This window comes from Alkalihalophilus marmarensis DSM 21297 (assembly GCF_000474275.2).
Classification (GTDB): domain Bacteria; phylum Bacillota; class Bacilli; order Bacillales; family Bacillaceae_D; genus Alkalihalophilus; species Alkalihalophilus marmarensis.
Genome location: NZ_ATAE01000042.1, coordinates 1 through 57671, shown reverse-complemented (window position 1 = coordinate 57671; position 57671 = coordinate 1). Strand labels below are relative to the sequence as shown.

Below are 57671 nucleotides of genomic sequence, written 5' to 3'. Positions count from 1 at the left end.
ACCATCCGGAAGCACGTGATTATATGTTAAATGAGGTCGTTCCATTTTGGTTAGAAGAGCTTGAATTTGACGGCTTGCGCCTGGATTATGCCAAAGGTCCGAGCTACAGCTTCTGGGTCGATTTCCGCGATAAAGTGAAATCGATTGATCCTGACATGTATGTTTTTGGCGAGGTATGGGACAGCCGCGAGAAAATTTCGAGTTATGCTGGAAAACTTGACGGCGCGCTGGACTTCGGCTTCCATGACACGTTTAAAGGAACATTTGCTTTTGACGGGTCGATGCAGTCTGTTGTGAACTATGTTGAGGAAAATGAAGCCGTGTATCACCCGGAATACATTATGACGACATTCCTAGATAATCATGACTTACCGCGCTTCTTATATGAAGCAGGCAATAACACAGACAAGCTGAAGCTGGCATCATTTACGCAATTTATGCTGCCAGGCTCACCTGTTATTTACTACGGAACGGAAGTCGGCGTCTCGCAAAGTGCGAACCATAATGAATTTAATGACTGGAAAGACCGCTGGTACCGCGAGTTCATGATTTGGGATGAAGAAAAACAGGACCAGGAACTGCTCAGTCATTACCAAGACATCATCGAGCTCCGCCAGGACCACTCAGCCCTTCGCACAGGTGATTTCCATGCGCATGCTGCAACACGCGATGCTCTTCTATTTGAGCGCAGCAATGAGGACGAGCGTTTGATTGTTGCTGTCAATAAAGGAGCAGAAGCTGTGCTTGCATTAGATGAAGAACTTGAATTAGAGAATCTATTGACAGGTGAAAGAGTGACGGGCGATGAGCTGACTGTCGGAGCAAGTTCATTTGCTGTCTATCAAGTGGTTGAGGAAGAAGAGGTGATTGAGCATGTCGCGCTGCGTGGCGTACATGACGAGGATATCGCCTTAACTTACGACGAGGCAGCGGGTGTATGGCGCTCAGAAGGCATTCACTTGAAAAATAAGCAGACTGTGACGTTTGAATATGTGATAAACGGAAGAGAATCTACAGGTGAGTTAACATTTACGCCAGATCGAGGCGGAAAATTTGAATTTGTCTTTGATCCGGCGGAGCCAGAGCAAGTAAGGGTGCTCCATCCGAGTGATAAGCGAGGTCAAAAATAAGAAAAAGTGCGCTGCGGCGCACTTTTTTTGTTGGGTTTCAGCATTGTAGGAGATTATCTTAGCAAATGGAGGAGTCATTCTAGCAAATCAGCCATTTATCCAGCGAAAATCCAAATCATTTTAGCAAATGCAGCAATATATTGGAAAAAGTCATCTGCTCAAGCCATAATTCGACCAACAATCCCAATTATTCGAATAAGGATCCCGATAATTTGAACAAACCCACCATTAATTCGAACAACATTCCACTTAATTCGAACAAATGCAGCAAAATACTGGAAATTAACCTGCCATCCACACCAGCTCCCTCCTCCAAATGCCCCGCTTACACCTAAATGAACAGTAATATTTTGGAAAACAACCATTCCATCCTTATCGAATCCGCCTTAATTCTCCACATTCTCCCAATCTCAAAAATGATAGGTCCCGCATTGGTCGCATAGTACGTGAATATGAAAAAATGTCAACAAATCTGACTTGACCGCGAATAAACCGCATACCTACAGTCTTTAATGTGGAAAGGGTATCTATGTCCTACTAACTCGCTAAGTAAATATGTAACCATCTTCTCATATATCGCTTTAATGTACGAAAGTGACAGCCTGATTTATAAGCCGGATGTTCTACTTTTATTCAGCTCGATGGACGGACAGCCAAAAGGGCAGTCGTTTGATTATAATGTGCTATGGCAAGCCATTGTTCATGAATATTTCAAATTTGTGAGCTTTCGGGGACGCGGTGCCTATTGCACCACTAAATGTCCTGCGATGGTTAAAAAAAACAGAAAAGAGGTATATGAAATGGCTTTTATACCGATCTCCATTTTTGTCATTTTTATTTTGGTGCTTGGAATTAGAGAGAAGATTATTCACAAACGAAACATCGACTCCATTCCCGTACGCGTCAACATTAATGGAATCAGAGGAAAATCAACCGTCACGCGCCTAGTAACAGGAGTGATCACAGAGACGGGCAAAAGAACAATTGGCAAGACAACCGGTACATCAGCACGAATGATTTACTGGAACAAGAAAGAAGAGAAGCCGATCAAGCGTCGTCTTGAGGGGCCGAATATCCGCGAGCAGCGGATCGTAGTAAAAGAAGCAGCAGATCTTGATGCCGAAGTTCTTGTTAGTGAATGTATGGCCGTTAACCCGGACTATCAGATCACGTTCCAAGAAGAAATGGTACAAGCAAACATCGGTGTCATTGTTAATGTGCTTGAAGATCACATGGATGTGATGGGACCGACACTAGACGAAGTGGCGCAAGCCTTTGTTGCAACGATTCCTTATAACGGACATCTCATTATTACGGAGAGCCCGTACACGGACTACTATAAGGAGATTGCGAAAAAACGTAATACGAAAGTCATCGTCGCAGACAACTCAAGAATTTCAGAGGCTTTTTTAAAGCAGTTTGAATATATGGTGTTCCCGGAAAATGCCTCACTTGCTCTTGCTGTTGCAGAAGCGCTTGGCATAGATGAAGAAACAGCGTTCCGCGGCATGTTAAATGCCCACCCAGACCCTGGTGCGATGCGGATTATTCCGATGGATGACCATTCAAATCAGACATCGTATTTTGTAAATGGATTCGCAGCAAACGATGCGGCATCAACAATAAATATTTGGAAGCGTGTCGAGCTGTTAGGCTATCCGACAAAACATCCGGTTATTATTATGAATTGCCGTGAGGACCGTGTCGAACGGACTGAACAGTTTGCCCGGGACGTACTGCCTCATATTGAGATGGACAAGCTCGTTGTTATCGGAGAGAGTGTATCGCCGATTGTTGATGCATTTGAAGATGGATTGATTCCAGCAAATGAGATTGTTAATTTCGAAGGAGCATCTACTGATGAGATTGCCGACTACTTATACGATGTAATGGCATCGACGACGATCTATGGCGTCGGCAACATTCACGGGGCAGCGGAGCCATTAATCGAGAAATTAAATCAATGTAAAGTGAAGAGATTAGCGAGTTAGACGAGGAGGAGCTAAGGTGTTTGGTACTGATTTATATGTGGCACTCGTAATTGGTGTCGTTCTGAGCTTGGTCTATGCCGAGAAAACCGGCATCATGCCGGCAGGGCTGATTGTACCTGGGTATTTAGCGCTTGTATTTGACCAGCCAGTATTTTTAATCATGATTTTTGCAATTAGTTTTTTAACGTACTTAATTGTTGTGTACGGAATTTCAAAAATAACGATATTATACGGCCGCAGAAAGTTCGCGGCCATGCTTACGACGGGGATTGTGTTGAAACTCGTCTTCGACTTCTTCTATCCGGTCATGCCCTTTGAGATCCATGAATTTAGGGGTCTCGGCGTCATCGTGCCCGGATTAATTGCAAACACTATTCAAAAACAAGGTGTGACGCCGACTGTATTAAGTACACTCGCACTAAGCGGGATCACATTTGCGATTATTTCGCTGTTTTACTTACTGTAGGGAGGGATAAATATGAGTCAAAAACGTAAACTGACCTTCCTGGAAAAAGTGTTAATGAGCACGAAGAAGCATAAAGTACATGCTAAAAAACACTCCATCATCGCATTCATCATATGTTTTATCATTTTAGCGAGTACCAGCTTCATTCGCCAGGCTGATGTGCCGACTGTGGCCAAAGAAGACGATTCAGTCTTTACGGCCTCGCTTGTAGGTGACATTATGTTTGGCCGGCATGTTGAAAAAGTAGCCGAACGACATGGCTATGATCATATGTTTGCTTACACAAAGCCATACTTTGAAGCAGCCGACTATGTGACAGGGAACTTAACAAGTCCAGTACTCGATGAAGAAAGCTCAAAGCCGTTAAGTGAAGAAGAGATTTCAAGCTTAGTGGCTGATAAAGAGGCAATCAAAACGCTAGAAGACGCGGACTTTTCTGTCGTCAATCTAGCAAACAATCATTCATTTGAAATTGATTCGCCGCAAACGAAAGAAACATTAGAAGCAATCGATGAATCTGATGTGGAAGCAGTTGGAGTCGCAACGGATTATGACGCGGCCCAAGGCGTGTCATATACAAAACATAACGGGCTTGAAGTCGCAACAGTCGGGGTAACCGATGTTGTCGCGCCGTCAAATGCAGCAGCTGTCTTAACAACGGACCCGAACGAGGCGCTGCCGTTAATCCGCGAGGCACGAAGCCAAGCTGATCTAGTGGTTGTGCATGTTCATGCCGGACAGGAGTATGACAGCTCACCGACAACACGTCAGGAAACGTTAATGAAAGCTTTCGCTGATGCCGGTGCTGATATTGTGATCGGGCACTATCCGCACGTGCTGCAGTCAGTCGATGTGTACAATGACACGTTAATCTTGTATTCAATCGGAAACTTCGTCTTTGACCAAGGCTGGACGCGCACACGTGATACGGCTATTGCGCAGTACAACCTAAAAGAAGATGGGACAGCTGAAGTCGAGCTCGTTCCATTCCGTATTTACGAAGCGCAACCGAAGCCGGTGGAAGGAGCGCTCAGCTTCTATCACCGCGGCAAGATTTTCAGACAGCTGACAAAGGATACGGAAAATACAGAGAGCATCAAACAACAGGATGATCGCCTGATTTTTGAAGTCGATCACAGTCATGTGCTGGCCCGTATGGATGATGCAAGATAAGAAAAAGGACTCCGGCGCATATTTGGCCGGAGTCACATTACTATAGAACGCGTCTTGCGCCGATATAACGAGGCGCCCAGTAGTCGCTTTTCTTATAATCAATAATTGTGGCACCTTGCAGCTGAGTCATCACAACCATCTGTCCATTGCCAACATACACAGCAGGAATAATCGAGCTTCCTTGGAAGAAGAGAAGGTCGCCTGTCTCAGGCTCAGTCACTTCAACACCGGTGAGGATTTGCTGAGAACCGAAGCGCGGCAGATCAAGTCCGACACTTTCTTTGTAAATGTATTGAACGAGACTGCCTGTATCAAAGCCGGTCTCAGAATTTTCTCCGCCAAGAGCATACGGTGAACCGAGAAGAACGCTCGCTTTTTGCACGATTGGATGATCAAGACGAAGGGTTAAGTCATCAAAACGTTTCACACCCGTCATCCGCTCCTGCCAGTACGAGGCAATATAGCTGATTGTCGTCTCACCCTCGTCACCTGAGGCGTGAACCATGTAGTTCTGGCCGAGATAAATGCCGACATGAGAGATGCCGGGCTGCCAAGTATTTGAGAAATAAATCGCATCACCCGGACGGATCAAATCGTCAAGGGACTGGCGTTTAAAGTCAATTTTTCCGTCTAAGACAGTCGGTCCTACTTCCCACTGATTATACGTAATCCTTGGGAGATGGACATCAAGTCCGTCGGCAAATGCCATTTGAATTAAGTAGGAGCAGTCAAAACCAGCGAGTGTATTGCCGGTTAACACATACGGCGTATGGATATACCTCATCGCCTCACGTACTGCCGGATGCTCGTGTTTCTCATACGTCCGCGGATGGCTGAGACGAAGCTCATCACGAGAGTAGCGAACCGCGCCAACATATGAGTTGGCGTAATAAGAGTCACGGTCAAGATGACGTTTAGCGACGCCGCTCGAAGCAGCAATCACAAATTCTTGGCTGCCGACATAGATGCCGCTTATCACGCTGCTTGACCCTTGGAAGAAAACAAGGTCACCAGGTGCAAGCTCAGACCGCTTCACCGGGGTGCCGGCTTCTTTTTGCCGTAACGGAATTTTTGAAAGCAGGCTGCCTGTTACATCTTTATACACGTAATGAACAAAGCTGCCGGTAGAAAAACCGTCACGAGGTGTCTCGCCGCGCTGATTGTATGGCGTGCCGATTAAGGAAGTGGCACGGCTTGCAAGAGTAGAACCGTTCGTTTTTGTATTCGCAGCAACAGTACTTGAAGAACTGCGGTGTTTTATTCCAATGTAGGAAGCGGTCCAAAATGGATCAGCCAGATCAATTTCAACAAGGCCTTTCTTACTACTAATGAAGCGCCCGTTACCCATATAGGTGGCTTCGGTGTACTTAAAATAAAGAATATCACCAACCTGAATCCCTGCTGCATCAATCTTTGTGCCTGAACTGGCATGCGTGTCTGCAGCGAAACTGACACTTACGATAAATATAAAAATGGAAAAAAGTACTTTCAAGAGGTTCACCTTCTATGAGTATTTATGTGGTCTATACGTACTAATAAGATCGGTATAAACCAAGATAAATTGAGAGAAGATGATAAAAATAGTTCGAATTACACCCTAGAGAGGAGGGGTTGTTTGAAGATTAAATGGACGACTCTATTTATCCTGCTGCTCCTTGTCATAGTGATATTTTTAATCGTCGGGGACCGAAGCGGTGAACAAGAAACAGGCGACTTATCCCTGCCTGATGAAGAGGTGGAACAAGTGAAACATAAAGAAGGCTACGGCGTGAGCTCGTCTAATCCGGTGGCAGTCGAAGTCGGAATGCGTGTGCTTGAGCAAGGCGGAAATGCAGTCGATGCCGCAGTAGCTGTGTCCTTTGCGCTCGGTGTTGCTGAGCCATATGGTTCCGGCCTTGGCGGAGGCGGGACGATGCTTGTACTGCCAAAAGCAGATGCAGAGCCGGTTGTCTATGATTACCGTGAAACAGCCCCGAAAGAAGGGCGGAAAAACAGCACCGGGGTACCAGGCCTTGTCAAAGGCATGCATGAGGTACATCACGATTACGGTGTAAAAAGCTTGTACGATTTACTCGAGCCGTCCGTTGAAATTGCTGAAGGCGGGTTTGTAGTCGATACGTATTTAAGCCAGAGAATTCACGGCGCAAGGCACCGAATTGACCAAGATGCTGCGAGTCACTTCTTTCCTGATGATGAAGCAATCAAGGGAGGAGAGACGTTAAGGCAGGAGGACCTGGCTGAAACGTTGAAACGACTGCAGGAATACGGGTTAAATGATTTTTATGAAGGCGATATTGCCGAGGAGATTGCAAATAACTACTCTGATGTTTCAAAGCGTGACTTAGAAGAATACGAAGTTGTGAAAACGAAAGCCGCCAAAGGCAGCTTCTACGGCTATAACGTGTACACGGCAGGACCGCCGACAGCTGGGATCACCCTGATTCAAATGCTGCAGATGGCCGAAGCGTACAAGCTCGACCGGATTGATAAAACATCAGCGGACTATATTCACCTGCTCGGTGAGATGGCTAAGCAAGCATACAATGACCGCTTGTCTAATATCAGCGACCCGAAATTTACGGAAATTGATACCGAGAAACTGGCAAGCGAGAAGTATTCAAGCAAGATGGCATCTGAGATCTCAACAGATGAGCTATCCGCTTCATTTGATGTAAACGACACACCGGCGGATGAAAATAACCATAATAACACGACTCATTTTGTAGTGATGGACCAGGACGGCATGGTCGTTTCAGCGACAAATACATTAAGTAACTTTTTCGGGTCAGGAAACATGGTGGAAGGCTTCTTTTTAAATAATCAATTAGCCAATTTCAGCTCAAATGATAAGTCTCCGAATGCCTACGAGCCGCAAAAAAGCCCAAGAAGCTTTATCACACCGACTATTGTTAGAAGTGAAGACGGTGACGATGTAATGGGAATCGGCACCCCTGGCGGCAGACGGATCCCGCAAATATTAACACAAGTGATGATCAGTGCGATGTTTGATGACATTTCGATTCAAGAAGCGCTCGATCAGCCGCGCTTTATTGTAGAAGATGATGAGATCTTTATCGAAGAAGACATGCCGGATTCCATCGTCTCAGATCTTCGCAATAAAGGCTATCTTGTCAAAATTAATAACTCAGATATGTTCTATGGCGGCGTACAGGTGCTATCGAAATTTGGAGAAGACGGAGAAGTGACCGGAGCTGCGGATAAAAGACGCTCTGGCGTATGGAAAGCAAGAAGCACGGAATAACAGATAGATAGATAGAAGAAAGCAGGTGGAGAGGATATGTTGAATTTATTAAAATCAATCGTGCCGCTCGCAGCAGTAGGTGTGCTGCTTGTGGCCCTCTATATGTTCAAACACGATGATATGCTGACAGAAGTAGAAGCAGGCGCAATCGATTATTTCTACACAGAGCTTGAGCAGCAAGAGATGCTGGCTGAATCACTAGGTGAAGCCCTTGATCATCCAAGATATGCAGAGAAAAAAGACCAGATCATCGCAAAATATAAAAACAACCAAACAATCTCAATCGCGGTCATCGGCTCCGATGCCCACGCACAAGGGGAAATCTTTGAAAATGGTCAAACGATTCAAATTCCATCATGGCCAGACTTAGCTGAAGAAGAATTGAATGAATTATACGGCGAGGAAACCTTTGATATTCAATATCTCTCAGGCTATAAAGACTTGACGACAAGCGAGTTCTACGCAGGTGAAGCCCTGCAGCAAATCGAAGCGATGAACCCAGATATCATTGTATTCGAGCCGTTTTTACTAAATGACCACTCAACTGTGCCGCTCGATAAAACGATGATGAATCTATCATCGATCGTGAGTGCCATCGATGCACAAATCGGCTCTTATGTGATCCTTCAGCCATCGCACCCGCTCTATAAACCCCAATTCTATCAAGAGCAGGTTGACGCATTAGAGAGGTTTGCACAAGAAGAAGACCTCCCGTATCTCGACCACTGGGACGTTTGGCCATTAACAAATGACCAAGAAATTGGTCAATATCTAGTTGAACTCCCAGGCAGCAAATTCCGCCCAAATAAAAAAGGACACACTGTCTGGAGCGAAAAAATTGTCGATTATTTCGCGGGAAATGAATAAAGCCACGAACCCTTGCTGCTAAAACTGATTAGGAGTAAGGGTTTTTCTAATTTAAGAGGGAATGGAAGGAGGTGAAAAGAGAATATGAAATAAAAGTAGAAAAGGTTACCACTCTTATTGATGAGCAAGATATAAACGAATTCATCTTATTTATAAATAAATTCCACTCATTTATAAACGAAAAGCGAAACTTATAAACGAACTCCAGCTTTTATCTCATAAACGCTTCAATTAAATGGGAATTCATCCCCGCTCTCTATCCTTGCAAATAAGCAGCTGATTCCAGCAATTCCTCCACTATTTCTAGCAAACTATCATATAATCCAGCGAAATCAGTATTTATTCTAGCAAACGCAAACAAATACTGAAAACCGTCCACCTCAAAACAATTCCTCCAAAAAACATGTGTAAAAATACCTATCTCAGGGTATAGGAATATAACAAGATAAACTCACCAAGAGGAGGCACCCAATTATGAAAACAGACATTTCCGTCCAAGAGCTGCTCGACCACTTAAGCGAATACTCACGAGATGACATTACGAGCTATGCCGCAGTAGCTACACTTCTTGAGAAACTGGGTGTCTCTATACTAGAAGAAGAAACTGACTAATGAATCTATACACGACGCTTATCAAATCAATAAAAATGAGCAGCTTCTCATCACAAGAAGCTGCTCATTTTTATTGTTCCTCTGTTATTTATTCTCAACCTCCACAAGTTCTAACCCCTTCTTCTTCATCAAATACTGCAGCCCCGTCCGGAAAGTCGAATGTACAACTAATTGGCTTGTATCTATACCTGAGCGGATAATCTCTTGTACAAATGTAGAAGAAAAACCAGTGAAGATTGTCTCCACACCCATTAGGCGCAACGAATCACGCAGCTTAGAAATCCGGTCACCAAGCTGCTCCATTCCAAGATCCCCAACCTCACGATAACTGATCGCCGTAAAATCTATAATCACCGAATCCGCCTTCTCTTGTGGAATGCGGTTTACTATTTTTTCCTGGATGGTAGCAAAACGTTCATATGTGAGAGCTCCTGTTAGCGGCACGAGGATCGTCTTAGGGATGATCGATGGAATAATCGGTGCTGATAACTCTTTAATCAATTCTTCTTTCTCTCTAATCGAATCTTTTAATAGCTGAATTTCTTCCTGATGTGTCATAGGATCATGCTCCCCCCTAAGGTATATGTGTTTAAAGATATTATATATGAAATTAGGAATAGGAGAATAAATTTTTCGAAACATCTACCTATATAGCTAAACAAGGTTGGACCCATAAGATTGTCCTTCTTAAAATATAGTATACTAGTAATCAGGTAAATCATTTATTAGGAGGGATTTTATGGGTAGAGTTAAGCTGATGTTTGTGATGAGTTTAGTGATGGTTCTATTTCTTATTGGTGCAAACAGTACGAGCGCACAGCCTGTATCCGTTGTCCTGAATGGGAATGTACAAACATATGACCAGGCGCCTGTAGTGGAAAATGGTAGAGTACTCGTTCCGATGCGGGGAATCTTTGAATCTCTCGGAGCGAATGTAGCATACAACAACACGACAAAGAAAATTACCGCTACAAGAGGAACTGAAAGAATAGAGCTGACCCTCGGTTCTAGACAAGCTTTCATAAATGGACAGCCTCATCAATTAGACGTGGCAGCGAAAGCTGTGAATGGAAGAACGATTGTACCTCTTCGTTTTGTTGGAGAAGTTCTTGGTGCCAATGTTAGATGGGATAATATAAGTAAAACTGTTTATATATCTAGTGGTTCATCAGCGAAGCCAGTCGATCCGACGAGACAAGCGCTGCTGCAAAGGCTGGCTCCTTATCAAGTAATTGGTGACGTAAATCAAATCTCAAATACTGAGCTTGAAATCTTTATCTTAACAAATGAGGAACGCCAAAAGCATGGCAAGTCACCGCTCGCCCTAGATGTAGAATTGAGCAATGTCGCCCGGATAAAGTCAAAAGACATGCATGATGTAGGGTACTTTGCCCACAACTCCCCGACTTATGGAACCCCTTTTGAGATGATGGACAGGTTCAATATTTCGTACCGCACAGCAGGAGAAAATATTGCAGCCGGCTATACAGGTGCCGAGCAGGTGACAAACGGCTGGATTAACAGCCCCGGACACCACCGCAATATGATTAACGACCGTTTCCACCGAATCGGGATCGGTTATTATAGCGGTAATAAGGGTTATAGCAGGTATTACACGCAGATGTTTGCGGGGAATTAAGCTAGAAAAAGAGCAGCAGGGCGACCTGCTGCTCTAAAACATCTTCTCAACCAACTGCTCCACCGACTCAAACTGCTCACGCTCTTCATTCGTGAAACGGACTTCCTTATACCAGGTATTATCAAGCTCCTCTACAAAAAAGAGGTCATATGATTCTAACTCTGTCATCGTATGCTCCAGTAAGTGGAGGATGGCAGTCACATCGGCAGTTAGATGCTCATTTTCCGAAGTGAGGCCGTTATGCTCATATCGAACGGTTAAAGAAATCTCGTTGCAAATACCTTCATCCCTAAAATCGGTACATTGATAGATAAGGTCTGTCGAATCAGTCCCTAATGTGAACCGCTCATTTTCTATTTTCTCAAACTCACTTTCCCATTTTACCTGCGATTCATAGTTGCTTATTTCCCAATTTGTATTTCTTAAATAATCGTATAGTTCCTCTGGTGAAAGAGGTGTGGTGGATGCATATCCATCAAAACGAATGTGCGATAATGTGTATTCATCATCAATATAGATCCGAGAAACATCTGCCCCGCTTTTGTCGATTAACGTCTTCAGCTGATGGAGTCTCGGAAGTTCTTCCTCTTTAAACTGTCTAAAGTTAAGTTCATCTTCACTTACTAAGTTGAGAGTTTTAAGACTCACTCCGTCTTCATCCCGGTGAGTGGGGAAAAAATCTAAAATGATATCCTCTTCATCGATCCCATGAAAACCTAATTTCTCAATATCTCCGGTAACCTTATCAAGTTTCAATTGTTCTTGGTAGGTGGTTTGTCCGTCCTCGTATGTATCCTCTATAACATTTTGCGGCAGTTCTAAAATAGATGACCTCGCCACCTTAACGGTAAACCAAAGCTTGGGATTTCTAAGTGACTGAACTCTGTAGGTTGCAGGTGATCCCCGTCCACTAGTTGAAACCCTATCAATTTTCACTGCTTCCCTGTGTTCAGCAATCGTATAGGCATTTACAAATCCAGTAGGCACATACCTGATAAAGAAAAGAAAACTACAGACAAGAGCTGCAACAGCAATGGTGCACACAATTACTTTTTTCTTTTTAGACCAACGTAACATTCTCTACCCTCCAATACGCAGTTAATCATACCAAGGAATGGTATCTATCACCACTCGTATTGAGATTGATCTAACGACTTTTAACCTATATATTTAGTCATTCATTTCATATATACTACTAGTTCGGTGTAATCTAATACATACTTTTACATTTTTAGGAGAGAACGATGCAACAATTAAAAGAACGATTTCAATCATTAAGTAAGAAAGAACGCATCATAGGTGGTTCAGCTGTAGTGTTGTTACTTGTAATAGCGTTGTTAAGTTATAGCGCAGGACATGGAAACGCAGCAGTCGAGCTGAGTGATAAAAAAGTGAAATTTGAGCAAATGGATGGCGAATTACTTTCTATCCGAATACAGATTAAGGAAGCAAATGAGGAACTAGAGCAGGTGAATAAACAACTAGCTGACGAAAGTGGAAAGCTGGAAAAATTAAACCAAGAGCATGAAGAGGTACTAGCTCTAGTTTCTGATAAAGAAAGTATTGAAAACGAGAAGAACGATCTAGCTAAAGAAATTGGTCAACAAGAAGCTTCGTTAGCTGTTATTATGCAAAAGATTTCTGAGAGTGAGTCGAAGCTCGATCAGTTGAACGAAGGGATTGTGGAGAAGCAAGAGCAGCCTCGCACATTACCAGCAGGCTACTTCACGGTCGGAGTGGATCTTGAAGAAGGGCGCTACAGAATCGAGCCAAGCAGCGGATCAGGCAACTATTTTGTTAACGATGGCAGGAAAGCAAACATCATCCTAGGCAGAGATGATAGTTTCTACCTGTCAGAATACATTATTCACTTATCAGCAGGAGACCAAATCCAAGCGACTCTTCCAGTGAAATATACAGGGGTTGAGTAGTAGGGTAAAGTCAAATATGAAAAGCAACGGTCCATAACTGGTCGCTGCTTTTTGCTTATTATACTCTAATTTAATACATGTACTTTAGTGTAAAGAAAGATATCACTACTAGGGATAACTAGGCTCACCGGCTTATTTCACTGGCATTTATTAGTCGAGTTCAGGGACTATTTTATTGTGATTTTATGTTCTATATTAATGAATAATGGGTATGATATAGTTATAACTCCATTAACTTTAATAGTGTAATGGTAAGATTTTGGTTGGGGCATCACCTAGTAGTGGGGTGGTGCCTTTTTTAGTGCTCTTTTAAGGTGTTTTATAGATTAATTCGAACAGCTTTCTTCATTATTCAAACGGCTTCGCAGATTATTCGAATAACCTGCTGAATAATTCGAACAACAATCCAATTAATTCGAATAAAGGCTGTAAATAACTGTAAAACATAAAGCCGTAATAAATAAGAGCAGCAAATCCCTCGCTGCTCTAAAACGTCTCCTCTACTAGTTGTTCAACCGATTCAAACTGCTCTCGCTCTTCATTGGTTAAACGCACCGTCTTATGCTCTTCATCTTTGTCCATAAAAACTAGCTCATACAACTCTAAGTGCATTAGTTCGTGATCGAGTGTCTGCAAAATAGCAGTCACATCATCAACTAGGTGCTCATTCTCTGAAGTGAGGCCATTATGCTCGTATTGAACCGTTAAAAGGATACCATTGCAAAGCCCATCTTCTGTGAGAGCATTACATTCAAATGAAAGATCGAGCATTTCTGTCATTTCAGATCCGAAGGTGAACCGCTCGTTTTCAATTTTCCTTAGCTGCTCTTCCCATTTTCTCACGGTGAAATTGTCTAGGGTTGGATTGTTTTTTCTTAAATAGTGATAGAGCTCTTCTAAGGGTAGTGACATTGTCAAAGCATATTCATCAAAGTGAATGGTCGATGGGATGGTTGGATCAGAAACGGAGACTCTATAGAAATCTGATCCGCTGCTTTGGATGAGAGAGATCAGCTGATGGAACCTCGACATTTCGTTCTCTCTAAAATTCCTAAAGTCAATTTTTTCATCACTCATTAACGAAAGCCTCTTATAGCTTGCCCCGTCTTCATTTCTATGTGTAGCATCGAAACTTACGTAGAGTCCATCAGCAGATAATCCTTGAAAACCAATCCTTTCTATATCACCTATAACCGTATCAAGCTTCAATTGCTCTTCGTATGTATCCTTGCCATCCTCGTAAGTATCTGCGAGAACCTCTTTAGGAGTGCGCCAAAGCAGATAATTATTCACTTTTACTTTGACTGTGAACTGGAGTCTTGAATTTTTAATTGATTGTACACGGTAGGTAGTAGTCGAGGAGCCAATCATAGAAGGTGTGCGATCCATAATCGTAACGGCTTCCCCGTACTCTGAAATCGTATAAACATTTAAAAAACCAGTAGACACATACCTGATAAAGAAGAGAAAACTACAGACAAGAGCTGCAGCGGTGATGATGCTCGCAATAACTATTTTCTTTTTAGACCAATGTAGCATGTTCATCTCCTGTTAGTTCCCAAGCGATAAGACGATCTTAACCAGCTCATCATAATGCTTGTCCATATTGTGATATAGCTCTTCATCAACTCCGTATTCATGAAGAGGCACCCTATAAATGTAGTCCCCAACTTCTCTGTAAACGGCAGGATACATCGAGTCTCTCGGTACGAAATAAAGCGTTTCTCCTTCATGTGTCTCTTCTACTAAATCACGTGAGACCAGCATTGATTCTGTCTCGTTTGGGTTGTTCCCTTCCTCGCTAATGAAAACACCAAACGCTTCAAATAATAGGGATGTAGATGAATCGGATAGTTCTCCACGATAAACGGTAGCTAGTGATGCTATCTCTATGAGAGTGGGATCACCTAAACGATAACTTGGAGCTAGGAAGTCGCCCCTTGTTTTATTTAATAACTCTTCAAACGTTTCACTATGGGGCACTAGTTGATCCAACATGGCGGAGAGTTCTTCATACGTCGTTCGTTCATAGTCGAGACTTTCAAATGAAATATAAACATCATTCTCATGCGCCACTAGATAATACATCTCCCCGTTCGTAAACACATCATAATTAATCGAATGCTCCACTTGGTAGAATTCTTCATTATCTTTTAAATTTGTACCGCTTGTTGCTCCGTCCGTGATGAGATAACTTAATTGAAGCTCGTCGTTATTAATATAGTAAGATACCGAGTAATCCTGTTTCATATCAAATTCAGATGAGACAACATATTGATCAGTCTCCTGCTGATCAAGAACCTCTGGAATGACAATGGCATCGACTAATTTCTCAATACGGATATTCTGCTCTTCTATTAATTCCATTTCTGTTTCTTTTAAGTTACGTTCGGATGGGAAAGATGCTTCTTCTTCCTGGTTTGCCGGAGGTGCCGCTTCTTCAGAAGGCGCGCAGGCTGCTAATAATAGCGTCGATGTAAAAATAGGGAGTAAAACATGTTTAAAAATGCTCAATATACGTTCTCCTTCGATGTCTAGTAAATTTGTACAATACTGTCATCATATCACATTCATAGAGCGGAGTCTGACATGACCAGAAGTTTATCGACATTAAAAAGCTTCCTAGCTAACTAGGAAGCCTATCCTTATACTTCTTCATCTTATAAATAACAGAAGGCTGGCTGATTCCGAGATACTTCGCCATCTCATACGTAGTCTTGCATTCGCTTTGCGCTCGGCTTAGTAGTTGAATCTCCACATGCTCCACAGCTTCTTTCATATCTCTTATCTCCATTTGGGGCAAGAGGTTTGTTACTGGCTGTGACACGTATTCATGAGTGGCGTTATTGATCTCACTTGGCAGGTGATGGGGGAGGATCGTTGGCTCTTCAATAGTGAGGACGAGCCTTTCAATCACATTCTCCATTTCCCGTACGTTCCCAGGCCACTCATAGTGATGAAGCAGATCATAAGTAGTTGGGGCAAGCTTTTTTGCCGTCTTATATTTTTCGTTCATCAATTGCAAGTAATGCTGCAAGAGGATCGTGATATCATCCTGACGTTCCTTTAACGGCGGGATCTTGATCGGAATCACGTTTAACCGGTAATAGAGGTCAAATCGAAAGGTCCCTTGATCGACCATTTCTTTGAGCGGTTGATTGGTCGCTGTGATTAAGCGGAAGTCGACCTGCTTCTCTTCTTTCCCGCCTACCCTCATAAACGATTTCTCCTGTAAGACCTTCAACAACTTCACCTGAATCGCCAGCGGCAGCTCACCAATTTCATCAAGAAATAAGGTCCCTTGATCCGCTTGTTCGATCAAGCCTTTTTTCCCGTTCTTATGCGCGCCGGTAAAAGAACCCGGCTCATATCCAAACATCTCTGATTCAAATAATGTCTCTGGAATCGTGCTGCAGTTCACTTCAATAAACGGCTGCTTATGTCTCTCGCTTTGATTATGAATATGGCGGGCGAGCGTACTTTTCCCAACGCCTGACTCTCCTAAAAATAAAATGCTCGCATCGGTTGCGGCGATTCGATGGAGGGTGGAGAAAATATGCTTCATTGACTCGCTGCGAAACAACAGCGGATGGTGGCTTGCTTCTTTTTCCCGGAGTTCTTCTACCTCCGTTTGGAAGCCTTCCATTTTCACTTGAAGCTGATCGTATTGTTCTTGTAGTTTGACAATCTCCGTTTGGTCCTGGCTGTAGCTGACCACGAAATGCAATGCTCCTTCTTTGTTGAAAATGGGGTAGCCGGTGGACATGACGACCCGGCCGGATGTTGTCTGCTGAAGCACTCGGACTTCCTTTTTTTCTTTTAACACGAGCGCATTAATGGAAGGGGAGAGCACCCCATTTTCCTCTAGCTCGTAAACTGATTTGCCAATATACGCGTCTGCTTCAAGCCCGTACATCGTCCAATGGTTTGGGTTTGAGAAAAGAATGATTCCTTTATGGTCCGTAATCGTAATGTTGTTGTTAGATGTCTCAATAATTTTAGCGAGGATGAGGGATAAATCTTGATCCATAATGAGTACCTCCAGCTTTTATTAATTTAATTATTGATTAAATCATCAGAATAATCAATAATTAAATTAGAATAAGTTAATCATGATTTAGAATTTAATCAGATGTTAAGTGGAAGCTCGGTTGTATTTATCAGAAAATTTGGCACATTTCTTGCAATTATAAGCTTAGTACATAGAGAGATGGTTAGGAAAGAGAGAGAACAGCGGGAGAATCAGAAGAAGGAAGGGTGTGGGTGCATTTGTTTAATCAGAAACCAGAGTTAAATAAGGTACTATCTCGATTGGATGTATTTGTGTTATCGGTCGGTGCGATGCTTGGATGGGGCTGGGTTGTATTATCAGAAAGCTGGCTCACTTCAGCAGGATCACTTGGAACGGTAGTAGCTTTTATAATTGGAGGAACACTCGTAACATTTGTCGGTCTGACTTATGCCGAGCTCGCCTCAGCCATGCCGAAAGTCGGCGGGGAACATGTGTATGTACATAGAGCAATGGGGGACAAGGCGGCGTTTCTAGCCTCATGGGCGATCACGTTGGGATATGTCTCAGTTGTTGCCTTTGAAGCGGTAGCCTTGCCTACAGTCATTGAATACTTATTACCGAATTATCAGGTCGGCTATATGTGGACGATCGCCGGCTGGGATGTCTATGCTTCGTGGGTATTAGTTGGCGTAGGTGGCTCAATTTTCGTTATGGCGATCAACTACTTCGGGCTGAAGCCGGCAGCAAAGATCCAAGTTATTTTAACAGCCAGTGTGATTCTAATGGGTCTTATGCTGATCTTTGGTTCTGCAATTGGAGGCGAACGTGCGAACTTTGAGCCCCTCTTTTTAAATGGACCAGCAGGAATCATGGCCGTCTTAATTATGGTGCCGTTTCTATTTATCGGATTTGATGTCATCCCACAAACCGCAGAAGAAGCTAATGTCCCTCCAAGAGATATCGGCAAGCTGTTAATTTTCTCAGTTGTCTGTGCGATTGGATTTTATATTCTTATCTCGATCGGTGTAGCGTCTGCTCTAGATGGACAAGCACTCGCCACAACGCAGTTAGCGACAGCAGATGCGATGGCCACATTATTCGGCTCCGCACTCTTTGGAAACTTACTTATTATCGGCGGGGTAGCCGGGATTTTAACGAGCTGGAATGCGTTTATTATTGGGGGAAGCCGCGTGGTGTATGCGATGGCTCAGTCAAATATGCTGCCAAAGTGGTTCGGCAAGCTGCACCCGAAATACAAGACACCATCTAATGCGATCCTGTTTATCGGAGCATTAGCGGTTGTCAGTCCGCTACTCGGACGACCTGCTTTAGTCTGGTTTGTAAACAGCGGCGGCCCGGCTATTGTCATTGCCTATTTAATGGTGGCGATTGCCTTTATTATTCTGCGTAAGAGAGAGCCAGAAATGGAGCGTCCGTATAAATCAGGAAGAACGCCGGTTATCGGCTGGATTGCTGCGGTGTTGAGTGTAGGATTTATTATTATTTATCTGCCGGGAATGCCAGCAGCGTTAATCGGTCCTGAGTGGGCCATCCTCATCGGCTGGTTCGTGATCGGAGGCTACTTCTTCAGCCAAATGTTAAGAGGAAAGTATGATAAGAATGAAGAAATGTTGAAGAAAGATAAGATTGGGTAGTTGAAAGTGATGAAACCAAGCTGGGAGAGAGGTGCCAGCTTGGTTTTTTAGTGATGAGTTAGGTGAGGATTGGTTTTTTTTGAACAAACTTCTCAATAATTTAAACAAAGCCGCCTTTATTTCGAATAACTTTTGGATTTTTTCGAACAAACTCGGCATTATTTCGAACAAATGGAGCCAGATATTGGAAACGGAAGAGGTTATGAAGCCCTATTCTAATTTATTAAAGTAAAACAGACTCTAAAAACTCTTCCCGTATTTTATACGTTTTAGGGCGTTGGGTCACTAATTCAACATAGTCTTCTTCCTCTAAATGCAGCATAATTTTATTTATTTTATATCTAGTGCTTTTTGACATTTCCATTAACTCTGTGACAGACATTGATGTATCATCATCTACGAAAGCATGTAAACTGGTCATTAATTGCAATAGATATCTTACTTCTCCTTTTTCTGCCCATTTCTCGCTTTGGAAGTAGGTTTGAATCCGTTCTAATTTTGCTAGATTAAGTTCCAAGTCCTCAATGATTCCTTCTTGTCCTTTTCTAAGCAGCTCTAGCATGTCAATTAAATAAAAAGTAGTCTCACCTTTATTTAGAGGTGAGGGGATTTCTTCGAGCGCTTTGTAATATTTCGATTTATCTTTATTAACTGCGTAGGAGAAAGTGATAGCTGAATATCTATCTAAATACCTGGACAAATAACTACAAACTAACAAGCGTCCTGTTCTCCCGTTGCCGTCATAAAATGGGTGGATGTATTCATAATAGTAGTGAGCAACCATATATCTGTATAACTCTAAGTGGTCTTCATTGTCTAGAAAACGGATGAGAGAATGCAGTGCCTCAATAATTTTAGTTTCAGATTCTAGTCCAATATGTGTAGTTGAGGTTCCGTCGTTATTTTCTACATAACCTTTACGAAATAATTCACCGTCAGGTACATCTTCTTGATTGATTTCATCAGAGACAAGCTGGTCATACAGTTTTCTAAAGTCTGTAATATCTTTAAAGGGCTTAATTTGTGATATAAAGAAGTAGGTTTTCATTAACCCCCTGAAACGTTTGTGCTTTGAATCTGGTTTACTTAAATCATTTAAAACCTCTTTTAATTGCTTTTTCGTACTTCTAATTCCTTCGATTTCATTGTTGCTTTGCGCTTCGTTGACAATTAATTTCTGAAAATAAGGTTCGATGACATATGGAGGAAGCTTACTGACAAGTGTAGTAATTTTAGAGCTGTTTAATAATACTTGATTGTTTAATGCCATTAATTTATGTGTGTTCACGTAAAATAAATTGTACGTTTCATTTAAAAGACGTCCTTTACGAAAGCCTTGTATGGAAAGAGAGGTTAAGTAGCTGCCATAACAATTTTTCCTCCTTTCAATTTCCTTTTCAAAAAACTGCTCCCCATCTTTATAAAAAACCTTAGAAAGTTTCTCGTATTTCACCGTTAATCACCTGCCTTATTTTAAATTATAGCGCTTTTTTAAAATTATATACCTTTCAGTTGTGAAATCAAAGCAGAATTATGCACTTATTTAAAGATAGATATAACTATTTAAGCCAATTTTCAACAAAAATGAAAAAATTCTCGTTGGAAGCAGCAGATTACTTTTATCCTTGATGGCACTCCTTTGATTTCATCAAATGTAGAATGCCGGCTAAACTTAAAAAACCAAGCTGACAATAAGCTGTCGGCTTGGTTTATGATGATATTTTTCAAAAACTCTAATCACAGCCGACTCCGCCAGATGAACTGCCGGAATCTCCGGGATAGCCGCAAGAGGCATTGTCTTTAGAACTGCTGCCGTGAACAGGAACATCAGAAGATACATGATGCTGCTGCGCATGCTTGACTTGCACACGTTTAGAAGCATAACTGAGGGTCATGGCTAGGATAATGAACAAGACAAGGCTGAATAACACAATTAAACTAACAGGCATACAATCACTCCTTATAGTCGAATGAGTTCAACTTTTTCATTTATACGATTGACTTACTTACTTCCAGTTTATTTAACATATGATCTAATTCTTGACTATATTTAATCGTCTCTGGGTGAGCGAGTCCATTTACAGTTCCGCAGTAGACCATAATGTCTCTAATCATTTCTATCCTTACTTCAATTTCTTTTCTAGAAAGTTGGTGTTGTTCAACCATGAGAGATTCCTTCCTTCATTATGAAATAAATAACAAATGAGTAGGTACAAAGTATATAATTATAATTAACTATTATATAGTATGAATCAAGCAGTGTAACCACCTTCGACAAAAATAGTAAATAATTATAAAAAATAGGAAAAAAGGACCGTAAAATGGATCCTCATTATAACTAATACGTAGACAAAATATGGGTATAGTTAAAGAAGAGACTTAAAAGGAGGCTGCACAGCATGTGTCATTATCAAAAAGGAATGAAAAATGAAGTGGCCTTCGTCTTCTCGTGTCCCGGTGCGGCCGAGGAAGCTGCTAATAAGCCTGCTGCAGGAAGAACAGGGACTAATTTACAGCAGCTGTTAAACATCTTGTCTCAGAAATACGGAGATAATATAGAATGGTCAAGAGAAGCGATTACGATCACAAATGCGTGGAGTCCAGTGGAGTATCGCAAGCTGACAGGCCGAACGGAAGCAACGGTGCGAGAGGTGTTGACCGAAGAGAACTTAACTCGCTTGGAAGCAGAGTTGCGGGCTGTTGAAGGGCTGGTTATCACAAGCGGAGGTAGAGCAACCCTTGCTGTTAATGCTTTAAAATCTGCTGGAAGAATACATAATAAGGTGAAAGTTCTCCACATCCGCCACTTAGGCCTGCGCGCACTTAATCAAATAAAGGTAGACGTTAACGGTGAACCTATCATATCGGTTGCCGATCAGCTAGCTAAAGACCATTCACTTTCCAGCCCGCAAGCCGGGAGGGAAAATACAATGAGGAGATTAGAAGTGGTGGCGGATGAGATTGGACAAGCGTTCATGGAGACACAAGCAAGAGGGGGGATTAGGTCATGAATATAAAAGATATACAAATTAAAAAAACTAAATACAATGCATAACCCCATCTCTTAGCCTTCTTCTTTTCATAATAGATGACGATGACACAGAATATAATCATATGAATAGCACCTATGAGAAAAAGGAAAGCACTATTTAAAATAAGAGAGAGAATACCCAGAATAAGAAACACATACCATAAATAATTTAGAAATCTATTCATTATTACCTCCTCTAACCCTCTTATTATAGAGCTCTATTAGCTCCGCAGTTTTTTCCATTTTACCTACAAGCGGATGCATGTAATCAGCCGTATCATCAACAAACATCCTGACGCAGCTACTCACGAAATGAACATCTAGTGTCTTTCTTTGATCGACCTTTACTAAAGCCAGTTCAAATTGTTTATAGATCATTTTCATCGTCCCATTGTACTTTAATTGACCTGGATAATATGTTTTAAGATCCTCTAATATTTCTTGGCACTTTATTTTAACGGCCAGCACTCCATCATTCATAGAGCTCTCTCCTTCCTCCTGTAATGTTCTTTACTATTCTAGTATCCGACCTAATCAATTGGAAGAATTTTATAAGTTTTGTACATATTTTCATAATTCGTGTACAATGGTAGTTGGTAAAAATATGGAGAAAGGATTTGATACTATGAAACAAGCAATTATTGGATTTGTCTTAGGAGCTTCTATTTTTGGCACGGCTGCTGCATATGCTGCAGGAGGAGGGAAGAACATTGAAGTATTCTATAATATTAACGATATTAAGATCGATAAGGTGTCGAATATGCCTCATCAAGATCCCTTTATCTACATGTCTACAGCGTATGTACCTTTACGATTTGTGAGCGAAGAACTTGGAGCTGAGGTGAGATGGGACGGGGAAAATCGAGTTATTCATATTGGTGAAATGGAGAACCCAAGTCCTGCATACTTTGGTAGAGAGGTCGATTCGATCAACAGAGAAGTGGCAGAAGGCGGAGAGCTTCGTTACGTATTTAACGAGAGACATGTCCCAATAAATGATAGCACCGGGGAAATGCAGAGGCATTTTCTATTATCAACGCTCGGAGGGGCATCAGGCGAGACAAACTCTCATTTTATTGAGTTTCCTTTAGGAGATAATTACGAGTATTTCCATGCTTCATTTGGCAATTTAGAGAACCATTCTAACCCAATGAATACACAAAAAGTGGTTGAAATTTACCTTGATGATCATAAGGCTGCGGAATACAGCATAACAGCAGAGGATGACCCTGAAACGATCAAGCTAGAATTAAATGGAGCAGAGAAAATATCATTTCATTTTAAACTAGCGGGAGAAGGAGATCAGTCTGCATCAAGTTATGAAGCCGCACTCTTTAATCCGTTTTTTACTAGAAAGTAATTCGGAAAGTCGGAGGTAATCTATGAAGGCAATAACTTTTGGCCTGTTACTGAGTTTACTAATCATAGCCGGCTGTTCTAATGCAGACTATGATCTTGATGAAGTGGTTGCTGTGTTAGAGGGAGAAGAGATTCAAGCGAAAGACGTCTTAACATTATATCCTTTAGATGATGAAGGGATTAGAAATTATGTGTTAGGCGAGGTCCTCGTACAAGAGTCTAAAAATATGGGCATTTTCATTTCAGAAGAAGAAATAGAAAACAACAAAATGGCACTATATCCAGGTCTAGAGCCGCAAGAGATTTATGAGTCGCTGCCGGAAGAGGAGAAAGCCTTTTATGAGGAGCAAACGGAAATACTTGATGTAACACCAGAGGAGTATTATGAAATCTGGCTTGATGTCCATCATACCCATAGTGCCTATATCCAGGCGTACATAAATAAAGTTATTTTTAATTCGGAATTAGAAGAAGACCTCGATCTTATGGACCTAGAAGACCTTGAAATCATGGATCAGAGGATTGACGACCACATGAATGAGCTGGTGGAGTTATATAAACAGAGCGGGAAGTTAACGGTAATGTAGCAAACAAATACGATTCAATTCGAATAGCTGCCTTTTTAGGGTGGCTTTTCTTCTTGTCGTTAGGAGAGATGACAGAATGAAGCACAAATTTTTATATAGTATATTGACTCTCATTATTATTTTGTTAGGTGTGCTATTAGTTAATTCTTATTCTCAAAGTAAGCAATTAGAAGAAAGAATGGAGGCGATGGAAGAACATCATCTTTTTAATATTTATTTCATGTATCATCATTCACTAGCCGGTCTGAGCTCCCATCTAGAAAGTGGTGCGGATACTGAGGATCTATCCTATTTCTTTCAATTCACTAACTTTCTTACAACCACATCAAGTGAACTTTTAAGAGAAGAAGAGTTAGATATTAGGACCAATCTGCAAAGGATAGACCAGGACCTGCAAGAGAATGATACGACAGAAAAAAGAGAGGCGCTATATGAGTTGGTTGATCAATTTCAATTAAATATTAATGAGGCGATCTTCTCCGAGGGTATAAAAAGTGAGCAGCTTGAAGAAGCGATGAATGAGTTTAACCAGGAGCTGGTTGAGTACCAACGTGTTCACGGATTAGGGGATTAAGGGAGGTATTATTAAGTTTGGATTTAAATCAAATGATTTTTTATGTGATTTTTACGTATGTAACAATCTCGATTATTTTCTTCCTTATATGTAAGCATTCAACAAATTCTACTAGTAAGTTTTTCTTTAGTATTAGTGCTGCCTGTCTTATGGGTTTTATTGTTTCCTTTGTAGGTTTCAATTTATATATGGGACATAATATGTCTTTCTTTATAGCGATTATTTTCCTTCATCTTATCTCCTTTATATGTTTTTTGTTATTCCAGGTCATTCTTTATACAGAAAAGTAAAATAAGTTTCCAGCGTAACAATTACGATAGATATTAATTTTTAAGTACTTACTAGCTTAACTGGGGGAAGATGTATGAAAAAACTATCAATCTTTGGAGGCGCAGCTATCCTCATATTCATTGTAGTGTGGAGCGCATTTCAATTAGTTGGAACGATTAAACTTGAAGAGAAAAACACAGAGATTAGAGCTGTCAGTCTTTTTAACGCACAAGTGAAGACAACGAACGGTTTAATAAGGGGTTACTTGGAAGGAGATATGCCTGAAGAGGTAATAGTGGCTAGTAGAATCACTCTCCAACATTCTTTTGATTCATTATCTCTTCAGTACTCTTCACTCCAGCAGATAGATTCTACCAACTATCGAGAAATGAAGACCATATGGGATGACTATCTTACTCTCCTTTATGAACCTTCTGAGCCGCAATTAGAGGAATTATTAAAGCTAGAAGAGGAATTTGGTGAGGTGCTGGACAGAGTTTTTAAAGAAAGTCATGAACAAAGGAGAAAGTTGGAACGATGGAAGACAAATTATTAAAGGCATAGATACGACAGGTTATCTGTCAAATCCAGTAAATTAATCACGCCTTATAACTGCTAGGGCGTGCATTTTATTCCTCTGCATAAATGCGTTGTAACTCCTCTTCAACCTCATCCTTTATTCCGTCTAACGATCTTTCAGCAGCGAATAATTTTAAAATCTTCCACTGTCCGTTGTATTCTCTGAAGGCAATGATTGTTTTAACCTTTCCCGTAGGATCAGTAAAGTCATTTTGATCTAAGCTGCTTACTTCTTCGGTTTTTACTAACAAAACTCATGAGGGTAGGGATTCAATGAAATCAACATTTACTAGCTTGTGATAAGTGGAGCGTTGATGGTCAACATTCATATTATCAATCATTGATTTTAACTTTTCATATGCAGTAGATTCGGGGTAGAGTAAATCGAGATTTGCTGCATAGTTTTCTTGGTTATTATTTATAATGTATTGCTCATATAAACTTGTAAGCGCTCTTTTTTCTTCTACGTATTCCCCGCCGCAACCAACAAGAAGAACTAATAGAAAGAGGAGTGCAGAAAACGTTCTTATCATAGCTTAACCTCCAAAAAATCATTCCTTTATACAAGTATATCATTTACAATAATAGGAAAGTTGGTTTTAAGGAGGTGTCGAATGGTTTATTTTGAATTACTTCTTATTCCTATGGTGATTATGTATATTCTAATGAGTTTGGATTATCCGATGAGGGTGGGCCGGAATACATACATCAATTATAGAGGCTTTAAAGGGATTGTTTATAAGGTGTACTCTGGATTATATGCGTTATTGGTGGTTGGTATTGCTGTACATATTGGTTTCCTTGTATCAGTCCCTGCATATTTCTTAAACGGTTTCCTGTTATTTCTTGCTTCGTTACTAATAGCTGTTGGATTTCTAGTGCTTAATTTCCTAATGGTGATGAAAAGAGCAGAACTGACAGCGGTGGTTTATGAAACGAACGAAAAGGAATTCGATATAGAATAGAAGTGTATAGCAAGAAGAGTATCGTAATACTGTACTAATGGGAGCGAGTGTTCAATAAGGACAGGGTTTAACACCATTAGGAGATGATAATAGTGAAAAGAACGATATATTGGCTATTAGCTGCTTTTATATTAATAATTGTATCTTATACCCTCTATGATAAGGTTATAAATCCGCCTTACAAAGGGACGGTGGTCCAAATAGACGGAAATAACATGTTGGTCGCAGCAGACACTGAAATTCAAATAGAAGGTGAATCTTCGAAGGATGAGGTTCAATCTTATATGAATGATTCGATTTGGTTTTCTACATCAGAAGATCAAATAGCAAATGTTAAAGTAGGAGATAAAGTAAAAGTGAGTTCTGGGGATTATGTTGAAACATCACTTCCACCTCGAATGGATGCCATAAAGGTAAAGAAATTAAGGTAGTTTTGGTTAGCTTTGCGTTGCTCAACGTGAAGAAGGCTAATCAAGGATAAAAATGCTCAGATTTCTGAGCATTTTTATTTTGCTGTTTACCTATATGTTAATTAGCATAAGATTTACGCTTTTTATAGCTGTTTTCTACCTTGTACTGAATAGTTATGCTGATAGAGACTGTTCTTTTTTGAGCCCTATATTAATTAGATACTTCCATTTTATGTTTTAACAACACTTCATTAAAAATACCGTCGTAGGCTGCTGGTACATCATTCTTTAGATATAATTTATATGCATCAAGGCCGACGTATTTTGCCTCATTTATAGAAGCAACAAATCCACTAATCACCTCATTCGTATCATCACGGAACTGCGTAGTGTGTAACATACGTTCAAGTTCTTCTTTCAGCCGTTCCACCTCTTCAAAATGAAAGGTCTCATAGGCTGTTAGATATTCGTACAGTAACTGTTCAAGCTGCTGCTCCTCAGCTTCACTAGCTTTATTGCCGCCGCACCCGGTGAGTAAGGTGGCAATTAGTAAAAGAAATATTAATGATTTCATTGTAGCCTCTCTTTGCAAGTGTGTAATAGGATAACCTAGTTGTAGTTTATCACTTTGTTTGCTAGAGAGGACGCATTTTAAGACTTAAAACCGGTTCAAAACAAAATACTTTTTCTCATCCTCTGCATCGCACAATCCCTTTAATTTCAGCACATCTGTAAACTCAACGAGCTCCAGCCGTTCTGATAATTCAGGTACACAGTCGGCTAACTCCGATTCGATCCTTTGCACAGTCTCATAGATCATTTTCTCATTCATATTAAAATGTTTGGCTGCTTTTTTGATGGGGGACTGGCGCCTAAGAAGCTGTAGGTAATGATTTTGGGTTAAAGCTAATTCTTCAAGCTCGGCTTCGATTTGGTCAATATACTTATATACATTGCGATCAGGTTCTGGCAGGCTTTGAATATAAAGCGTACGGGCAAATTGGTCACGGGCTTCACTCATTGTCATAACCCTCCACATATCCAAATTTTAAAACGTAACGATTTCGATTTGTGTTTATTTAACCATAAGAAGTATTCATTGTAAAGAGGGGTTCTGGTGTTTGACAGAGTATGTGGAATTCGTTATAGTTAGACTTAAATCGAAATAATTACGATTTGTATTAATGTGAATTGTAAGAAAAGGAGAGATGAAGATGGCTAAGAAATCAATGGTTGCCCGTCAGAAAAAGCGTGAGCGACTCGTTGCCCAATATGCTGAAAAGCGCCGTGAATTAAAAGAAAAAGGGGATTATGCAGCACTGGCTAAATTGCCGCGTAACTCATCACCTACAAGATTAAACAACCGTTGCGAGGTAACAGGACGTCCGCGCGGATATCTGAGAAAGTTCAAATTATCTCGAATTAAATTCCGTGAGCTTGCACACAAAGGACAGGTGCCGGGTGTGAAGAAATCAAGCTGGTAACACACTTAACTCCCGCAAAGCATAACAGCTCTGCGGGAGTTATTCGTTAATAAGGCCAAAGCATAATATTCTGGTAGGCAGCATAAATAAATGCTCCTAACATTAGGAGAGGAGAGCTCAAAAGGATCACATACCATTTACGCTTTGCACGTATTTTATAAAGAATTAAAAAGAGCAGTACAGCAAGGACCAGTTGAGCAAAAGACATCATGCTGGAATGAGACATGAACATATCCCATCTCTCCTCATCTGTTAAGTAGTAGGGCGGAGCGGACATAGACAAGCTGAACAATACATCTGAAATGAAAATAGCTGCCCATGTGAAGGGGAAGTTGAGCAGGGCAAGCACAATAGTAAATATGAACATAGCGCACCTCGAATATCAGTTTAATAGAAAATAGTTAAAAAATAAGGCTATACACTTCGTAAGAATACCACCCAAACAGAAGGAAAGGCGTACTCAAAACAAGTATGTACCATATCGACCGAGCTTCTAGTCTTTTTAAAAGGATGAATAGCACCAAGGCAGCCCCTATCTGGATAGGGAGCATTAAACCGGTATACGAAAAGAATATCGACCACTTCCCATCTTGATCGGCAGGGATGTGTCCTACCGTCAGCATCAAACCCGAAATTACAATAGCAGCCCAAGTGAACATATAGTTAAGTAAAATAATCACAACAATAAGAAAACGCATAAAGACACCTCTGATGTTTAGTAGGTTAATTTTACCAGAAAATGACTGAAAGATGTTGCGTCTCATCAGTTAATAAATGAAACTGGCTGACTTATAAACGAAACTGAGCTTGATATTAACGAAGAACCCAATTTATAATCGAAATCACTATATTTATAAATAAACGCATCAAATATCTGGAAAACCCACCGTCACACCACCGAAAAAACCTCCGCCCAAACGGACGAAGGTTCCACATATCTTCTATTAAGTTGAAATAAAATCTCCGCCGTTCACATGCAGCGTCTGTCCTGTCATGTATGATGAGTCGTTGCTTGCTAGCAGCACATAGCAGCCGACATGTTCAACCGGCTGGCCTGGACGTCCCATCGGTGTGTCAGTCCCGAACTCAGCAACTGCATCCTCAGGGAAGGTTGCTGGAATCAGTGGTGTCCAGATTGGACCAGGAGCCACAGCATTAACGCGGATGCCGTCTTTGACAAGAGCTTGAGCCATTGAACGAGTAAAGCCGTTGATTGCACCTTTTGTAGCAGTGTAGTCAATCAGCTGCGGGTTGCCGCGGTACGGGTTAATAGAAGTCGTATTAATAATCGTACTTCCCGGCTTCAAGTAATCTATTGCCTTTTTCGTAAAGTAGAAGTACGAGTAAAAGTTCGTACGGAACGTCTTCTCAAGCTGCTCGCTCGTAATCTCTTTAATACTTTGTTTTGGATGCTGCTCGGCTGCGTTATTTACTAGAATATCTAATCCGCCGAGCTCCTCTACCGTTTTTTCCACGGCTTCATTACAGAATGACTCCTCACCGACATCTCCTGAAATTAAGAGGCATTTCACCCCTTCTTTTTCGACGCGTGCTTTCGTATCTTCGGCATCTTGGTGTTCATCTAGGTACACAATGGCAAGGTTCGCACCTTCCTTTGCATACGCCACAGCTACTGCTCGGCCGATCCCGCTGTCGCCGCCTGTGATCAGCGCGACTTTTCCTTTCAGCTTGCCGGTGCCAATATAGTTATCGTCCTCATAAATAGGGAGTGGATTCATCTCACTCTCAATACCAGGCTGACGACTTTGTGATTGTTTTGGCTGTCCATCGGTTTGATGATTTCGTAAATCCATTCTAATCTCCTCCTATTAATTGAAGCATTATCCTCTCTCTTTCATTAACCTGCTAAAGCGGATTTTAAACCAATAACAGGAAATAGGGACATTTGAAGCATGAAATATAAGGGAAGTGGATATTTCCATTTTCAACGGAATAGATTAGAACATAGATGGTTGATCTCAATAAAGGGGGTCCATATGAAAAAGCTAATGATGTGTGTGGTGATGCTCGTGCTCGGGTTCGTTCTTATTCTAGGAACAGCTAATGAAACAAAAGCTGCAAGTGCTGAAGTTGTTAAAATGGACGGAGCGCAAGTGGTAAACGGGAGGACGCTCGTGCCATTGAGGAGTGTGTTTGAAGAATTGGGTGCAAACGTTATATGGAATCAGCAGCAAAAGACAGTCACGATCACACATGGCGCAAAGAAAATCATGCTGAAAATCGATTCGAATCAAGTCAATGTGAATGGTCAGCCGCAAACAATTGATGTTGCACCGACGATAATCGGAGGCCGGACCTATGTACCGCTGCGCTTTATCAGTGAAACAATCGGAGCAGTAGTGAAATGGGAGCCGGCAAGTAAGACGGCGATCGTCGTTTATAACGGTAAAGAGATTCACATCAAGACGTATCGATCCTTTCTAAGGGATACCTCTAAGACGTACACCTTCTCACATTATGAAGGTATCAGCGTACTCGACTTTTTCGAAACGAAGAACAACCGAGATTACTGGAACACAACATTTACGTATGATGAAACAACTGTCGGTACGATTTATTACCGCGAAACGGCAAACGGGTTATACATGGGCACTAAATGGAATGATGGAAAGTACAGTGAGAGCGTAGAGTTGAAGTATCCAATTACGGTTGGAAGCTCTTGGGTCAATTACAATCCTGAGGGGTACGGGTATTCACGATCGACCATCACTTCCACTAACAAGACCTTCCGCATGCTGGGAGAAACCTACGCAAATACAGTCGAAGTAAAAGTGGTCTCAAGCACAGGATACAGCTATCTAGCCTACTTAATGCCAGGTGCAGGACTGGTTGGAGTGTTAAATGTGAACGGGGAATGCGGGGAGCAGTGTACGGTGCTGCGTGAAATAAAATAAAAACTATCATATAGGTCTAAAGTAACTGGTAAAAAAGTTTTGAACTGTAGTATCAATGGGTATATGGATTCTAACAAAAGGGGGATGGCCGTGAAACACTCGAGAATATTCATCTGGCAAATCATTGCAGCACTTTCAATCGCACCTATACTTTTAAACGCTTATTTAGATGAGTTGACCGGTCAAACCTATATCTTTATTTGGTCCCTCTTTTTAATCCCTATCATACTCATGTTAGTTCTTTACCCGAAGTGGAAGCTCATCATAGCGACGACCCTCTTTTTCACGATCGTTAAATATACAATCGAAACCATAACAGGTGCTATAAATACCCAGACTGATTTCGTTGTGAGCATGATGGCGACACTCATCAATTGGTCCATCATATTCGTTGTCGCTTATTTCCGAATGGAGAATAATAAGTTGATAGAGCAAGTCAAAAAGCTTGCATTGATTGACCCGCTAACAAACTTATACAACCGCAGATACTTTGACCTGCTGTTAGAAAAGGCAATCCCGCACAGCGAACGAGTAAATAAGCCGCTGCTTCTTATGATCTTAGACGTTGATCATTTTAAGCGGGTCAATGATACGTACGGCCATATATGCGGAGACGAGGCTTTGAAACATTTATCGCAGGTGATTAAAGAAAATGTAAGAAGCTCAGATGCTTACGTTCGGTTTGGCGGAGAAGAATTTGCTGTCATTATGCAGGATACAGACATTGACGAAGGAAAAATCGTCGCTGAACGGCTATGCAGCGAGGTTGCTAAATCTACATTTAAATACGCGGGAACACATATACCGCTCACCATCAGTATCGGCCTCACAATGTATGTTGGAGGAGATAAAGAAGACTTGATCAATCATGCAGACAAAGCACTATACCAAGCGAAACAAAATGGACGAAATCAGCTCTCGGTGTATGAATGCACGGCTGTATAAGACAATAGACTGACCTCTTTGCTAGAAGCGAAGGGGTCAGTTTTTGGTATGCGAGCATATAAGTAAGAACGATCAAACAGGAAAATTTTGAGATTTAACCTTTCAATAAAAGGAATTAATTAGTATTATATTACTAGTATTATTACAAAAATAGATAATAGTTACCTAAGAATGAAAAGGGGTGGAGAACGCGTGAGGAAATGTCCGCACTGCGGAAGTGAAATGTATGAAGACGCAGCCGAAGACATTGAAATCACTCCGAAAGAGCTTATTCTGAATAGCTTCCCGGCCTGGATATGTGAAAACTGCGTCTACTATGAAAAGATTGTGGAGGGGGACGAAGATGATTAAAGATCAGGTTGCAACAGGTGAAATTATCGCTAAAAGAGACGACGTTACCTATTTGTTGAGTTATGGAAATGATCAAGCGAGTATTCTCCATCTAGAGGCGAGAGTGCTTAGTGCACCTATGCACCCGGATGCCTTTTTGAAGATGGGATACTGGGAGGATTATACGGGCGGAGTCGATCTAGATGCGGTGATTCCAACATTAAGACTTGAAACAGAATCAGGAGAACTTGTAGCAATTAATAAGCTCAATACCGCTCCGCAATGTTTTGTTTTCAGGCAGTCTCCAACCGATCAAAAAGCATTATTTGCAGAGATTGAAAAAGGCCGTTTGAGACAGGGGTGGAGTTTTACAGAAGGTCTGTCCTTGCTGAGTGGAAAAGAACAATTTATTCAAGCTTTCGAGCAAGCAACTACACAGTGGGATGCCGTAAAACAGTGGGGAACACTAAGTCGAATGCTCAATATTAAGACCGGAGACTACATCGTTGTACCTAAGCAGCCAGACTCAAAGCATTTTACGATCATGAAGGCTAAGCCGAGAGAAGACGGGCTCGGCTGTTATGACTTTATCGAACCTTTAAAAGGGACAAATGATTACCGCCACGTTATCCATATTGATCCTGCTAGTATTCAGGTGGTACATTATGAAGCGATGTATCCGGCTGTGATTAAGCGCCTCCTGAAATCACGAGCTTACTCAAGCCCCGTCAATATGGTAAGAAAAAAAGGCTTTAAAGAAGCCATACATACGTTGATGATCGAATTCAATAAGACTGAACTTAAACAAGCCCACCCCCTGCAAGCAAAAATGAAAGAGGTCGAGAAAAGGCTGTATCAAGAGTGGGTCGAGGAGGCAAGAAACCTCACGCCAAGTGACTTTGAAAAAGTAGTCAAAAGCTTTATGGAAGCAAAAGGATTTACGATTAAACGTGCAAACCATTACGACCGCCTTGGCGGAGATATTGACCTCAAATGTACAAAGGAAGTCCCGCTTCATACCCCATTTGAGCCGAGCGTGATGGAAGTGACGTACTACATCCAAGTGAAAAAACACAAAGGCATAACTGGTGCTACAGGCGTGAAGCAGCTGAATCAAATGGTCGATCACCTGCCTCGTGAAAACGGGAAGTATGTTCAGAAAATTTTGCTCTCGCTTGCAGATGATTTTAGCGAGGATTGTAAAGTGCTTGCCGAAGAGAGTGAAGTGCTGCTGATTGACGGGGTGACGTTTGCTGAGATGTATGTGAAGAGTGATTAAGAAAGTGGGGGAATAGAATATGAACATAAAATCCAAAATTCTATTTATTCTACTATTATTTCTTGTAAATGGATTTATTTGGATTAATATTTATAGTAAATCAAATGCTTTCTTATCTGCACCAGCTATATCCGAAGTAATCGAAGAAGAATTAGATAGAGAGTTATCCAAAAATGAGCTAAAAGATAATGAAGTAGAAGAAGACGTATTGATAGAAACAAAACAAGTTGAACCAGAAAAAGAAACCAAAATAGTGGTCGAAGAAGTAAATATAGAAGAAGATCAGTCAAACAATGTGAAAAATGAGAAATATGATGATACTGAAGTCTCAGCACAGCATGACAACATTGTAAGTGAGCAGTCTAACACTCATTCATTTAAAGTAGCATATTTAGCTGGTGACTTATTTTTTCAATATAATGAGGCTGATCTTCATTTATACATGGATGTTTCGCAAGTTGAAGAAAGGTTAGGAACACCATTGAAGGAGGAAGTGGGAGAATATCAGTCGGTAGTAAATGACCTTGTGATTAATGTTATTGCTTATCATTATGATGATTTGATTATTTTTTTTGCGTCACAAACGGCTGATGTAATAGCGATGGTGTATTCTGGGGATGTAAAAATACTTAAAGAGGATTGGTGGAGAGGGATTAGAGGAGACAATCCTACCTTAGAAAATGACCTGATATATAGTCTAAGTAGGAAGCAAATACTGTGGATAAATACACATCACTCAGATGTAACTGGAGACTTTACGATCGAACTCTTTTCAAATAATTATTGAGATGGATGACCTTCTTCTTCTCTCTATGCCCCGCAGCACTTTGCCAGGCATTTTTTTGAAATATATATGAATGACGTTATCCTCGACACCTTTAGACATCATCAACTCTCAAAATGTTGTATTGTATGAATAATCATATAACTCTATGGATATGGGTTTACATTTTAGCTAGAGCGGTTATTATCTATTAAACAACCATTTAAGGAGAATCGATGCGATGTCTACTCTAAAGGATCCGACAAAGTTTACAGAACAACATCTAAAAGATCTCATGCAGCAAGTTCAGCAAAAAGGGACGGAACAAGCTGACCTTACATCATCTCAGCTTGTCGAAGAGATTGCTGCGGTTTTAAGACCATTTGTTAAACAAGAAGAAGCATAATAAATGTATAAGTTACCCAGGTCATCACATACTAACCATTAATTAGTTTGATAACGGAGGGATCCTATGCAACGTATCACCTTACAAATTGAGAAAATGAGCTGCGGAAATTGCTTAGAAACGGTAAAATCAGCGTTAGAAGGGCTCGATGGCGTCGACCGTGCCTATGTTCACTTAGAAGATAAGACGGCACGTGTAGACTACGATGCCTCGCGCGTTAACACTAAGCAGATGGCCGAAGCGGTCGAAGAAAAAGGATATATGATTGTACCATGAGCCGATCTGTGGATAGGCTCTTTTTTGTGTGTACAAAAGGTTAATTTTTATAATTTATAGAAAATTTTAAAAAGTTATTGATATTTAAGATTAGTGCGCTTATACTTGTCGTAGTGAAACGATTCACTATATTAAGTGAAAAAAATCCTTATAATTTAAATTGTAAGCGTATTTATTCACTTATTGTTAATGAAACGATTCACTATTACTGGTTGGGGGTGGTATAAGTTGAAGAAGTTATATGGAGTCACAACAGCAATGGTTACACCTTTTAATGATCAAGGTGAAGTGGAATTTACAAAAATTGATGAGCTTACTGATTTTTTAATTTCAAAAGGTGTTCACTGCTTATATCCTTTAGGAACTACAGGAGAAATGCTACGACTGTCAGTGGGAGAACGGAAGAGTGTAGCAGAAAGAGTAATTAAACAAGCAAACGGACGAGTGAATGTTTTTATACACGTAGGAGGAAATACTCAAGAGGAAACGATTGAGCTTGCACAACATGCTCACTCTGCTGGTGCAGATGGAATAGGGGTTGTGACACCTGTATTTTTTGGGGCAAGTGATAAGGAATTAGAAGAATATTTTGTAAAAGTTGCCCGCAGTGTTCCAAGAGACTTTCCTATTTATTTGTACAATATACCTCAATGTGCAGCAAACGACCTTAATGCCGAAGTAGCTCAGCGAGTAGCGGATCGTTTTGAAAATGTTATCGGGATTAAATATAGCTTTCCAGATTTCTTAAGAGTGAATGAATATTTAAATATTAACGAAGAAACATTTTCTGTTGTACCGGGAACTGACAGATTATTTCTCGCAGCTTTAGCAATGGGATGCGAAGGAGTCGTTTCGGGAGTCTCTTGTGTGTATCCGGAACCCTTTGTCGGGATCTATAACGCCTTTTTGGAAAAAGATTTAGAAAAAGCTAGGAAGTACCAAAGAATGGCTATCCGCTATTGTGAAACACTTAAAAACGGTAGTAATATGTCATATTTTAAAGCAGCCTTAAAAAATAGAGGGGTAGACGTAGGATATATGAAAGCACCTCAACTCGATTTAACGGAATCTGAAATGGAAGAGCTTTATAAGAAATTGGAAGAGTTAGATCAGTCTTACTTCATAGAGCCTAATTCAATTTTTTAATATGTGTTTAGTGGAAGATTCCGGGTTCATCTGAAATAATTAAACTATACTGAATGATTATAGTATAGTTATGAACTTGGAGGAAATATGAAGAACATAACGATCAAAGATGTAGCAAATAAAGCAGGAGTATCAGTTGGATCTGTATCCAAGGTGTTAAATAACAAAGGATACGTTAGTAAAGAAACTCGTGAAAAAGTAGAGATGGCCATTGAAGCATTAAATTATCAAGTGAATGCAGCTGCACGAAGCTTGAAAGCATCAAGGACAAAGAAAGTAGGGATGTTGGTTTCTTATATTTCAAATCCCTATCTTATGTCAATTGCCAAAACGATTGAGGACTCGCTTCGTGAACTTGGGTGTCATTTATTACTCATGAGCCACAATGAAGATGAAGCGACTGAACGAGAGCTGCTTCAGCTGATTATGGAGCAAAGAGTAGAAGCACTTGTATTAATACCTACTGGTGGAAATAGAGAGATGGTTCAAACGGTCATCAACCAGAAGATTCCTGTGTTACTAGTAGATAAAAAAGTAGAAGGAGTCAGTACAGATTTAATTGTAGATGACAATTATTACGGGTCATATGAGTCAATTAAATATCTGTCTTCATTAGGGCATTCCCGCATCGGTGTAATTTACGGGGTTACTAAAAACTCTGTAGGAAAAGAACGGTTGGACGGGGCATTAGATGCAATTAAAGATTTAGGATGTTCTTTAGATGAATCACTTATTAGGCCAGGAGAATTTGATTCTGAGAAAGCTTACAAATCAGCAACGGAACTGTTACTTTTACCAAATCCTCCTACTGCTATTTATTGCTGTAATAATACTATGACAACCGGGTTAATTAAGGCTATCAACGACCGAGGCATAAAGATTCCCGATGATATTTCTATCATCACATTTGGAGATGCTTCTCAATGGGAGCTTTTACAGCCGCCGTTAACTTTAATGACGCAGCCACTCAAGCGTATTGGGGTCGAAGCAGCAATTTTGCTGAAGAATCGCTTAATTATGAATGAAGAGTATTTGCCAAAACAACTCATCATCAAACCAGAACTGCAAATACGAAGTTCATGTGCATCCCCAAAGGTTGAAGTGAGGGATTAAAAAGACTAATTATGAATAGAAAAGGAAACTTGTTATGTTGAAAAGAAGGCCTAATATAGCTGTAGTTGGCAGCATTAATGTTGATTTAGTTATGGTAACAAGCAGGATTCCAGAAATAGGCGAGACGGTTATAGGTACAGATTTCAGACAATTATTTGGAGGTAAAGGTGCTAATCAAGCTATTAGTGCAGCGAGGCTCGGAGGTAATGTATCATTTATAGGCTGCATAGGTGATGATGACTATGGCTTACGAGCTAAGAAAGTATTAATGGATGAGGGCATACAAGTTGAAGGAATTCAAATGACGCAAAAAGCTCCTACAGGCACTGCCCAAATTACTAGGTGGAATAATGAGAACTCAATTATTGTTAATCCAGGAGCCAATGCAGAACTGACCACAGAGTGGGTATTGGAGAATCGAAACATAATTGAAAGCGCTGACATTGTTTTGACTCAATTAGAAATCCCTAAAGAAGTGGTGCAGACTGTTGTTGACATTGCTTATTCAAACCAGATACCTGTGATTTTAAATCCTGCTCCTGCACAATACTTAAGTGACGAGCTGCTTAAGAAAGTAACCTATTTAACACCGAATGAAAGTGAATTAAATGTACTTGCTGACTCTGCAGATTCTACAATTGAAGCAAAATTCAATTTGATTAGAAGAAAAGGTGTAAGAACGTTGATTGTCACCCAAGGTTCAAAAGGAGTTACATTTAATATTGGCAGCGATCTTCATTATAAAGAGGCAGTTACAGTTGAAGCACTTGACAGTACAGGAGCTGGAGATTCATTTAATGGCGCATTTGCAGTAGCTATTAGCCAAAAGAGCAGCATTAATGAAGCTGTTGCCTATGCTGTGAAAGCTTCAGGAATTTCTGTAACTAGGCTTGGAGCGCAAGATGGTATGCCATATCAGCATGAATTAGTGTAAGTACTATAATACAAGATAAAGGGAGAGGTCATTGCTTATGAAAAAGTGGTTTGTATTATTAATTGCTGTTTGTATAGGGTTAGCTGCTTGTAGTTCACCAACAAATCAAGAGTCTAATGACGATAATAGTGAAGCAGCTGCAAATGGAAATTCAGATTATCCGACCAATCAAATTGAATTAGTTGTACCATATTCTCCTGGCGGGGCATCTGATATGGTTTCACGTTCAGTAGCATCTTTTCTTGAACAAGATTTAGGAGTTCCAGTAGTAACAACAAATAAAACGGGTGGTACTGGAGCCGTTGGAATGTCCTATGTTGAAGGTAAAAATCCTGATGGATACACAATTGGTTATGTTCCAGTAGAAATGGCGATGTTAAGTGCTCTAGGTTTCGCTGATATTGATCCTTCAAATTTTGATTTACTTGGAAGAGTCATTGTTATTCCAGCAGCCATCACAGTTCCTGCTGACGCACCTTATGATACAATCGAAGAATTTATCGAGTTCGCAAAGGAAAACCCTGGTGATATTCGTGTCGGCAACTCAGGTACAGGTTCAATTTGGCATGTTGCCGCTGCAGGTTTAGCTGAAGAAACTGAGACAGAGTTAAGGTATGTTCCATTTGATGGAGGGGCTCCTGCAGTTGCTGCATTATTAGGTGGTCATATTGAAGCTGTATCAGTTAGTCCGTCTGAAGTAAAGGCCAATGTTGATAGCGGTGACCTTAAGATTCTTGCAGTAATGAGTGCTGAACGAGATGATACATTCCCTGACGTACCTACGCTAATTGAGTCTGGAATTGATTTAGAGATATCAGCTTGGGGTGGATTTGTAGTACCAGAAGGAACGCCGGATGATGTAAAAGAGAAACTTGAGGCCTCAATTGAAGCCGCGGTAGAATCAGAAGAGTTCCAAAAAGTATCTACAGAAAGAGGATTGAATGCTTCTCACCTTTCTGCAGATGACTTTACTCAATTTGCTAATGATCAGTATGAATTTTTCGGTGAGCTCATCCCAAGAATGGAATTACAGTAAGCCTATTAATACTCATCAAAAGAGAGAAATGAGTGAGCTGCTATGAAAAAAGCGAATGTAGTATTTAACGCTATTCTCATACTACTTTCAGGTTTTTTCTTCTATCAGTCTTTGTCTTTTCCAAGTGGAGCTGGCGGGGTTGGTCCCGCCTTCTTTCCACGTATCATGTTAGTTTCGATCATTTTAATATGTACTTACAATCTGATTGTTACTTTAATTAATCATACCAATGAACCCTTCTTTAAAGATATTGATAAAAATAAGGGTATCGCTTTTTGTGTAGTAGTGGGAAGTATGGCTGTAATGATTTTCTTACTTGGAAAACTACCTTTTATTCTAATCGCATCTACCATGCTATTTATTCAGTGTATCATAATGAGACTGAAAATTCTTACATCTGTATTAACTGCAAGTATTTTAAGTGTTTCAGTATATCTAATTTTTGTTAAAGGTTTTAATGTGCTTCTTTAGGGGAGGGGTTTCTTAATGGTAGATGCACTCATACAAACACTCCAACCTTCTGTATTGCTTTATATGATGATTGGTGTTGTTCTAGGAATTTTTATTGGAGCATTGCCCGGACTGACAGCGACAATGGGTGTAGCTATTCTTATCCCTTTAACATTTTGGCTTCAGCCTCAGGAAGGGTTAGCTATGCTGATTGCCATCTACTGTTCGTCTATCTTTGCTGGAGGGATACCTGCCATTCTACTTAATGCTCCAGGTACACCGGCATCTATGACTACAGCTTGGGATGGCTATGAATTAAATAAGCAAGGGAAAACCGGCTTAGCTCTCGGGGTAAATGCGATTTATTCTGCTCTAGGAGGGATTATAAGTACTGTTTTTCTTCTGGTAGCTGCTTTTCCAATATCGAGGGTCGCTTTAAGTTTTGGCCCGCCCGAATATTTTGCCCTTGCAATCTTCGGTCTTTCAATGATGATAAGTGTATCTGGAAAGTCAATTAGTAAAGGGTTAATTATGGGCTTCGTAGGATTGTTTATAGCAACCATCGGTCTTGATCCGATGTTATCGATGCCAAGGTTCACGTTTGGCAGTACATCTTTGCTTGATGGAATCTCCTTTATCCCAATTATGATCGGACTTTTTGGATTAGGAGAAGTTCTGTCACAAATATTAGATTCAAATAAAGAAGAAAAAGTTAAACCGAAAAAAATCGGCCGTATCCTGCCAAATAAACAGGAACGCAAATTAATGCGTAAACCTTTTTGGTTATCTTCCATGATCTCGACAATCACGGGTGCTATCCCAGGAGCTGGCGGGGATATTGCCTCAATGATTAGCTGGGAGCAAAGTAAACGATTCTCTAAAAATAAAGAGAAGTTCGGAAAAGGTTCCTTAGAGGGATTGAGTGCAAGTAGTACTGCAAATAATGCGGTAATTGGAGGAGCGTTTACCACAATGCTCACTTTAGGGCTTCCGGGTGATAGTGTTACAGCTATTTTAATAGGAGCTTTAATGGTTTATGGAATGCAGCCTGGTCCTACGTTATTTACCGATCATGTCGACTTTGTCTATATCATTATTTGTTTGTTGTTTCTTGCAAATATATTAGTATTGTTTATTGGTGTATTTGGAGCCAACATCTTCTCAAGAATTATGTTAGTCAAACGAGAGATTATATGGGCTTCGGTTATCTTGTTTAGTATAGTTGGCGCTTATGCTTTAAATAATTCATTATTTGATGTATGGGTAATGGCCTTTAGTGGTGTCATTGGTGTGGTTCTAAGAAAATTAGACTTTCCATTAGGACCATTAATTCTAGCACTTATTTTAGGACCGATGGCTGAGTCGAACCTGCGTCGATCTCTATCCATGAGTTTAGATGGTTCCCTAACATACTTTTTAACTCGGCCGATAACAATGACTCTCCTTACTATAGCTGTCCTTTCATTAATTTTCCCTTTAATAAAAGGGCTATATTTCAAGTCTAAAAACAATAAAAAGCCTGTAGACTTTTAAATTTTCTAGGAGGGATTGATTTGAAAAAATTTATTAATGCACCCGAAAATGTAGTAACCGAAATGTTAGAAGGATTGCTATTTGCTCATTCGGATTTACTAAAAACAGCAGACGATAACGTAAAAAATATTGTTCGTAAAGATGCCCCTGTAAAAGACAAGGTAGCTATTATTTCAGGTGGAGGGTCTGGCCACCTTCCTCTATTTCTAGGATACATTGGTGAGGGAATGTTGGACGGTGTAGCAGTCGGGGAGATTTTTGCCTCGCCGAGCTCGAGTCAAATTCTTTCAGTTACAAAACAAGTAGACTCTGGAAAAGGTGTGCTGTATCTTTACGGTAATTACGGTGGAGATGTGATGAACTTTGATATGGCTGGAGAAATGGCGGAGATGGAAGGAATCCAAACCGCTGCTGTAATCGGTACAGATGACGTAGCCTCAATGCCAAAAGGGGAAGAAGATCAAAGAAGAGGGGTGGCCGGTTTATTTTATTTATATAAAATGGCAGCTGCCAAAGCCGAAGAGGGTTCTTCCTTAGAAGAAGTTGTGCGGGTAACTGAACATGCTAGCCGTAATGTTCGAACGATGGGAGTAGCATTAAGTCCTTGCACTTTACCAGAAGTAGGAAAGCCTACGTTTAATATAGAAGAAGGTCAAATGGAAATTGGAATGGGGATTCACGGGGAGCCTGGCTACTATAAAGGAAAACTCCAATCTGCTGATGATATAACCTCTACACTTATTGAGGAAATCTCAGAGGACTTATCTCTTAACCAAGGTGATGAAGTGTCAGTATTAATTAATGGTCTTGGGGCAACACCTTTAGAAGAGCTGTACATTGTTTGCCGAAAAGTTAAAGATATTTTCTTAGATAGAGAAATTAATATTGAAAAGGTCTACGTTGGAGAATATGCGACTTCTTTAGAAATGGCTGGTCTGTCTATTTCTGTCCTGAAATTAGATGATGAATTAAAAAGGCTGTTACATCGCCCATTTAATACGCCATTTCATAAGCAGTTATAAATGAATGTATTCAGAGGAGCTGAATGATGAGATGAACAGCTTAGAAATAAATGATATTAAAAGTATTATAATAAAATTAAAAACAATAATGGAAGAAAATAAGGATGATCTTTGTGAGTTAGATGCAGCCCTCGGGGACGGAGATCTTGGGTTAACAGTTTCAAAGGGATTCAGAGAAATTGCAGCCAATATAGATGAGTTGGCTGTTAAAGATATAGGTAATTTATTGAAAAGGAGCGGATTTATTCTTGCTGATAAAGTTCCTTCCACAATGGGTACGCTACTAGCTTCTGGTTTTATGCAAGCAGGTAAACTATTAGAAGGAAAAGAAAGCCTAACTCCGAATGAAGCAGCAACATTATTTGAAGGAATGATACTCGGGATAAGTAAAAGAGGCAAAGCGGCCATAGGAGATAAAACGATCATTGACTCACTCTATCCAGCACATAAAGCACTTGAAGTGGCTGCAGCTCAAGAGCTTTCTTTAAAGGAAGCATTCAAAGGAGCATATGAACAAGCTAGATTAGGTGCAGAACATACAAAAGAGATGCAATCAAAATTCGGCAGAGCGAGTAAATATCTCGAACGTTCTATTGGACATCAAGATCCGGGAGCAACAGTAGGTGCACTTATAGTTGAAGGGTTTCATTTATATATTAATGAGGGTAACAAATAGAGCCGATCAGAGAATGGGCTCTATTTTTATGGGCTGATTTTGTTATGGATTTCAGCGATTACTGAGGTTTTTTTAGCGAAATCCAAGATAATGTTAGCAAAACCTCTCATTATTTTAGCAAACGCAGCCAAATAAATGGAAAACGCAATCTATTCCCTAGCCCCAGCCGCCACGCGCAGCTTCTTCAACGCCGTCTTCCGCCACGTCGCGACCGTATTTTTCGACACCTGCTGCTCAACTGCAATTTGCCCCAGCTTCTTCTCATATACAATCGCCTCCTGCACCCATAAAAGCTCACGAGAAGACAGCTGCCCAATATACGGCTCAAGCTCCTCTAAGGGATCATCACAATATTCAACTAAAGAAGCAGGTAACGCAAAATCTGAACTTTCCTGCTGATCTTTCAGCACAAAACGCTCGTCATACACACGCTCACGCCTTAACTCCATTAACATATGCCCACGTACAGTGTGAAGGGCGAAGGTAGAGAATGCTCCTTTTCCTTCTTCATATTTCCGGTAAGCTTCCCAAAGCGCACACACTCCGACTTGATAAAAATGATCATGATTTCGGTAAAGGTTTAATTTCTTCAGCTGTCCTTTAATAAGAGGTTTATACTGGTTAAGAATTTCTTCAAACGGTTGAGCTTGCATCGTTAATCTTCCTTAGACAGAAGCGCTTCTGATATATTCCGCGGTAGAGCAAGCTTACTTAAAAAAGGTGAGCGGCGCATGTTGATAAAAAGAGAAAATGACCTCCCTTAAAGCAGTCATTTCGTTGTTTTGCTCTAGGGGATTTTATGAAAATGACCAGCTGGATGAGGCAAGAAATGAAGAAATGACTCAAATTAGGGTAATACTGAAAATAGATTTGATAAAATAGAATGAAAATCATAGTCATAAGGTGATCATTTGCGAGATAAAAAAATAGTCATTACAAGCTTGTTTCTTATCAGTTGGGCGGGGATGATCGTCTATGCCTCTTCTCAGCCGTATGCTGACCAAGATGTAAGACCGATGCTAGAGAATTTCTCACTAGATTGGGTGGGGCAGCTTTTTGGATTTGTCCATTTTTCTTATGCTGGATCTGAGGTCAGTGTGGAGGCAAGAGGTCCGGCTGCTTTTATTGAATTTTTCATTCGGAAAGGTGCCCATCTTATAACATTTACTGTACTTGGATCGTTGTTCATGTGGGTTTATCATACAGCCAACATCCGTTTGCCAAAAGCGATCGCCCTCTCATTACTCAGTGTTGGGATTTTTGCATCCATTGATGAATATAGACAATTTCTTCATCCGGATCGAAGTGGATTAATAGAAGATGTGATCTTGGATACAGTTGGAGGAATCCTTGGGATAATCATATATATTGCTCTCAGAAGAAGAGCATTTAGAAACAAAGCAAAAGCCTAGCGAAATCAATCGCTAGGCTTCATTATTCTTACGCACCTTTTATCTCAACTATCTCTCTGTCGAACTCAACCCAGTTCAATTTCTCTACCACATCTCGGTCCATTTTAAGCACAAACGACATAGGGTTTGCATCAAAGGTGCAGTCACCATATGGCTTCAGTTGAAAGGCTACTGTATGATCTGAATCTTTCTGTTCAAATCCTTCTATGTAATGAGGGCATGTGCTAGGCTCAAACGTGCCAAGTAACACAACCGCTGATTTATCAAAATTCACTTCTGGTATATCCCCTTTTAATTGAAAGAGGTTCCAATACTCAATCAAATCATAATGATCTAAAGCTTTATAAGCACTAAATTGAATATGATCTGTAAACATTTCCTCTGGAAGCTGAGCCTCCTGATGAAGAAGGGTAAGGGTATTGGTTTCTAATTCACTATTTACAATGCTGCAACCGGTAAATAATAAAGCTGCGAGAATAATTGGTAGAAAAGCTCGTTTCATTATTCAGTTCCTCCCGCCATACGAATATTCATTTTCCATAAATCTAACATATATAAGCGAACTATTACGTTACATTAAGGTTACAAAAAATGACAGAAACATAAATGAAGGATGTACGCGAGAAAAGGGAAATTAATGTACTTATATGAGTTATTAGTTTGACAAAATCAATCAAAAAGTGATAATTACCTACAAAAATAGTTAAAATAACTCAATAAAACAGAAAATTAAAAACATAAAATATGACAAAAAGCCCACACTTAATATCCTAAAATAGAGTACAATAGAGTTACTATATCAGGGTATTGGAGGGTTATCATTTGACGAACTCGTTATATGTGGACAAGCCACACGAACAGCAGAAAAATCAATCAAACATGAAACGCATCGTCTTATCGTCTTCATTTGCCACAGGGCTCTTCTTCTCCTCTCCGCTTTTAAGTGAAGCAGCCTTGGGGGACCAGGCACTCTCAGAGGGGATGGATCATCCTGACGTGAAGGATTTGCAAAAGGCCTTGAAGGATCGCGGACACTTTAACCACCACACAGCCACCGGTTATTACGGCTCCATTACAACAGAAGCTGTAAAAGCGTTTCAGAAGGCAAACGGACTTCCGGCTACTGGTCATGCGGATTTAGCTACCTTAGCCGAGCTTACTGAAAAGGAACAAGCAGACACTAGTTCAGTTTCTGTCTCTTCCTCATCAATAAGCGGGTCTTTGCAAGCAAACCAAGTTCTGAGGCAAGGAACAACAAGCGGAGCTGTTCAAGAGCTGCAGCAGCTGCTTGCTAGAACGGGTCACTTCAATGCAAGTGCTACTGGCTACTACGGGAGAGTGACAACCGAAGCTGTAAGGTCCTTCCAACGCCAGCATCAGTTAGCGGTTGACGGAATTGCAGGGCCGCAAACGATCACAGCACTTCAAAATGCTGCAGGAAGCGGTACAACTGTAACTCGTCCGCAGCAACCATCGAGCACACCGAGCCCCCAAGCACCGGCTTCTGCCCAGCCGACGCTTCGTGTAAATGATCAAGGGGATGCGGTGTCGTCCTTGCAACAAAAGTTGAAAGATCTAGGTTACTATACTTCTTCTATAACCGGTACTTTCGGCCCTCAAACCGATTTGGCGGTAAAAGATTTCCAAAGAGCTCATAATTTAGTGGTAGACGGAATTGTCGGAGCGAATACATATCGGGCGTTAGAATCAGCGCGTCCCAAGTCTTCTAATTCTGCACCGCCAGCTGCTGCACCAAGCAGTCCACCACAGCAGACGTCTAGCTCTTCTGTTTTACGCGTAGGCACAACAAGCGCAGCTGTAACGAATATGCAATCCCAGCTTCGTACGATCGGTATATTTGGACAAGCACCGACTGGATACTTCGGTACCGTAACAGAGCAAGCAGTCCGCGCCTTTCAACGTCAGCAAGGATTAACGGTAGATGGAATCGCAGGACCTGCAACTTTAGGCAAGCTGCAAGAGCTTGCAGGAACACCGTCCGCAGCACCGGGATCTGGCGGCGGATTTAATATGATGAATCTCATTGCAGATGCCTCAGAACAGTTAGGAACCCCTTATGTATGGGGCGGGACAACAGCTTCTGGCTTTGACTGCAGCGGATTTATCCAATTTGTCTTCTCGAAAAATGGCGTTCAGACACCGCGTACAGTCGCACAAATGTGGTCACAAGGAAGGTCTGTTAGCCAGCCTTCTGTGGGAGATCTTGTTTTCTTCAACATCAATGGAACGGGCGCTTCTCATGCGGGTATTTATATAGGAAGCAACCAATTTATTCACAGTGGTTCGTCTACCGGGGTTACGGTTGCCAACCTCAACACAAACTATTGGAAGAACAGCTATATTGGAGCGAAACGAATGCATTAATAGGATGGCCGCCTTCAAAAAAAAGGCGGCTGTTTTTTTTTGTTCTATTACAATACTATTTCGACAACGATGTAGTGTAATCAAAATGAAATATAAATTATGACAAAATAACCATTATTATGACCCCATAATATGATAGAATTTCCAGTAGACGAAGATTGAGACAACAAAGCTACATTATTCCTCACAATCTACCATTAACCAGCTACTATTATTAGACGAAAATCAACAATTGATATAGATTTGATCAATTTCAATTGATCAATTTCATTGGTTGCTTTTGCGGCTCAATTTTACAACTATACTTTAAAGAAGAAAGAAGGAGTGAGTGATTACATGCGCAAAATAATGCTCATGATGCTGGTCGTGACAATGATTGCTACGTCATTTACGTTTAACGCGGAAGTGGCAGAGGCGAGCAGTCCATTTCCGGATATGCCAAATTCCGGACATGACACAATTAATCGACTAGTGAAAGATGGTATTCTTGTAGGCAGTCCAGATGGTAAGTTGAATCCCGGACAAACGGTAACTCGCGGTGAAGCGATTACGATGATTGGACGTGCCTTAAAGCTTGATGGCACACAGCGTCAAACAAAATTTACAGATGTTTCTAGAAGCCACTATGCTTCAGGATACATCGCAACAGGTTCAGAAATGGGTCTTATTGCAGGAAGGACATCAACAACATTTGATCCAAGCGGTCATGTAACCCGTGCGGAGATGGCGGTGTTCTTACAACGTGCGTTTAATTTAACGAGAACTCGTACAGACGTCATTTACCGTGATGTCAATGCGAACACATTCGGTTCAAACGCGATTAACGCAATCACTACAGCTGGAGTTTCTGTAGGATATCCAGATGGATCATTTAAGCCAACAAATGGGACAACTCGTCTTGAGTACATCTTATTCTTAGGACGTGCACTTTACCCTGAATTAAAGCTTCCAGAATATCAGCCTAACCCAGATGTATTAGAGCAATTTGCGACAAAGGCAGTTGTGTTTAATGCGCCAAGCGGCTTAAATGTTCGTTCAGGAGCTGGTACACAGTATCCATCTATTGGAAGACTAGCAAACGGTACTGAAGTAAACTATTATAATGTGGTAGGAAATTGGGCAGCTTTTACATATAACGGTGAAATTGCTTATGTTTCATTATCATATCTACGTACCCCTTCAACAGGTGGTTCTGGATCACTTGCAGGTAAGACAATTGTAGTTGATGCAGGGCACGGCGGGCATGACCCAGGTGCAGTAGCCGCATCAAACGGACTTCGTGAAAAAGATTTTAACCTAGCAGTTGCATTAAAATTACAACGCCGCCTAGAAGCAGCGGGTGCAAGAGTTATCATGACACGTACGACAGATGTTTTCTTAACACTGACAGAACGTGCAAATATTGCAAACCGTAACAACGCGGATGCTTTCATCAGCATTCATGCCAATGCAGGTCCATCATCTGCCAATGGTTCTGAGACATTCTGGAACAGAAATCATGCGAGCGCAGATAGTAAGCGTCTGGCAGAGAGCATTCAAAGTGAAATGATTGCTAAGCTTAACACGCGCAACCGTGGCGTTAAAGAAGGGAACTTCACCGTCATTCAAACATCAAGAATGGCAAGTGTACTAGTTGAAGTTGGCTTCCTATCAAATGCCGAAGAAGCTCGTAAACTAGCATCAAACTCATTCCAAGAAGACGCTGCAGAAGCGATTTTCCAAGGGACTGTGAAGTATTTCCGTTAAATAGTAGATTGTAGACTGCCAGACTTCGGTTTGGCAGTCTTTTTTTATATCCTATTAAAAAGCCCCCAGTTAGCAGATTCGAGCTATATTACAATGAGCCAGCGAATCCTTATACCCATATAAATGAAACCTAAACCACCTCCGTAACGTCTGATAAAGTAAAGGGAGATGACATTTATGTTAAATAAAGGTATACCTATATTTGCGGCTATTTTACTAGTATCCGGTTGTGGAGCCGATGTAAATACAGTCAGCGCGCCAGAGGAAGACCATAATAGGGAAGGTGAGGTAGAGGAAGTAGATGCAGCAACCTATGAATAGCAACCTATGAATATCCAGCACCTCAAGTACCTAAGGACATATCAGCTACATTTGAAATGGATCATCCAATTGTTGTCTACTTTCATCACGTAGATGATGAAAATATCTATATCGATATAACAGAAGCACTAAGGCATCACCAGCAATCATTAAATCCTCATACAGAATTAGACTTTGTGGATATGGCCTCGGGCGGTGTGATCTCTAAGGAGAATTTAACATTGATCAATCGAGATGGTGCGGATGTAAAAGAAGATGAACTCTTGCCTAGTGATCAGCTTTACCTAGATTATGATCTGAGCCGTTATGATTCGTTAAATGAAGAAATGGAGATTGATGTGATGGTTGTACATCCTGTTACGGCAGAGGATATCGCTGAAAACTATTATGCAAGTGAAGAAGGGCGCTATAGAGTCTCTACGCTTAATAACGGAGCAGACGGTCAAGTGATCGATCCGAGCTGGGAAGAATTAGACTTGATTCTGGGCCATCCGAAGGTCCAAGGTTATAATAACATCTCTCAAGAACCAAATGCCCCGTCTAGAAGAGACCTTCAATTTGCTCTTGGGCTGGAATCAGAATCATTGCCGCAATTAGTTGTATTTGATCACCAAGGCATTGTCTATCATACAGACAGTGTAGAAGAGATGCTTCTATTTCTAGAGGAATTGTAAAATGGGGAAATGGCTTAGCATGATAATGAACAGAGGGATGATCGTAGTTGGAGTATTGTTGGTGGTTGCGGGATGCAGTGATACAACCACTTCCCCTGAACAAGGCTTAGTCGATGAAATGGAGGCGGGGGTTGAACAAATGGATGAAGCGATATACGAATATCCATCCCGCAAAGTACCAGAGGACATTGCGGCAGCATTTGAAATGGAGCACCCCGTTGTCGCATATTTGGAGTATTTAGATGAAGAAAACTACTATGTAGATGCTACAGAAACGCTTTGGCATTATTATCAGTCCCAAACGCCGCATGAAAAGATTCATTTTGAAGCAGTACCATTAAACATGGTGATCCCCAAAAATCAAGTGAGGCTGCTTGATAAGGTTGGCAATGAAATAAATGAGGATGAATTATTACCTGATGATCACTTCTACTTGGACTACGACTTAAGCCAATACGATTATACGAATAATAACGTTTCCCTTGACCAGGTCATCGTCCATGCGGTGACAGCGAAAGAAATAGTAGAAGACTATTACACGGAAAACGAGGGAGAGTATCATGTGACAATGATGTATATCGAAGGAAGCGGCCACGTGATTGACCCCAGCTGGGATGAATTGGACATCATATTAAGGCATCCAACAGCCTCTGGTTTTCATGGTATTGCACAAGAACCAGGTGCACCGCCAAGGAGAGACCTCAAGTCTGCACTTGGTCTAGAAACTCTCCCTCAAATCATTGTATTTGGTCATCAAGGTCCGGTATATGTGACAGACAGCGTAGAAGGACTGCTTCATTACTTAGAGGAATTAGAATAGCATACACAGGCGCACTCAATATTATCAAAAAATTAAATACTAAATAGTTCCAGCTAGAGATATACTAGGACTATATGATTACAAGGGAGAACCGACAATGAACGTACGTCTAGCTGTACTTACTCTTCTAGTTTTGCTGATTCCAGCTTCCAGCTATGGGCTAAATAAAAATCCCGTCACTGTCCTCATGTATCATCATTTCGATGAGGATCCAGCGAAGGCCTCATCAGCAACGATTCACCCTGACACCTTTCGTGAACAATTGCTAACCTTAAAAGAAGCCGGATATACCTCGGTTCCTGAAAGAGATTTATACGACCATCTATATAACGGAAAAGAGCTTCCAACGAGGCCTCTTGTAATCACCATAGATGATGGATATTTGAGTAATTACGAATATGCCTTTCCTATATTAAAGGAGCTTGAAATGTACGCTACCATCTATGTGATTACCAGCTACCGCGGGGAGACGCCTGGCTGGAATGAACACTTCTCTTGGGATCAGGCGCGTGAGATGAAGGCATCAGGCTGGATTGATATACAGGCTCATACTCATAATGGCCACGGGGAAATCGACAACGTCGGCCCTTTTCTTGTGACAGTAGCTGCGGAGGAAACGAGGGATATGTATAAAACAAGAATTTACGATGACCTCTTAGAAGCAAGAAGGCTGCTTGAACAAGAGATGAACAATGATTTTTACTCGTTTGCCTTTCCATTCGGTATCTATAACGATGAAGTCATTGAGTATGCCGCAGAGATCGGTTATGAGTTAATGTATACAGTAAAACCTGGCCTCACATACTCTTATCAACATCCCCATAAGATCAACCGCCTGAATGCGAGCGGGGAATATAACGGTGAAGAGCTGTTAGCGGCGATCAAAAGTTTACCGTAACAAAGAAGAGGGTAGGAATAACTGCTCTCTTCTATTCTTTTTTTATAAAAATTTTATAGAGATATAGTTGTATATTACTAGAAATATAAGGATAATAGAGAGAACAACAGCAGAACGGGGTGGGTATATGAAAAGTCGCATCGCCTTATTCCTCATTATCGTGATCAGCCTCCTGACATTTTCTTCGGTACAGGCAGAATCCCTAGATGATAGAGAGAATTATATTATTGTATTTTCAAATGAATTAAGTGAAGACGTGATCCATGAAATAGAAGAGCATATTTACCTCACACTAGAAAGCATCCCCGCCGTTGCGGCTAAGCTGACAGAAGAGGAAGCAGCTGATCTAGAAGCTCATGAATCCGTAAAGTATATAGAAGAAGATGCGCCGATTAACGTTCAGACAGCGAACGTTCCGGACTCAACTATTGACTGGGGAGTTAGAAAGATCGGAGCTCCAACTGCATGGGGGAATGGTGTAACGGGTGAAGGAGTAAAGATTGCTGTAATGGATACAGGAATTTCAACGAGCCACCCAGACCTTCAAGTGACAAAGGGGGCATCATTTGTCCCTTATACAGCATCTTTTAATGATGATAACGGACACGGAACGCATGTTGCTGGGATCATCGCTGCTAGACCTAACCAGTTCGGAGTCACTGGTGTTGCACCTAAAGCCCAGTTATATGCGGCTAAGGTGCTTGACCAAAACGGTGATGGAACGACAGCATATGTGATAAAAGCAATTGACTGGGCCTTAAAAGAAGACGTAGATATTATTAACTTAAGTCTAGGGGGCAAAAATCCCTCCGTAACCTTGCAAAATAAAATTGATCAGGCCTACGATCAAGGAGTGTTGTTTGTGGCCGCTGCTGGAAATAGGGGCACTCAAGAAGGGACGACCAATACCGTTGATTATCCGGCTGCGTTTTCCAGCGTTATTGCGGTCAGTGCTGTTGATCAACAGGATAGAAGGGCTAGATTTGTCGGCGGCTATTCTGCATCAGGACCAACCGTAGAAGTAGCAGCCCCAGGACTGGGAATCCGAAGCACTTCCCGCAATCAGGGATATACATTAGAGAGCGGCACCTCAATGGCAGCGCCTCATGTCGCAGGTCATCTTGCCTTATTAAAACAAGTATATCCTGACCGGACAGCTGTACAGCTTCGAAATCTACTGCGTCAGCAAACAGTAGATCTTGGACAGACAGGGAGAGATTCCTTCTATGGATTTGGAAGAATCCACATCCCATCTTCTTTAAAAATAACGGTACCAAGACCTCTGCCGCCAACCAATCTTTCCGCTCGTATCCTTGAATGGGATGGGGATGTATGCAGAGTAGAGCTGAACATGGATGCCCCGCAAAGCGGTGAGCCTCCTTATCAATATAAAATTTATCAAAATGGACACGAAGCCGCCCTGATTGGTGCAGCAGACCTTCCATATACGTTAGAAAGAAAGCCAGGGACGTATACGTATACGGTAAAAACCATTGCAAGAAACGGACAGGAATCGTTTCTATCATCACCAATAACGATTAAAGTGACCCAGGATCAAGACCCATCTACAATACCCACCTTCTCTGATGTAAACGGAAACGAATGGTTTGCAGGCGCACTTTATAATTTAAGAGGAAGAGGGATCTTAGAAGGGTATCCAGATGGAACAGCTCGCCCGAATCAAGTCATTACTAGAGGTGAGGCTGCGGTTCTACTAGCTAAAGCTCTTCAATTAGAAGAACTGCCATATCAAGCAGACTTTGTCGATGTCCGTCCGCAAAGCTTTCAGGCAGGCTATATTCAAGTACTGATTAATGAACGTATTTTCTCAGGCTACGGAGACGGCACCTTTAGGCCGCATGTCGCGATTCCTCGAGGAGAGGTAGCGGCGATTCTATCAAGAGGGTTCACATTAAAGCCAATTAAAACGGTTACCTTTAAAGATGTTAATCCGTCTACATTTGCTTATGCCTCTATTATTAGACTAGGAGCATCAGAAGTTGCAACAGGTTACACAGACGGCACCTTCAGACCAAACGCTCAAATCACAAGAGCTGAATTTATATCCTTCTTGTCTAGAGCCATTGAGGCTGAAGAGTCACTGTAGCGAAATATATATATAAACGAAATGAATACAAAAAAGGCGTTCTCTCCATTTGAGAGAACGCCTTTTCTTATGCTTAGTATAATGCTCCGTGTAAAATCTTCGCGAATTCTGCACGAGAGATCGAGCTTGATGGACGATATGTACCATCAGTGAACCCTTGTACAAGTCCATTTGAGTGAAGAGCATTAATTTCATTGTAAGCCCAGTTAGAAGAATTAATATCAGAGAACGCGCTTGCGCTTGAACCATTTGCTTGAAGATCAAATGCTTTAGAGAAAATAACCGCGATCTCTGCACGTGATACGTTTGCATTTGGGTTGAAGCTGTCTCCTTGAATGTGATCGAAGAACCCAGCGCGATCAGCTGCTGAAATATCAGCTGCTGCCCAGTGAGATTGAGATACATCATTAAATCCATTAGCTGTTGTTGTTAGCGGTGTGTTTGTCGCACGAACCACTAATGCAGCGATTTGAGCACGTGTTAATTGATCTGTTGGAGCGAAGTTGCTGTTGCCAACGCCTCCGATAATTCCGTTATTGCTTAATTGACGAATTTCGCTGAATGCCCAGTGGTTTGTTGCAACATCATAAAACTCTCCAGAACCTAATGAGCGAACTGGTGTGTTAGTCATCACACGCTTAGCTCCGATGTAACGTGAACCCCAATAGTGAGGGTCATTAATAGAAGAAATTGATACACCTCTAGATGATGCTGAATGAATAAACTGGTTATTTCCAATAAAAATTCCTGCGTGAGATACGCCAGAACCTGATGTATTAAAGAAGACTAAGTCTCCAACTTGTAAGTTTGATTTTGAAACAGAAGTACCTGTGTTATACATCTGACTTGTTGTTCGCGGAAGGTTTATTCCAATTTGGTTAAATACATATTGCATGTAACCTGAACAATCAAATCCGCTAGTTGTCGTTCCGCCCCATCTATATGGTACTCCTATATGCTTCTTGGCTTCAGTGACGAGTTGATCTTGCTTAGTGCTAGCTTCGGCTGGTGCAACATTAAACAATGTCGACATTACAAGTAGAACCGCTAGAAACGGCACGATCTTCCTAATCATACGAACACTCCTAATTTCTATGTAGTTACTTTTCTCTCAATCTATGAAAATTATGTTTAATTCTCTAGTGATTGGGTAAGTACGAGATTCAGTCTACCACAAAAGACCCCAAACTAATGTTACAAGAAGGTAACAAATTGATGATATCTGTTGTAATGTGGAATATTTCATAAATAAAGAAAGAACAGACGAAAATGACAGTTACACATTTTAGGACTATTTGTTTATATAAGAAAGTAATAGGTAAAATGAACCGACATAAGTGTCGGATAGGTCTAATTAATCACCAAAAATCAATATTTTAGTAAAAAAACGTTGTAATTTTTGGTATAAAGTGTAGAATGATAGTAGATTAGTAACCTTTAGTAACTGCAAATCGTCGCTCTTAGAAAAGTTTAACTTGCGATATAAAAGTGGTTGACATTGTCAAAAATGGTAATTATACTAATCTTGCAAGTCATATTTCATAGGTACATACTACGACTTTAGGGATTTTGTTACCGATGTCTGTCTTTAAACTCAGTGTGAGAGGTCTTTTTTCTTAGTTTAATATCTGATGGGGTTTGAAGACGATGATCGTAAAGTCTGGTCTCGAAGTAGAGTAGTAGAATACGTACATATTATGTACACAATTAAAAAGGAGGATTTACCCACATGGCTTATCAACCTAAGTCTTACCGCAAATTTTTAGCAACATCTGTTGCTGTTGCAGCAGTTGCTACAGTAGCAGCTCCAGCAGGTGCAGCATCATCATTCCCGGATGTAGTACCAGGTTCTTACTACGAGGAAGCAGTTAACTACCTTACTAGTCAAGACGTAATCAAAGGTCTTCCAGGCGGCATTTATGCTCCACTTACAAACGTTGACCGTGCTCAATTCTCAGTAATCTTAGCTGGTGCTCTTGACCTTGAGTTAAGCGACAACCCTAAGCGTGTATTCCCGGATGTTAACCCTAACTCTTACTATGGTGCAGCAGTTGAAGCTCTATTCAATGCAGGTATCGTAGACGGAGACCAAAAAGGAAACTTCAACCCAACTAACTCAATTGATCGTGCATCAGTTGCAAAAATGGTTGTTGAAGCATTTGGTTTCGAACAAGATTCTTCTGTACGCATCCCATTCAACGATGTAGTAGCAGGTTCTTGGTACGAAGGTTACGTTAACACTCTTTACTCTGTAGGCGTAGTTAACGGAACAACAGCTAACACATTCTCTCCACAAGGAACAGTTGACCGTGCACAAGCTGCAGTATTTGTTTACAACGCTCTACTTCAAGCTGGTGTAGATCCTGAAGAGCCAGGTGATGAAGAAGCGGTTGCTAATGTAAAGGCGATTAACAACACAACTGTTGAAGTAACATTCGAAGATGCTGTTGCTGATGTAAAAGCTCTTGATTTCGCTATCGAGGGTCTAACTGTATCTAACGCGGTTGTTAAGCAAACTGACAGCAAAACTGTAGTACTTACAACTTCTGCACAAACAGGTGGAGAAGAGTACACAGTAACTGTTAACAATGCAACTGTAGGTACATTCGAAGGTATTTCTGCTGTAGTTCCTACGGCTGTTAATGTTGTAGAAAGATCTCTTCAAGGTGTTGTTGGTAAAGAAGTAACTGTACAAGCACAAGTTACAGTTCCAGCTGGCCAATCTAAAGCTGGTATCCCTGTTACTTTTAATATTGATAGAGGTTCAGACACTACTTTAGCTCCACAAATCCTAGGTGAAGCGTTAACTGATGAGAACGGTGTAGCTACTTACACATATACTCGTTATACGGCTGGTAATGATACAGTAACAACGTACGCTACTGGTAATCGTACAGTTTCTTCAACGGGTGTAGTATATTGGGCTGCTGCGAAGCAACTAGTTGTTTCTGAACTTACAGAAGGTAACAGCCTTGCTAATGATACTAAAAAGTCTTATAAAGTAACTGGTGCAGCTAATACAAGTTATTATGTTGCGATTAAAGAAAACATCAATGTAACTCCTGATAAAGTTACTAGAGTTTTCGTTCAAGATGATGCTACTAATACTTTTGTTACTCCTTACGAGTTAACAACTGGTTCAGATGTTTTTGCAAGAGTGACAACAGATGCTAACGGAGAGGCTTCATTTACTGTATATGGATCAAATTTATCTGCTACTCCTGTAGTATATCGTCCAGCATCTTTAATTGACCCTGTCTACTCAGCAACAGCATTACAAACTCAAGCACCAACTGTAAACTTCTCTCAAGTAGATAGATTAGCTGTATCTGTAGTAGCAGAGGGTTCTGCTAATTCTGCAGCTTCTTCATACTTAACAGGTACAACTGGTCAAGCATTTGACGCTACTTCAGTAGGTGGACGTACGTACACGGTAACTGTAACTGATAAAGACGGTAAGCTAGCTCCAAAAGGAACTAAAGCTTATGTAACTTTCGAAGAAGATAACATTAACGGAACGGTTTACTTCTCAACTGCTAAGGATGCATTTGAAGCAGTTACAACTAATACAGTAAAAGAAATTACTGTTGGGGAAAATGGTCAAGCATCATTCCGTGTAGCGGGACATGGGGCAACTACTTTTGTTAAACCAACAGTATTCTTAAACACTGCAGGCTCAACAGCAACACCAGCTCTTGATAAAGCTGATATTCAATCTGTTGCAGAAGTAACTTACTTTAAAGATGCAGTAGTTAGAAATGCTTTATTGACTGTAGAGGATGTAGATGGGGAAGAAGTATCATCATTAATTACAGGTACTGACGCGTACTTCACTTACCAATCTGTAGACCAAAACGGTTTTGCATATCGTCCAAGTACAACAAATTATCAATTAACATTTGATGTTACTTCTACATTTGGTAATGCAATCGTTAAAGATGCATTAGGTGCTACATTATCTCCTGAGCAAAATTTAGGAAATACAAAAACTTACAAGGTTGCATCTGATTCAACTGGTAAAGCAGTTGTTCGTGTAACTTCTGACAATGCTGATACAGTAACTGTAAACGTTACAGGTGCTAGTGGAATTCTTCCAACTAAATCTGCTTCAGTTTCATTTACTGCTCAAGCTCCTACTCTAGAGCGAGTAAATTCAGCAACAACTGTTAATGCAGTTATTGCAGCTCTTACTGACAGTTCTTTAACTCCTGATTTTGATGACTTGAGTGCTGCTCAGAAACAAGCTGTTGCTACTGAAGTACTTAACAAACGTCCAGGAAGTGGTTACACTCAAACTGGATTAGAGACAGCTTATAAGACTGCATACCAAGCACAAGTTGATGCAGCTAATCAAGCAGCAGCACAACCAGTAATTGATGCTATTGGTAACCTAAATAACACTAGTCTTACATTTGAGGCAGATGTAGCTGCTGCGCGTGCTGCATATGATGGCTTAACAGCAACACAACAAGCATTAGTAACAAATC

Annotated in this window: 62 protein-coding genes (1 of these 62 running past the window's edge); 42 read left to right on the top strand and 20 right to left on the bottom strand. The window is 40.9% G+C overall.

Annotation, left to right across the window (positions count from 1 at the left end):
- Window positions 1–1130: the final stretch of a glycoside hydrolase family 13 protein gene (locus A33I_RS15755; protein WP_022629321.1), read on the top strand. Its footprint begins 1546 nt before the window's first position; only the last 1130 of its 2676 coding nucleotides appear in the window; its start codon lies off the left edge, out of view; its stop codon occupies window positions 1128–1130.
- Between the two features lie 158 nt (window positions 1131–1288).
- Here the strand turns inward: A33I_RS15755 and A33I_RS15750 are convergent, their stop codons facing one another.
- A complete protein-coding gene (locus A33I_RS15750; RefSeq protein ID WP_022629320.1) occupies window positions 1289–1495 on the bottom strand; it encodes a hypothetical protein in 207 nt (68 codons plus the stop codon).
- Between the two features lie 435 nt (window positions 1496–1930).
- Here A33I_RS15750 and pgsB point away from each other — a divergent pair, with 435 nt between their 5' ends.
- The 3 genes from pgsB to A33I_RS15735 are packed head-to-tail and all read left to right on the top strand — an operon-like array spanning window position 1931 to window position 4760.
- Complete coding sequence (pgsB, locus tag A33I_RS15745; protein WP_051320851.1) at window positions 1931–3121, top strand: poly-gamma-glutamate synthase PgsB; 1191 nt, start codon at window positions 1931–1933, stop codon at window positions 3119–3121.
- Between the two features lie 16 nt (window positions 3122–3137).
- Window positions 3138–3587: a poly-gamma-glutamate biosynthesis protein PgsC gene (pgsC, locus tag A33I_RS15740; RefSeq protein WP_022629318.1), complete on the top strand. Its 450-nt coding sequence runs from the start codon at window positions 3138–3140 to the stop codon at window positions 3585–3587.
- Between the two features lie 12 nt (window positions 3588–3599).
- Entirely contained in the window at window positions 3600–4760 is a 1161-nt protein-coding gene (locus A33I_RS15735) for a CapA family protein (protein WP_022629317.1), read from the top strand.
- 40 nt (window positions 4761–4800) lie between these two features.
- On the opposite strand, the gene A33I_RS15730 is transcribed toward A33I_RS15735, so the two are convergent.
- Complete coding sequence (locus A33I_RS15730; protein WP_022629316.1) at window positions 4801–6252, bottom strand: NlpC/P60 family protein; 1452 nt, start codon at window positions 6250–6252, stop codon at window positions 4801–4803.
- 123 nt (window positions 6253–6375) lie between these two features.
- Here A33I_RS15730 and ggt point away from each other — a divergent pair, with 123 nt between their 5' ends.
- From ggt to A33I_RS20940, 3 genes are all read left to right on the top strand, one after another.
- A complete protein-coding gene (gene ggt, locus A33I_RS15725) occupies window positions 6376–8022 on the top strand; it encodes a gamma-glutamyltransferase (protein WP_022629315.1) in 1647 nt (548 codons plus the stop codon).
- Window positions 8023–8058: 36 nt separating this feature from the next.
- Window positions 8059–8889: an SGNH/GDSL hydrolase family protein gene (locus tag A33I_RS15720; protein ID WP_022629314.1), complete on the top strand. Its 831-nt coding sequence runs from the start codon at window positions 8059–8061 to the stop codon at window positions 8887–8889.
- 474 nt (window positions 8890–9363) lie between these two features.
- The gene (locus tag A33I_RS20940) at window positions 9364–9501 is read left to right on the top strand and encodes a hypothetical protein (RefSeq protein ID WP_022629312.1); all 138 of its coding nucleotides are present in this window, start codon (window positions 9364–9366) and stop codon (window positions 9499–9501) included.
- An 84-nt stretch (window positions 9502–9585) separates the two neighbouring features.
- On the opposite strand, the gene A33I_RS15715 is transcribed toward A33I_RS20940, so the two are convergent.
- Entirely contained in the window at window positions 9586–10059 is a 474-nt protein-coding gene (locus A33I_RS15715; protein WP_022629311.1) for an STAS domain-containing protein, read from the bottom strand.
- Between the two features lie 181 nt (window positions 10060–10240).
- Here A33I_RS15715 and A33I_RS15710 point away from each other — a divergent pair, with 181 nt between their 5' ends.
- On the top strand, window positions 10241–11140 hold the full coding sequence (locus A33I_RS15710) for a stalk domain-containing protein (protein WP_022629310.1): 900 nt from the start codon (window positions 10241–10243) through the stop codon (window positions 11138–11140).
- A 33-nt stretch (window positions 11141–11173) separates the two neighbouring features.
- Here A33I_RS15710 and A33I_RS15705 read toward each other — a convergent pair whose 3' ends face one another.
- Window positions 11174–12217, bottom strand: coding sequence for a hypothetical protein (locus A33I_RS15705; RefSeq protein ID WP_022629309.1), 1044 nt, complete (start codon window positions 12215–12217; stop codon window positions 11174–11176).
- Window positions 12218–12384: 167 nt separating this feature from the next.
- Between A33I_RS15705 and A33I_RS15700 the strand changes: the two genes are divergently transcribed.
- The gene (locus tag A33I_RS15700; RefSeq protein ID WP_022629308.1) at window positions 12385–13071 is read left to right on the top strand and encodes a hypothetical protein; all 687 of its coding nucleotides are present in this window, start codon (window positions 12385–12387) and stop codon (window positions 13069–13071) included.
- Window positions 13072–13557: 486 nt separating this feature from the next.
- Here the strand turns inward: A33I_RS15700 and A33I_RS15695 are convergent, their stop codons facing one another.
- From A33I_RS15695 to A33I_RS15685, 3 genes are all read right to left on the bottom strand, one after another.
- Window positions 13558–14610, bottom strand: coding sequence for a hypothetical protein (locus tag A33I_RS15695; protein WP_022629307.1), 1053 nt, complete (start codon window positions 14608–14610; stop codon window positions 13558–13560).
- A gap of 12 nt (window positions 14611–14622) precedes the next feature.
- Window positions 14623–15585 carry a hypothetical protein gene (locus tag A33I_RS15690; protein ID WP_022629306.1) on the bottom strand — a complete coding sequence of 321 codons (963 nt, stop codon included), beginning with the start codon at window positions 15583–15585 and terminating at the stop codon, window positions 14623–14625.
- Window positions 15586–15697: 112 nt separating this feature from the next.
- Window positions 15698–17101 carry a sigma-54 interaction domain-containing protein gene (locus tag A33I_RS15685; RefSeq protein ID WP_022629305.1) on the bottom strand — a complete coding sequence of 468 codons (1404 nt, stop codon included), beginning with the start codon at window positions 17099–17101 and terminating at the stop codon, window positions 15698–15700.
- Between the two features lie 239 nt (window positions 17102–17340).
- Here A33I_RS15685 and A33I_RS15680 point away from each other — a divergent pair, with 239 nt between their 5' ends.
- Window positions 17341–18738 carry an APC family permease gene (locus A33I_RS15680; protein ID WP_031311749.1) on the top strand — a complete coding sequence of 466 codons (1398 nt, stop codon included), beginning with the start codon at window positions 17341–17343 and terminating at the stop codon, window positions 18736–18738.
- Window positions 18739–18961: 223 nt separating this feature from the next.
- On the opposite strand, the gene A33I_RS15670 is transcribed toward A33I_RS15680, so the two are convergent.
- The 3 genes from A33I_RS15670 to A33I_RS20350 all read right to left on the bottom strand — a co-directional run bounded on the left by A33I_RS15670 (window position 18962) and on the right by A33I_RS20350 (window position 20904).
- Entirely contained in the window at window positions 18962–20191 is a 1230-nt protein-coding gene (locus A33I_RS15670) for a Fic family protein (RefSeq protein ID WP_022629302.1), read from the bottom strand.
- Between the two features lie 280 nt (window positions 20192–20471).
- A complete protein-coding gene (locus A33I_RS15665) occupies window positions 20472–20687 on the bottom strand; it encodes a hypothetical protein (RefSeq protein WP_022629301.1) in 216 nt (71 codons plus the stop codon).
- 40 nt (window positions 20688–20727) lie between these two features.
- Window positions 20728–20904 carry an aspartyl-phosphate phosphatase Spo0E family protein gene (locus A33I_RS20350; RefSeq protein WP_022629300.1) on the bottom strand — a complete coding sequence of 59 codons (177 nt, stop codon included), beginning with the start codon at window positions 20902–20904 and terminating at the stop codon, window positions 20728–20730.
- A 233-nt stretch (window positions 20905–21137) separates the two neighbouring features.
- Between A33I_RS20350 and A33I_RS15660 the strand changes: the two genes are divergently transcribed.
- On the top strand, window positions 21138–21749 hold the full coding sequence (locus tag A33I_RS15660; RefSeq protein ID WP_022629299.1) for a uracil-DNA glycosylase family protein: 612 nt from the start codon (window positions 21138–21140) through the stop codon (window positions 21747–21749).
- Window positions 21750–21946: 197 nt separating this feature from the next.
- Here A33I_RS15660 and A33I_RS15650 read toward each other — a convergent pair whose 3' ends face one another.
- On the bottom strand, window positions 21947–22249 hold the full coding sequence (locus A33I_RS15650) for a hypothetical protein (protein WP_022629297.1): 303 nt from the start codon (window positions 22247–22249) through the stop codon (window positions 21947–21949).
- A gap of 145 nt (window positions 22250–22394) precedes the next feature.
- Between A33I_RS15650 and A33I_RS15645 the strand changes: the two genes are divergently transcribed.
- The 4 genes from A33I_RS15645 (at window position 22395) to A33I_RS15630 (ending at window position 25115) form a co-directional block, all read left to right on the top strand.
- The gene (locus tag A33I_RS15645) at window positions 22395–23129 is read left to right on the top strand and encodes a stalk domain-containing protein (protein ID WP_161808690.1); all 735 of its coding nucleotides are present in this window, start codon (window positions 22395–22397) and stop codon (window positions 23127–23129) included.
- A gap of 22 nt (window positions 23130–23151) precedes the next feature.
- On the top strand, window positions 23152–23715 hold the full coding sequence (locus A33I_RS15640) for a hypothetical protein (protein ID WP_022629295.1): 564 nt from the start codon (window positions 23152–23154) through the stop codon (window positions 23713–23715).
- A 76-nt stretch (window positions 23716–23791) separates the two neighbouring features.
- Window positions 23792–24289 (top strand): hypothetical protein, encoded by a 498-nt coding sequence (locus A33I_RS15635; protein ID WP_022629294.1) that lies wholly within the window; start codon window positions 23792–23794, stop codon window positions 24287–24289.
- Window positions 24290–24653: 364 nt separating this feature from the next.
- On the top strand, window positions 24654–25115 hold the full coding sequence (locus A33I_RS15630; RefSeq protein ID WP_022629293.1) for a hypothetical protein: 462 nt from the start codon (window positions 24654–24656) through the stop codon (window positions 25113–25115).
- A gap of 73 nt (window positions 25116–25188) precedes the next feature.
- On the opposite strand, the gene A33I_RS15625 is transcribed toward A33I_RS15630, so the two are convergent.
- A complete protein-coding gene (locus tag A33I_RS15625) occupies window positions 25189–25389 on the bottom strand; it encodes a hypothetical protein (protein ID WP_022629292.1) in 201 nt (66 codons plus the stop codon).
- A gap of 3 nt (window positions 25390–25392) precedes the next feature.
- On the bottom strand, window positions 25393–25671 hold the full coding sequence (locus tag A33I_RS15620) for a hypothetical protein (protein WP_022629291.1): 279 nt from the start codon (window positions 25669–25671) through the stop codon (window positions 25393–25395).
- Between the two features lie 81 nt (window positions 25672–25752).
- Here A33I_RS15620 and A33I_RS15615 point away from each other — a divergent pair, with 81 nt between their 5' ends.
- Both A33I_RS15615 and A33I_RS15610 read left to right on the top strand, forming a co-directional pair.
- Window positions 25753–26103 (top strand): hypothetical protein, encoded by a 351-nt coding sequence (locus A33I_RS15615; RefSeq protein ID WP_022629290.1) that lies wholly within the window; start codon window positions 25753–25755, stop codon window positions 26101–26103.
- Between the two features lie 92 nt (window positions 26104–26195).
- A complete protein-coding gene (locus tag A33I_RS15610) occupies window positions 26196–26534 on the top strand; it encodes a DUF3221 domain-containing protein (protein WP_022629289.1) in 339 nt (112 codons plus the stop codon).
- 190 nt (window positions 26535–26724) lie between these two features.
- Here the strand turns inward: A33I_RS15610 and A33I_RS15605 are convergent, their stop codons facing one another.
- Both A33I_RS15605 and A33I_RS15600 read right to left on the bottom strand, forming a co-directional pair.
- Entirely contained in the window at window positions 26725–27087 is a 363-nt protein-coding gene (locus A33I_RS15605; protein ID WP_022629288.1) for a hypothetical protein, read from the bottom strand.
- A gap of 84 nt (window positions 27088–27171) precedes the next feature.
- Window positions 27172–27534 carry a hypothetical protein gene (locus A33I_RS15600; RefSeq protein ID WP_022629287.1) on the bottom strand — a complete coding sequence of 121 codons (363 nt, stop codon included), beginning with the start codon at window positions 27532–27534 and terminating at the stop codon, window positions 27172–27174.
- A gap of 193 nt (window positions 27535–27727) precedes the next feature.
- On the opposite strand from A33I_RS15600, the gene rpsN reads away from it, so the two are divergent.
- Window positions 27728–27997, top strand: coding sequence for a 30S ribosomal protein S14 (gene rpsN, locus A33I_RS15595; RefSeq protein WP_012960579.1), 270 nt, complete (start codon window positions 27728–27730; stop codon window positions 27995–27997).
- 46 nt (window positions 27998–28043) lie between these two features.
- Here rpsN and A33I_RS20645 read toward each other — a convergent pair whose 3' ends face one another.
- On the bottom strand, window positions 28044–28364 hold the full coding sequence (locus A33I_RS20645; RefSeq protein ID WP_152976487.1) for a hypothetical protein: 321 nt from the start codon (window positions 28362–28364) through the stop codon (window positions 28044–28046).
- Between the two features lie 577 nt (window positions 28365–28941).
- A complete protein-coding gene (locus A33I_RS15580; protein ID WP_022629284.1) occupies window positions 28942–29811 on the bottom strand; it encodes an SDR family oxidoreductase in 870 nt (289 codons plus the stop codon).
- Between the two features lie 183 nt (window positions 29812–29994).
- Between A33I_RS15580 and A33I_RS20345 the strand changes: the two genes are divergently transcribed.
- From A33I_RS20345 to dhaL, 15 genes are all read left to right on the top strand, one after another.
- The gene (locus A33I_RS20345) at window positions 29995–30912 is read left to right on the top strand and encodes a copper amine oxidase N-terminal domain-containing protein (RefSeq protein WP_022629283.1); all 918 of its coding nucleotides are present in this window, start codon (window positions 29995–29997) and stop codon (window positions 30910–30912) included.
- Between the two features lie 90 nt (window positions 30913–31002).
- Complete coding sequence (locus A33I_RS15570; RefSeq protein ID WP_022629282.1) at window positions 31003–31857, top strand: GGDEF domain-containing protein; 855 nt, start codon at window positions 31003–31005, stop codon at window positions 31855–31857.
- Between the two features lie 192 nt (window positions 31858–32049).
- A complete protein-coding gene (locus A33I_RS20935; protein ID WP_022629281.1) occupies window positions 32050–32208 on the top strand; it encodes a hypothetical protein in 159 nt (52 codons plus the stop codon).
- A complete protein-coding gene (locus A33I_RS15565; protein WP_022629280.1) occupies window positions 32201–33466 on the top strand; it encodes a restriction endonuclease in 1266 nt (421 codons plus the stop codon). Before A33I_RS20935 ends, A33I_RS15565 begins: the two co-directional genes overlap by 8 nt.
- A 19-nt stretch (window positions 33467–33485) precedes the next feature.
- The gene (locus tag A33I_RS15560) at window positions 33486–34253 is read left to right on the top strand and encodes a hypothetical protein (RefSeq protein ID WP_022629279.1); all 768 of its coding nucleotides are present in this window, start codon (window positions 33486–33488) and stop codon (window positions 34251–34253) included.
- A 217-nt stretch (window positions 34254–34470) separates the two neighbouring features.
- On the top strand, window positions 34471–34635 hold the full coding sequence (locus A33I_RS20930; protein WP_022629278.1) for a YwzD family small protein: 165 nt from the start codon (window positions 34471–34473) through the stop codon (window positions 34633–34635).
- 66 nt (window positions 34636–34701) lie between these two features.
- Window positions 34702–34911, top strand: coding sequence for a cation transporter (locus A33I_RS15555; RefSeq protein WP_022629277.1), 210 nt, complete (start codon window positions 34702–34704; stop codon window positions 34909–34911).
- A gap of 189 nt (window positions 34912–35100) precedes the next feature.
- A complete protein-coding gene (locus A33I_RS15550) occupies window positions 35101–36057 on the top strand; it encodes a dihydrodipicolinate synthase family protein (RefSeq protein WP_338012142.1) in 957 nt (318 codons plus the stop codon).
- An 87-nt stretch (window positions 36058–36144) separates the two neighbouring features.
- On the top strand, window positions 36145–37170 hold the full coding sequence (locus tag A33I_RS15545; protein ID WP_022629275.1) for a LacI family DNA-binding transcriptional regulator: 1026 nt from the start codon (window positions 36145–36147) through the stop codon (window positions 37168–37170).
- Between the two features lie 34 nt (window positions 37171–37204).
- A complete protein-coding gene (gene rbsK, locus A33I_RS15540; RefSeq protein ID WP_022629274.1) occupies window positions 37205–38104 on the top strand; it encodes a ribokinase in 900 nt (299 codons plus the stop codon).
- Between the two features lie 37 nt (window positions 38105–38141).
- Window positions 38142–39140 carry a tripartite tricarboxylate transporter substrate binding protein gene (locus A33I_RS15535; RefSeq protein WP_022629273.1) on the top strand — a complete coding sequence of 333 codons (999 nt, stop codon included), beginning with the start codon at window positions 38142–38144 and terminating at the stop codon, window positions 39138–39140.
- 42 nt (window positions 39141–39182) lie between these two features.
- Window positions 39183–39611 (top strand): tripartite tricarboxylate transporter TctB family protein, encoded by a 429-nt coding sequence (locus tag A33I_RS15530; RefSeq protein WP_022629272.1) that lies wholly within the window; start codon window positions 39183–39185, stop codon window positions 39609–39611.
- Between the two features lie 15 nt (window positions 39612–39626).
- On the top strand, window positions 39627–41123 hold the full coding sequence (locus A33I_RS15525) for a tripartite tricarboxylate transporter permease (protein ID WP_022629271.1): 1497 nt from the start codon (window positions 39627–39629) through the stop codon (window positions 41121–41123).
- A 20-nt stretch (window positions 41124–41143) separates the two neighbouring features.
- Window positions 41144–42145 (top strand): dihydroxyacetone kinase subunit DhaK, encoded by a 1002-nt coding sequence (locus tag A33I_RS15520; RefSeq protein ID WP_022629270.1) that lies wholly within the window; start codon window positions 41144–41146, stop codon window positions 42143–42145.
- A 31-nt stretch (window positions 42146–42176) separates the two neighbouring features.
- Window positions 42177–42821, top strand: a complete 645-nt coding sequence (dhaL, locus tag A33I_RS15515; RefSeq protein ID WP_031311745.1) for a dihydroxyacetone kinase subunit DhaL — start codon at window positions 42177–42179, stop codon at window positions 42819–42821.
- A gap of 149 nt (window positions 42822–42970) precedes the next feature.
- Here the strand turns inward: dhaL and A33I_RS15510 are convergent, their stop codons facing one another.
- Window positions 42971–43474 (bottom strand): sigma-70 family RNA polymerase sigma factor, encoded by a 504-nt coding sequence (locus A33I_RS15510; RefSeq protein ID WP_022629268.1) that lies wholly within the window; start codon window positions 43472–43474, stop codon window positions 42971–42973.
- A gap of 258 nt (window positions 43475–43732) precedes the next feature.
- Here A33I_RS15510 and A33I_RS15505 point away from each other — a divergent pair, with 258 nt between their 5' ends.
- Window positions 43733–44233 carry a VanZ family protein gene (locus tag A33I_RS15505; RefSeq protein ID WP_022629267.1) on the top strand — a complete coding sequence of 167 codons (501 nt, stop codon included), beginning with the start codon at window positions 43733–43735 and terminating at the stop codon, window positions 44231–44233.
- Between the two features lie 28 nt (window positions 44234–44261).
- Here the strand turns inward: A33I_RS15505 and A33I_RS15500 are convergent, their stop codons facing one another.
- The gene (locus A33I_RS15500; protein ID WP_022629266.1) at window positions 44262–44735 is read right to left on the bottom strand and encodes a hypothetical protein; all 474 of its coding nucleotides are present in this window, start codon (window positions 44733–44735) and stop codon (window positions 44262–44264) included.
- 320 nt (window positions 44736–45055) lie between these two features.
- On the opposite strand from A33I_RS15500, the gene A33I_RS15495 reads away from it, so the two are divergent.
- The 7 genes from A33I_RS15495 to A33I_RS15470 all read left to right on the top strand — a co-directional run bounded on the left by A33I_RS15495 (window position 45056) and on the right by A33I_RS15470 (window position 53184).
- Window positions 45056–46618, top strand: coding sequence for a C40 family peptidase (locus A33I_RS15495; protein ID WP_022629265.1), 1563 nt, complete (start codon window positions 45056–45058; stop codon window positions 46616–46618).
- Between the two features lie 336 nt (window positions 46619–46954).
- Window positions 46955–48364, top strand: coding sequence for an N-acetylmuramoyl-L-alanine amidase (locus tag A33I_RS15490; protein ID WP_022629264.1), 1410 nt, complete (start codon window positions 46955–46957; stop codon window positions 48362–48364).
- A gap of 177 nt (window positions 48365–48541) precedes the next feature.
- Window positions 48542–48685, top strand: a complete 144-nt coding sequence (locus A33I_RS20925) for a hypothetical protein (RefSeq protein ID WP_022629263.1) — start codon at window positions 48542–48544, stop codon at window positions 48683–48685.
- A gap of 56 nt (window positions 48686–48741) precedes the next feature.
- Window positions 48742–49359 (top strand): hypothetical protein, encoded by a 618-nt coding sequence (locus A33I_RS15485; protein ID WP_022629262.1) that lies wholly within the window; start codon window positions 48742–48744, stop codon window positions 49357–49359.
- A gap of 1 nt (window position 49360) precedes the next feature.
- Window positions 49361–50179: a hypothetical protein gene (locus tag A33I_RS15480; RefSeq protein ID WP_022629261.1), complete on the top strand. Its 819-nt coding sequence runs from the start codon at window positions 49361–49363 to the stop codon at window positions 50177–50179.
- 97 nt (window positions 50180–50276) lie between these two features.
- Window positions 50277–51077 (top strand): polysaccharide deacetylase family protein, encoded by an 801-nt coding sequence (locus tag A33I_RS15475; protein WP_022629260.1) that lies wholly within the window; start codon window positions 50277–50279, stop codon window positions 51075–51077.
- Window positions 51078–51204: 127 nt separating this feature from the next.
- Entirely contained in the window at window positions 51205–53184 is a 1980-nt protein-coding gene (locus A33I_RS15470; protein WP_022629259.1) for a S8 family serine peptidase, read from the top strand.
- Between the two features lie 73 nt (window positions 53185–53257).
- Here A33I_RS15470 and A33I_RS15465 read toward each other — a convergent pair whose 3' ends face one another.
- Window positions 53258–54259: a C40 family peptidase gene (locus tag A33I_RS15465; RefSeq protein ID WP_022629258.1), complete on the bottom strand. Its 1002-nt coding sequence runs from the start codon at window positions 54257–54259 to the stop codon at window positions 53258–53260.
- A 654-nt stretch (window positions 54260–54913) separates the two neighbouring features.
- On the opposite strand from A33I_RS15465, the gene A33I_RS15460 reads away from it, so the two are divergent.
- Window positions 54914–57671: S-layer homology domain-containing protein (locus tag A33I_RS15460; RefSeq protein WP_022629257.1), on the top strand; the 2758-nt coding region annotated here is incomplete at its 3' end.

Coding starts and splice junctions, on each gene's coding strand:
- A33I_RS15750 (WP_022629320.1), bottom strand. CDS start 1,495: ATGGTTGTTTTCCAAAATATTACTGTTCATTTAGGTGTAAGCGGGGCA.
- pgsB (WP_051320851.1), top strand. CDS start 1,931: ATGGCTTTTATACCGATCTCCATTTTTGTCATTTTTATTTTGGTGCTT.
- A33I_RS15735 (WP_022629317.1), top strand. CDS start 3,600: ATGAGTCAAAAACGTAAACTGACCTTCCTGGAAAAAGTGTTAATGAGC.
- A33I_RS15720 (WP_022629314.1), top strand. CDS start 8,059: ATGTTGAATTTATTAAAATCAATCGTGCCGCTCGCAGCAGTAGGTGTG.
- A33I_RS20940 (WP_022629312.1), top strand. CDS start 9,364: ATGAAAACAGACATTTCCGTCCAAGAGCTGCTCGACCACTTAAGCGAA.
- A33I_RS15715 (WP_022629311.1), bottom strand. CDS start 10,059: ATGACACATCAGGAAGAAATTCAGCTATTAAAAGATTCGATTAGAGAG.
- A33I_RS15710 (WP_022629310.1), top strand. CDS start 10,241: ATGGGTAGAGTTAAGCTGATGTTTGTGATGAGTTTAGTGATGGTTCTA.
- A33I_RS15705 (WP_022629309.1), bottom strand. CDS start 12,217: ATGTTACGTTGGTCTAAAAAGAAAAAAGTAATTGTGTGCACCATTGCT.
- A33I_RS15700 (WP_022629308.1), top strand. CDS start 12,385: ATGCAACAATTAAAAGAACGATTTCAATCATTAAGTAAGAAAGAACGC.
- A33I_RS15695 (WP_022629307.1), bottom strand. CDS start 14,610: ATGCTACATTGGTCTAAAAAGAAAATAGTTATTGCGAGCATCATCACC.
- A33I_RS15685 (WP_022629305.1), bottom strand. CDS start 17,101: ATGGATCAAGATTTATCCCTCATCCTCGCTAAAATTATTGAGACATCT.
- A33I_RS15665 (WP_022629301.1), bottom strand. CDS start 20,687: ATGCCTGTTAGTTTAATTGTGTTATTCAGCCTTGTCTTGTTCATTATC.
- A33I_RS20350 (WP_022629300.1), bottom strand. CDS start 20,904: ATGGTTGAACAACACCAACTTTCTAGAAAAGAAATTGAAGTAAGGATA.
- A33I_RS15660 (WP_022629299.1), top strand. CDS start 21,138: ATGTGTCATTATCAAAAAGGAATGAAAAATGAAGTGGCCTTCGTCTTC.
- A33I_RS15650 (WP_022629297.1), bottom strand. CDS start 22,249: ATGAATGATGGAGTGCTGGCCGTTAAAATAAAGTGCCAAGAAATATTA.
- A33I_RS15645 (WP_161808690.1), top strand. CDS start 22,395: ATGAAACAAGCAATTATTGGATTTGTCTTAGGAGCTTCTATTTTTGGC.
- A33I_RS15640 (WP_022629295.1), top strand. CDS start 23,152: ATGAAGGCAATAACTTTTGGCCTGTTACTGAGTTTACTAATCATAGCC.
- A33I_RS15635 (WP_022629294.1), top strand. CDS start 23,792: ATGAAGCACAAATTTTTATATAGTATATTGACTCTCATTATTATTTTG.
- A33I_RS15630 (WP_022629293.1), top strand. CDS start 24,654: ATGAAAAAACTATCAATCTTTGGAGGCGCAGCTATCCTCATATTCATT.
- A33I_RS15620 (WP_022629291.1), bottom strand. CDS start 25,671: ATGATAAGAACGTTTTCTGCACTCCTCTTTCTATTAGTTCTTCTTGTT.
- A33I_RS15615 (WP_022629290.1), top strand. CDS start 25,753: ATGGTTTATTTTGAATTACTTCTTATTCCTATGGTGATTATGTATATT.
- A33I_RS15605 (WP_022629288.1), bottom strand. CDS start 27,087: ATGAAATCATTAATATTTCTTTTACTAATTGCCACCTTACTCACCGGG.
- A33I_RS15600 (WP_022629287.1), bottom strand. CDS start 27,534: ATGAGTGAAGCCCGTGACCAATTTGCCCGTACGCTTTATATTCAAAGC.
- rpsN (WP_012960579.1), top strand. CDS start 27,728: ATGGCTAAGAAATCAATGGTTGCCCGTCAGAAAAAGCGTGAGCGACTC.
- A33I_RS20645 (WP_152976487.1), bottom strand. CDS start 28,364: ATGTTCATATTTACTATTGTGCTTGCCCTGCTCAACTTCCCCTTCACA.
- A33I_RS15580 (WP_022629284.1), bottom strand. CDS start 29,811: ATGGATTTACGAAATCATCAAACCGATGGACAGCCAAAACAATCACAA.
- A33I_RS20345 (WP_022629283.1), top strand. CDS start 29,995: ATGAAAAAGCTAATGATGTGTGTGGTGATGCTCGTGCTCGGGTTCGTT.
- A33I_RS15565 (WP_022629280.1), top strand. CDS start 32,201: ATGATTAAAGATCAGGTTGCAACAGGTGAAATTATCGCTAAAAGAGAC.
- A33I_RS15560 (WP_022629279.1), top strand. CDS start 33,486: ATGAACATAAAATCCAAAATTCTATTTATTCTACTATTATTTCTTGTA.
- A33I_RS20930 (WP_022629278.1), top strand. CDS start 34,471: ATGTCTACTCTAAAGGATCCGACAAAGTTTACAGAACAACATCTAAAA.
- A33I_RS15555 (WP_022629277.1), top strand. CDS start 34,702: ATGCAACGTATCACCTTACAAATTGAGAAAATGAGCTGCGGAAATTGC.
- A33I_RS15550 (WP_338012142.1), top strand. CDS start 35,101: ATGAAACGATTCACTATTACTGGTTGGGGGTGGTATAAGTTGAAGAAG.
- A33I_RS15545 (WP_022629275.1), top strand. CDS start 36,145: ATGAAGAACATAACGATCAAAGATGTAGCAAATAAAGCAGGAGTATCA.
- rbsK (WP_022629274.1), top strand. CDS start 37,205: ATGTTGAAAAGAAGGCCTAATATAGCTGTAGTTGGCAGCATTAATGTT.
- A33I_RS15535 (WP_022629273.1), top strand. CDS start 38,142: ATGAAAAAGTGGTTTGTATTATTAATTGCTGTTTGTATAGGGTTAGCT.
- A33I_RS15530 (WP_022629272.1), top strand. CDS start 39,183: ATGAAAAAAGCGAATGTAGTATTTAACGCTATTCTCATACTACTTTCA.
- A33I_RS15525 (WP_022629271.1), top strand. CDS start 39,627: ATGGTAGATGCACTCATACAAACACTCCAACCTTCTGTATTGCTTTAT.
- dhaL (WP_031311745.1), top strand. CDS start 42,177: ATGAACAGCTTAGAAATAAATGATATTAAAAGTATTATAATAAAATTA.
- A33I_RS15510 (WP_022629268.1), bottom strand. CDS start 43,474: ATGCAAGCTCAACCGTTTGAAGAAATTCTTAACCAGTATAAACCTCTT.
- A33I_RS15500 (WP_022629266.1), bottom strand. CDS start 44,735: ATGAAACGAGCTTTTCTACCAATTATTCTCGCAGCTTTATTATTTACC.
- A33I_RS15490 (WP_022629264.1), top strand. CDS start 46,955: ATGCGCAAAATAATGCTCATGATGCTGGTCGTGACAATGATTGCTACG.
- A33I_RS20925 (WP_022629263.1), top strand. CDS start 48,542: ATGTTAAATAAAGGTATACCTATATTTGCGGCTATTTTACTAGTATCC.
- A33I_RS15485 (WP_022629262.1), top strand. CDS start 48,742: ATGGATCATCCAATTGTTGTCTACTTTCATCACGTAGATGATGAAAAT.
- A33I_RS15480 (WP_022629261.1), top strand. CDS start 49,361: ATGGGGAAATGGCTTAGCATGATAATGAACAGAGGGATGATCGTAGTT.
- A33I_RS15475 (WP_022629260.1), top strand. CDS start 50,277: ATGAACGTACGTCTAGCTGTACTTACTCTTCTAGTTTTGCTGATTCCA.
- A33I_RS15470 (WP_022629259.1), top strand. CDS start 51,205: ATGAAAAGTCGCATCGCCTTATTCCTCATTATCGTGATCAGCCTCCTG.
- A33I_RS15465 (WP_022629258.1), bottom strand. CDS start 54,259: ATGATTAGGAAGATCGTGCCGTTTCTAGCGGTTCTACTTGTAATGTCG.